The sequence below is a fragment of the Nocardiopsis mangrovi genome (assembly GCF_042653925.1).
GTDB classification, from domain to species: Bacteria; Actinomycetota; Actinomycetes; order Streptosporangiales; family Streptosporangiaceae; genus Nocardiopsis_B; species Nocardiopsis_B mangrovi.
This window is the reverse complement of record NZ_JBHSFQ010000041.1, coordinates 1-45,686: the sequence shown is the minus strand read 5'-3', so window position 1 is coordinate 45,686 and position 45,686 is coordinate 1. Positions and strand designations below refer to the sequence as shown.

Here is a 45,686-nt window from a genome sequence, read left to right as displayed (position 1 = left end):
GAGGGAACCCCGGTGGCCGAGGGCACCACCCGCTACCGGCCCCCGCCCCGGCTGCGGTCCCACATCGACTCCCGCGACCGCACCTGCCGCTTCCCCCACTGCAACCGCCCGGCGGTGGAGTGCGACGTCGACCACACCGTCCCCCACCACCTCGGGGGGCCGACCAGTGCCGCCAACCTGGCCGCGCTGTGCCGACGCCACCACCGCCTCAAGCAGCACCCCGGCTGGAAGCTGTCTCAGCCCTCTCCCGGCACCCTGGTATGGCGGACCCCCCACCACCGCACCCACACCACCGTCCCCGACCCCTACCCCGGCCCATGACCCCCCGGAGCAGGAGCCCGGGGGACCCGGGCAGGGGGACCACACCGGGCACCGAGACGGACAACCGAGACGGACACGGGCCACGGACAGGGGCACCGAATGTGCCCAGGCGGGGTGGCCCCACGTGCGGGAGGGGGTCGCCCCGCCCTCGTCCACCCCGCAGCACACGCCCACCGCCCACCGGCCACCGGCCACCGGCCACCGGCGAAAGCATCCACCCGGCGGCGCCCCAGGCACCAGCAGGACCCCGGCGGCCGGGACCGCCACCACACACCACCCGGCACCCGCCCACGTCCCCCAGTCCCCAGCCCAGCGCACCGCCGAGCGCAGGCCCCGCCCTGCGACCACCTGAGCATCCCCCCGGCCTCACCCTCCGGCGCCGTCGCCGCCCGCCTGAACCGTGGCGCGATGCCTGCCGTACCGGCTGCGCGACCTGCCCCCACCGCCGGCCGTCGCTGCACGTTTGAACCCGGCCCCGCGACCGCCCGGGGACGCCTGTCCGGCCGCACCCCTCCGGGCCGTCGCGGCCCGCCTGGACCGTGACGCGGCGCCTCCCGCACCGGCTGCGCGACCTGCCCCACCGCCGGCCGTCGCCGCCCGTCTGAACCCCACCCCACGACCACCCGAGGACGCCTGTCCGACCCCACCCCTCACCGCCGTCGCCGCCCGCATGAACCCCGCCCCCTGTGACACTGGTCGTTCCGTGCCCGGCGAGCGCCCCAGCCCTCGCACCCGCATCCGCACACCCGCATGCGCATCCGCATCCGCATCCGTGAAGGATCCCCAGGTGTGAAGGGTGGCAAGAGGGAGAAGCGGCCGCAGGGGGGTGGACCAGGGAGGGAATGTCCGGCGGGATCGCGGCGTTGTCGGTGTCCGGTCGTAGAGTGAGAAGGCCGACTGGGAACGCAGGTTCCCTGGCGTATCAGGTGCAAGCTACGGGAGTTGACGCGACGTGCGGCCGGTGACGGAAATCCAGCGCAAGAAGGCGCCGTTCGAGGTGGTCTCGGAGATGTCGCCCGCGGGGGACCAGCCGGGGGCGATCGCCGAGCTGAGTCGGCGTGTCCAGGCGGGGGACCGCGACACCGTGCTGCTGGGTGCCACCGGTACGGGCAAGACCGCCACGGTGGCGTGGATGGTCGAACAGGTGCAGCGGCCGACCCTGGTGATGCAGCCCAACAAGACGCTGGCCGCGCAGTTCGCCAATGAGCTGCGGGAGATGCTGCCGAACAACGCGGTCGAGTACTTCGTCTCCTACTACGACTACTACCAGCCCGAGGCCTACGTCCCGCAGACCGACACCTACATCGAGAAGGACTCCTCGATCAACGACGAGGTCGAGCGGTTGCGGCACTCGGCGACCAACTCGCTGATCACCCGGCGCGACACCATCGTGGTGGCGTCGGTGTCGTGCATCTACGGCCTCGGTACGCCGCAGGAGTACGTCGACCGCATGGCGGTGCTGCGCACCGGGATGGAGGTCGACCGCGACGACCTGCTGCGCAAGCTGGTCGGGATGCAGTACACGCGCAACGACGTGGCGTTCACGCGGGGGACCTTCCGGGTGCGCGGCGACACCATCGAGATCATCCCGGTCTACGAGGAACTCGCGATCCGCATCGAGATGTTCGGCGATGAGATCGAGCGGCTGATGACCCTGCACCCGCTCACCGGCGAGGTGCTGGGCGAGGACGAGGAGATGTTCATCTTCCCGGCCTCGCACTATGTGGCGGGTCCCGAGCGCATGGAGCGCGCCGTCAACGGGATCGAGGCGGAGCTCGGCGAGCGGCTTTCGGAGCTGGAGGCCCAGGGCAAGCTGCTGGAGGCGCAGCGGCTGCGGATGCGCACGACCTACGACCTGGAGATGCTGCGCCAGGTGGGGTCCTGCTCCGGGATCGAGAACTACTCGCGGCACTTCGACGACCGCGAGGCCGGCAGTCCCCCCAACACGCTGCTCGACTACTTCCCCGAGGACTTCCTGCTGGTGGTCGACGAGTCGCACGTGACCGTCCCGCAGATCGGCGGGATGTACGAGGGCGACGCCTCGCGCAAGCGCACGCTGGTCGACCACGGGTTCCGGCTGCCGTCGGCGCTCGACAACCGGCCGCTGAAGTGGGAGGAGTTCCTGGGGCGGATCGGGCAGACCGTGTACCTGTCCGCGACCCCGGGCCCCTATGAGCTGAGGCAGAGCGGCGGCGACGTCGTGGAGCAGGTCATCCGGCCCACCGGCCTGGTCGACCCCAAGGTCGTGGTCAAGCCCACCGACGGCCAGATCGACGATCTGGTGCACGAGATCCGGCTGCGGGCCGAGCGCCAAGAGCGGGTGCTGGTCACCACGCTGACCAAGAAGATGGCCGAGGACCTGACGGACTACTTCGCCGAGCTCGACATCCGGGTGCGGTACCTGCACAGCGAGGTCGACACCCTGCGGCGGGTGGAGCTGCTCCGCGAGCTTCGGGCCGGCGAGTACGACGTGCTCGTCGGCATCAACCTGCTGCGCGAGGGGCTGGACCTGCCCGAGGTGTCGCTGGTAGCGATCCTCGACGCCGACAAGGAGGGCTTCCTGCGGTCCTCGTCGGCGCTCATCCAGACGATCGGCCGCGCCGCGCGCAACGTCGCCGGCGAGGTGCACATGTACGCCGACAAGGTCACCGACTCGATGCGCAACGCGCTCGACGAGACCGAGCGGCGGCGGGCCAAGCAGTTGGCCTACAACGAGGAGCACGGCATCGATCCGCAGCCGCTGCGGAAGAAGATCGCCGACATCCTCGACTCGCTGGCGCGTGAGGACGTCGACACCGAGGAGCTGATCGGGTCGGGGTACCGGGCCGCGAAGGCGCCCGTGCCGTCGCTGACGTCCACGGGGGAGCGGGCCAAGGACATCGCCCAGATGCCGCGCGCCGAGCTGGCGGACCTGATCGACCAGCTGGGCAAGCAGATGCATCAGGCGGCCACGGATCTCCAGTTCGAGCTCGCCGCGCGGCTGCGCGACGAGATCAAGGAGCTCAAGCGGGAGCTGCGCGGCATGGACGCCGCCGGCGTGAGCTGATCGGGCGACGCGTCCTGGCTGCGGTAACGCTCGGTGAGGACGCCCCGAGGGCACAGCACGCTACCGAATCGGCTACGGTTGGTGCGGTCTCGGCATTGCCCTGATGAAATTGCACTGTGTTAAATCACAACCGGAAAGGTGTCCGACGAGTCGGGCAAACCGTGGCGTAAGCGGTACGCTCCATGTGTTCGTAACGCCACGGCACGTGATCCCCGCCGACTCTGGCCAAGCCGCGCCACCGAGTCCTGAGCGGGCGCAGCAGCCATAATGCGCGGCCTGGAGGTGGGATGGGCGGATATGTCGTCCGGGTCCGGCACGACGACCTGCCAGGTGGCCCCGCGGAATTCGAACTTCTGGTGCGCTCGGCGGCCCACCGGTGGCGGACCGTCGATCCGCTGCTGCCGACCCCTTCGCACCCCCGTCCCAGCGCCTACCCGCTGCTGACGGTCAGTGACGAGGTCGGCCGCCCGGTGGCCACCGGCACCATGCGCTATTCGTGGTACCAGCCCGGCGAGGTCGGCCGTACCTGGGGGGTCCCCGACCAGCACTGGCTGACGCCCATCGTGGGCGGCCCCGACCCCGGGCGCGCGCTGGACTCCCTGCTCACCAGCTGGCGCGACCAGCTCGCCGAACTGCCCAGCGGCACCGGGTCGGAGTCGGCCGCCCAGCTCACCTGGCCGGCGCGCGACGTCATCGGCGTCCTCCCGCTGCAACGCCACGGCCTGCTGCCGCACAGCGTGCTCGCCGTCCGGCAGCAGCGCAGGGGCGTCCCGCCGTCGCTGCCGCCGAGGGACGTCACCATACGGCTCGCCGACCCCGAGGACCTGCCCCAGGTCGTGGCGCTGCTCATGGAGGAGCACCGCTACGAGGAGCACTTCGGCGGGGTGTTCGTGCAGCCCGAGACCGCCGACCAGACCCGCCGGGTGGTGGCGCGGTCCCTGGCGCGCTCGCCGTCGTGGATCTGGCTGGCCGAGCGCCGCGGGCGAACGGTCGGCCTGATCTGGGTCTCCCCGCCCGAACGCGCCAGGTGGGCGGCGCCGCTCACCAGCGCGGCACCGGCCGCGCACATCGGCTACGGCGTCGTGACGGCCGACGAGCGCGGCCACGGGATCGGCACCGCCCTGATCAGCAGCGCCCATCAGGCGCTCGACGCCCACGGCGTCGCGGCCACGCTGCTCAACTACGCGGTCATGAACCCGCTCTCCGGCCCCTTCTGGCACCGCATGGGCTACCGCCCGTTGTGGACCACCTGGGAGATCCGCCCGGCCCTGGCCCTGCGCTGAGCCGTTCCCGGCTCATTCCCGCGGGGCCGCGGCCGTCTGCTGGAGCGAGCAGATCCACCACTCGCCGTCGCGTTCGGCCATGGTCCACGTCCCCAGGGTGGTCCGCTCCCCGTCGGGCGTCGCCAGGAGCTGCGACGTGTGGACGACGGCGGTCCCGGGGCCCGGGAACGTGCTGGCCAGGACGGTGAGGCGGGTGCGGACCCCGGGCGGGCGGCCGCCGAGCCGCGCCGCGTGGTAGGCGTGGATCTCCTCCCAGCCCTCGAAGCGCCGCCCGGCCGCGCTGACCACCACGACGTCGGCGGTGAACCTGCGGTCGAACAGATCGGCGTCGCCCCGGTTGAAGGCGTCCTCGCGCTCGGCGATGACCTCGGCGACACGGCCGGCGTCCCCGGCGGGGTCGCCGCCGGGCCACTGGGCGACGGGTCTGGAATCGGTCATTGAGACTCCCTGTGCTCCCCGGTTCGTGTGCGGCGAGGCTAGCCGCGGGCGGGCAAAGCGGGATCAACGCGGAACTCTGGTCTTCCGGCCGCGTGCGGGTTACGGTCGCAGTCGGCGATGCGAAGGGCGGTCCACGTGACCAGAGCGACCATCCGGATCGGTGCGGTGCTGGGAGCGGCCGCCCTCGTGGCGACGGCCGCCGTGCCGGCGGCCGCGCGGACCGATCGCGACCCGGTGGCGGTGGGCAGGGGCGGCGCGGTGGCCACGGTCGACCCCGCGGCCACCGAGGCGGGGCTGGAGGTCCTGGGACGGGGCGGCAACGCGGTGGACGCCGCCGTGGCCGCGGCGGCGGCCCTGGGCGTCACCGAGCCCTACTCCGGCGGGTTCGGGGGCGGCGGCTACTTCGTCTACTACAGCCCCCGGGACGACCGCGTGTACACCCTGGACGGCCGCGAGACGGCGCCGGCGGCGATGGCGGAGGACTCCTTCCTGGAGGACGGCGAGCCCATCCCGTTCGCCGAGGCCGTCACCTCCGGGCTGTCGGTGGGGGCGCCCGGGGCGCCGGCGACGTGGGAGCACGCGGTGCAGGAGTGGGGGAGGACCCCGCTCAGCCGGGTGATGCGCCCGGCGATCGAGCTGGCCGAGCACGGGTTCACCGTCGACGAGACGTTCCGCCGCCAGACCGAGCAGAACGCCGAGCGGTTCGCGGACTTCCCCGCAACCGCCGAGCTGTTCCTGCCCGGCGGTGCGCCGCCCGAGCCGGGTACGCGCCTGCGCAACCCCGATCTCGCCGACACCTACCGCGCCTTTGCGAGGGAGGGCGCGGACGTCCTCGACGGCGAGATCGGCGCCGACATCGCCGCCACAGCCGCCGCGCCGCCGGTGGCACCCGGCACCGACCGCGTGGTCCGGCCCGGGCTGCTGACGGCCGACGACGTAGCGGACTACGCGGTGGTGGAGCGCGACCCCGCGCACTCGGTCTTCCGGGGCCTGGACGTGTACGGCATGGCGCCGTCGTCGTCGGGCGGGTCGACGGTCGGCGAGGCGCTGAACATCATCGAGCGCTACGACCCCGAGGAGCTCGGCGACACCGGCGGCCGGCACGTCATGCTGGAGGCCGCCAAGCTCGCCTTCGCCGACCGCAACGCCTACGTCGGCGACCCCGCCTACGCCGACGTCCCCCTGGACACCCTGCTCTCCGACGACTACGCGGCCCAGCGCGCGTGCCACATCGACCTGGAGGAGGCCGGTGCGGCGCCGGTCGCGCCCGGGGACGTGGCGGGCGGCGACGGCTGCGCCGCCGGCGGGCCGCCGGCCGGAGCCGGGCGCGAAGGACCCTCGACCACCCACCTGGTGACCGCCGACCGGTGGGGCGGCGTGGTGTCCTACACGATGTCCATCGAGCAGACGGGCGGCAGCGGCATCACCGTCCCCGGCCGCGGGTTCCTGCTCAACAACGAGCTGACCGACTTCGAGTTCGAGGTCGCGGAGTCCGGCGCCGGAGCCGCGAACCTCCCCGCGCCGGGCAAGCGCCCCCGGTCCAGCATGGCGCCGACCATCGTCCTGCGAGACGGTGAGCCCTACCTGGCCATGGGCTCGCCGGGCGGGGCGACCATCATCACCACGGTCCTGCAATTGCTGGTCGACCGGGTCGACCGCGGGCTGACCCTGCCCGAGGCCATGGCCGAGCCCCGGCTCTCCCAGCGCAACGGGGCCCGGACCGACGCCGAGCCCGCGTTCCTGGGCACCCCGGCCGAGGCGGAGCTGACGGGCATGGGGCACGCGTTCGCCGAGGTCCCCGAGATCGGCGCCGCGGTGGGCCTGGAGGTGCTGGACCGCGGGCGGATCCAGGCGGTCGCCGAGGCCGACCGGCGCGGCGGCGGGCACGCGGCCGTGCTGCGCCCCTCTCGCTAGGCTGGCGGGATGGACGGACACGTGGAGATCGTCGAGGTCGGGCCCCGCGACGGCCTGCAGAACGAGGACACGCCGCTGACGGTCGAGCAGAAGCTGGAGCTGATCGCGCGCGCGGTGGCCGCCGGCGCGCGGCGGATCGAGGCCGTGAGCTTCGTCGATCCGCGCCGGGTGCCGCAGATGGCCGGCGCCGAGGAGGTCATGGCCGGGGTCCCGCGCGGCGGCGTCTCCTACATCGGACTCGTGCTCAACCGGCGGGGGCTGGACCGGGCCCTCGCGGCGGGGGTCGACGAGGTCAACGTCGCCATCCCGGCCACCGACGGGTTCTGCCGCCGCAACCAGGGCTGCACGGTCGAGGAGATGCTGGCGGCCTTCGAGGACATCGCGCGGGCGGCGGCCGCCGCGGGGATGCCGGTGAGCGCCACGGTCTCCACCGCGTTCGGCTGCCCGTTCGACGGCGAGACGCCGCCCGGGCGCGTGGCCGCCATCGCGCAGCGGGCGGCGGAGGCGGGCGCGGTGGAGATCGCCATCGCCGACACCATCGGCGTGGGCGTGCCCCGCCAGGTGGCCGACCTGGTGCGGCGGGTGCGCGAGGTCGCGGGCGGGGCCGTGCTGCGCTGCCACTTCCACAACACCCGCAATACCGGCTACGCCAACGCCCTGGCCGCCTACGAGCACGGGGTCACGGTGCTCGACGCCAGCCTCGGCGGGTTCGGCGGGTGCCCGTTCGCGCCCGGGGCCACCGGCAACATCGCCACCGAGGACCTCGTGTACCTGCTGGACCGCAGCGGCGCGGCCACGGGCGTGGACGGCCCGGCGATGGCGCGCACGGGGCAGTGGCTGGGCACCCTGCTGGGCAAGGAGCCGCCCGCGCTGCTGGGCCGCGCCGGGTTCGCGTGGGGTGGCGCGGCGACGTCCGGCTGAGCGCGCCGTGGGATGCTGGACGTGCCGGGGCGGAGACCAGCGTGGGTGTCCGGCCCTGTTATCCTGGTGGCCCGTGGAGTCCGAGGGTTTTGCAGGGCCAGGCCCCAGCCCCGATCCGGACACCGCACGGCCGTCCTCGCAAAGGGCGAACCGTCGCCATTCGACCACGGGAGCACCACTTTGGCAGCCGCCGCGAGCACCAAACACCTTTTCGTCACCGGCGGAGTCGCCTCCAGTCTCGGGAAGGGCCTGACCGCCTCCAGCCTCGGACGGCTGCTGAAGTCGCGGGGGCTTCGGGTCACCATGCAGAAGCTCGACCCCTACCTGAACGTCGACCCCGGCACGATGAACCCCTTCCAGCACGGTGAGGTGTTCGTCACGGACGACGGCGCCGAGACCGACCTCGACATCGGCCACTACGAGCGCTTCCTCGACACCGAGCTGTCGGCGTCGGCCAACGTCACCACGGGCCAGGTGTACTCCAGCGTCATCGCCAAGGAGCGCCAGGGCGCCTACCTCGGCGACACCGTGCAGGTCATCCCGCACATCACCAACGAGATCAAGTCGCGGATCTTCGCCATGGAGGCCGCCGACGTCGACATCGTCATCACCGAGATCGGCGGGACCGTCGGCGACATCGAGTCCCAGCCGTTCCTGGAGGCGGTCCGCCAGATCCGGCACGAGATCGGCCGCGACAACTGCTTCTTCCTGCACGTGTCGCTGCTGCCCTTCCTCGGCCCCTCCGGGGAGCTGAAGACCAAGCCCACCCAGCACTCCGTCGCGGCGCTGCGCAGCATCGGCATCCAGCCCGACGCGATCGTGTGCCGCTCGGACCGGCCCATCCCGCAGAGCCTGAAGAGCAAGATCAGCCTGATGTGCGACGTCGACGAGGGCGGCGTGGTCTCCACCCCCGACGCCCCCTCGATCTACGACATCCCCAAGGTGCTGCACCGGGAGGGCCTCGACGCCTACGTCGTGCGCCGGCTCGGGCTCGCGTTCCGCGACGTCGACTGGACCGAGTGGGACGACCTGCTGCGCCGGGTCCACCAGCCCGACCACGAGGTCACCATCGCCCTGGTCGGCAAGTACATCGACCTGCCCGACGCCTACCTCTCGGTCACCGAGGCGCTGCGCGCGGGCGGCTTCGCCGGCAGCACCCGGGTCAACATCCGCTGGGTGGCCAGCGACGGCTGCGGCACCGCCGAAGGCGCACAGCGCGAGCTGGGCGGGGTCGACGGCGTGCTGATCCCGGGCGGGTTCGGGGTGCGCGGTATCGAGGGCAAGCTCGGCGCCATCCGCTACGCCCGCGAGAACCGCATCCCGCTGCTGGGCATCTGCCTGGGCCTCCAGTGCATGGTCATCGAGTACGCCCGCAACGTGGCCGGCCTCCAGGGGGCCAACAGCGCCGAGTTCGACGACAAGGCCAAGGACCAGGTCATCGCGACCATGGCCGATCAGACCGAGGTCATCGCCGGCGAGCGCGACATGGGCGGGACCATGCGGCTGGGGCTGTACCCCGCCGACCTGGCCGACGGCTCCCTGGCGCGCGAGGTGTACGGCGAGCCCGAGGTCTCCGAGCGCCACCGGCACCGCTTCGAGGTGAACAACGCCTACCGCGGGCAGCTGGAGGACAGCGGGCTGGTGTTCTCCGGCCTCTCGCCCGACGGCCGGCTCGTGGAGTACGTCGAGCTGCCCCGCGAGCAGCACCCGTTCTTCATCGCCACCCAGGCGCACCCGGAGCTGCGTTCGCGCCCCACCCGGGCGCACCCGCTGTTCGCCGGGCTGATCTCGGCCGCCCGGGAGCGCGCCGCCGCGGAGGGGCGCGCCTGATGGGCGACCAGCGCGTCGCCGACCACCCGGAGTCCTGGGAGGTCGTGAGGAGCGCCGAGCCGTTCGTGGGAGCCAAGACCGCCACCCGGGTCGACTGGCTGGCCATGCCCGGCTCGGAGGGCACCGAGGTGGTGGCGCGGGAGCGCATGGAGCACCCGGGAGCGGTCGCGGCCGTGGCACTCGACGACGACGGCCGGGTGCTGCTGCTCTCGCAGTACCGGCACGCGGTCGGGCACCGGCTGTGGGAGCTGCCCGCGGGGATGCGCGACGAAGCCGGCGAGCCGCCGCTGCGCACCGTCCAGCGCGAGCTGGTGGAGGAGGCCGGGTACCGCGCCGAGCGCTGGCACCGGCTCGTCGACTTCTTCCCGTCGGCGGGGTTCTCCAGCGAGCGGATCTCGGTGTACCTCGCGCGCGGCCTGTCCGCGGTACCCGAATCCGAGATCGGCTTCGTCCGCGTGCACGAGGAGGCCGACATGGAGGCGGCGTGGCTGCCGCTGGACGACGCGGTGGACGCCGTTCTCGGCGGCCGGCTGCACAACGGCGCGACCGTCATCGGGATCCTGGCGGCCGCCACGGCGGCCCGCACCGGGTTCGCCTCGCTGGCACCCGCCGAGGACTGACACCCCGCCCGCGCGCCGCCGCCCGGGCCGTGCCCGGGCGGCGGCGCGCGGGCGTGATCTCGCCGTTCGCGCCGCGGTTCCGGCCCCGCGTCGAACACCCGTATCCTACGCTGTACAGGCGGCCGCTGCTGTCGGCGGAACCGTTGTCGCGGAATCCCGGTGTCGCAAGGGCGGACAGTACCTCCCCTATGGCATCATCTCCCCGGAAATAGGGGGATGCCCGCCCAGTGGGGGAGTCAGGTGAGCGTGACGGCAGCCGAGCAGGACGACCCGCACGGCACGAAGCCCGGTGCCGAGCTGCTGTCCGCGGTGCGCGGCTACCTCGACCACCTCACCGTCGAGCGCGGGCTCGCCGACAACACCCTGACCTCCTACCGCCGCGACCTCCGCCGCTACCTGGAATTCCTGGGTGAGCGCGGGCTGCCCGCGCTGGACCGCGTCGGTGCGGACGATGTCACCGAGTTCCTGCGCAGGCTGCGCGAAGGCGATACCGCCCATCCGCCGCTGGGCGGCAACTCCGCCGGGCGCGCCGTCGTCGCGGTGCGCGGCCTGCACCGCTTCGCGCAGCGCGAGGGCATCACCGCTCACGACCCGGCGCGCGAGGTGCGCCCGCCCTCGCCGCCGCGCCGCCTGCCCAAAGCGGTGTCACTGCGGGACATCGAGTCGCTGCTGGACGCCGCCGGCGGCGGCGACCCGCGGGCGCTGCGGGACCGCGCCCTCCTGGAGTTGCTGTACGGAACCGGGGCGCGGATCTCCGAAGCGGTCGGGCTGGACGTCGACGACGTCACCCGGCTGGCCGGTTCCGCCTCCGGCGGCGACGAGGCGCGCCCGGACGTCAACGTGGTCCGCTTCCGCGGGAAGGGCGGCAAGGAGCGGCTGGTGCCGGTCGGGCGGTTCGCCCGCGGCGCCCTGGACGCCTACCTGGTGCGCGCGCGGCCCGTGCTGGCCGCGTCGGGGCGCGGAACCCCCGCTCTGTTCCTGAACGCGCGCGGGGGCCGCCTGACCCGCCAGGGGGCGTGGGCGGTGCTGCGGGCGGCGGCCGAGCGCGCCGGCCTCACCGATGTCTCGCCGCACACCCTGCGCCACTCCTTCGCCACCCACCTGCTCGACGGCGGCGCCGACGTGCGGGTGGTCCAGGAGCTGCTGGGACACGCGTCGGTGACCACCACCCAGGTCTACACCCTGGTGACCGTCGACCGCCTGCGGGAGGTTTACGCGGCCAGCCACCCGCGCGCCGCCCGGACCCCGGTAGGGTGGTCGGCCACCCCGTAGAGTGTCGCGTTGAATCACCCCGTGTCGACGTTCTAGAGTCGCGGCACGACGGTTTGTCGCTGTCGACATATTGAGTTTTTCCGACGGCCGGTCAACCGGGGGGCCTGAATCGCCCGGCGATGGCCGGTCCGTAGGGAGGTCAAGGGTTGTGAGCTGGTCGGAATACGACGATGCGGACACGGCGGACGCCGGTCCCATCGACCCGGACACGCCGGAGCGCACGGCGAGCAACCCATGGGGGGAAACGCGCAGCACGGGGGCGGCACTGCAAGCGAAGAGACCGAAACCGATCTTCCCGGAGCCCGAGCCGCTCGACGGCCACGGCCCGGCACGCATCGTAGCACTGTGTAATCAGAAAGGTGGAGTCGGTAAGACCACCACGACGATCAACCTCGGCGCGGCCATGGCGGAGTACGGGCGGCGCGTGCTGCTCGTGGACTTCGACCCGCAGGGCGCGCTCTCGGTGGGGCTGGGGCGGCTCGACCCGCGGGAACTGGACCTCACCGTCTACAACCTGCTGATGCAGCGCGACGTCGGTGTCGAGGACGTGCTGCTCAAGACCGACATCGACGGCCTGGACCTGATCCCGAGCAACATCGATCTGTCGGCCGCCGAGGTGCAGCTGGTGGGCGAGGTCGCCCGCGAGCACATGCTGGGGCGCGCCCTGCGCCCGGTGATCGACGACTACGACGTCGTCCTCATCGACTGCCAGCCCTCGCTCGGCCTGCTCACCGTGAACGCGCTCACAGCGGCGCACGGGGTCATCGTGCCGCTCGAATGCGAGTTCTTCGCGCTGCGCGGGGTGGCGCTGCTCATGGACACCATCCAGAAGGTGCAGGAGCGGCTGAACGAGAACCTCGTCATCGACGGGTTCCTCGGCACCATGTACGACCCGCGCACGTTGCACGCGCGCGAGGTGCTGGCGACCATCATCGACGGCTTCGGCGACAAGGTCTACGGCACCGTCATCAACCGGACCGTCCGCTTCCCCGACGCCACCGTCGCGGGGGAGCCCATCACCCGGTTCGACTCGTCGTCGGCGGGCGCCGGCGCCTACCGGGATCTCGCGAAGGAGGTGCTGGCCAGGTGGCCGATCAGCGGTCCCGACGTGTGACCCTGCCGGGGGCCGACGAGCTGTTCTTCCGCCCGTCCGCACCCCTGCCGCCCGAGCCCGCGCCTTCCCCGCCCGCACACCTCCACGATGCGTCGGCGGTGCACACCGCTCCCGTCACGCCGCCCGCACCGCGCCGCGCGCGGGCGAAGCGGCAGCGCGCTCCGCAGCCCAGCGGCCGCCAGCGCCACGACGAGAAGATCACGGTGTACATCTCCGCCGCCGAACTGCTCGCACTGGAGCAGACCCGGCTCACGCTGCGCGCCGAACACGGGCTCACCGCGGACCGCGGCCGGATCGTCCGCGAGGCCGTGGCGGTCCTGCTCGCCGACTTCGAGGAGCACGGGGAGTCCAGCATGCTGGTGCAGCGGCTCATCCACGACTGAAACCGAAGGATCGGCCCGGCACCGGCCGGCGCGATCCGTGAGAGCACCGTGGCGCCGGGGAACCGGTGCCACCCTGGGAACATGACCGCATCCATCCCGGCCTTCGCCGCATGAGCACCGGAGACGAGCCCGCCGACGGCGCCTTCCTGGTGCACCTGGACAACTTCGAGGGCCCATTCGACCTGCTCCTCGGGCTGATCTCCAAGCACAAGCTGGACATCACCGAGGTGTCCCTGTCGAAGGTCACCGACGAGTTCATCGCCTACATCAAGGCGCACGGCGACTCCTGGGACCTCGACCAGGCCAGTCACTTCCTGCTGGTGGCGGCCACGCTGCTGGACCTCAAGGCGGCGCGGCTGCTGCCGCGCGGGGAGATCGAGGACGAGGCCGACCTCGCGCTGCTGGAGGCGCGCGACCTGCTGTTCGCACGGCTGCTCCAGTACCGCGCCTACAAGGAGGTCGCGGCGGTCTTCTCCGGGCGGATCGCCGCGCAGGGGCGCCGCTTCCCGCGCGCCGTCACGCTGGAGCCGCGGTTCGCCGCCTCCCGGCCGGACGTGTTCATCAAACTGGGGCCGCAGGAGTTCGCGGCCCTGGCGGTGCGGGCGCTCACGCCCAAGGAGCCGCCGAGCGTCCCGGTCACCCACATCCACCAGACCAAGACGTCCGTGCGCGAGCAGGGGGCGCTGGTGGTCGCGGCCCTGCGCGCCGGCGGCACGCTCACCTTCGCGCAGCTGACGGCCGACTGCACCGGCTCGTTCGAGGTCGTGGCGCGCTTCCTGGCGCTGCTGGAGCTGTACCGTGACGCCAACGTCGGGTTCGACCAGCCCGAGCCGCTGGGCGAGCTGACCGTGACCTGGACCGGGAGCGCCGCGGGAGAGGTCGAGGTCGACTCCGAGTACGACGGATCCGCCGCCGTGCCCGGTGCCGGCGGGGAGGACGAACGGGAGGGGCAGGCGTGAGTGTGGGGGAGAGCGTGGGGGAAGGCGTGGGGGAGGACACCGCCGCCGCGGCCGGCGGGGGCGGCGTGCCCGCCGAGGTGCGGCGCAATCTGGAGGCCGTCCTCATGGTCGTCGACCAGCCGGTGGCCGAATACGACCTCGCGCACGCGTTCGGGCTGCCGGTGCACGCCGTCGCGGCGACCCTGGCGGAGCTGTCGGGGGAATACACCGCGCAGGGGCGGGGTTTCGATCTGCGTCAGGTCGCGGAGGGGTGGCGCATCTACACGCGTCCGGAGTGCGCCGACGCCGTCGAGCACTTCCTCAAGGAGGGCACGGAGGTCCGGCTCACCCAGGCGGCGCTGGAGACCATGGCCGTGGTCGCCTACCGCCAGCCCGTCTCGCGCGGGCGCGTTTCGGCCGTCCGAGGTGTGAACTGTGACGGGGTTATGCGTACCCTCGTACTGAGAGGGCTGGTCGAGGAAGCCGGGCACGACCCGGAATCGGGCGCGCTGCTCTACCGCACCACGAGTTACTTCCTGGAGCGCCTCGGACTGCGCAGTCTCGACGAACTCCCTGATCTGGCACCATTCCTGCCTGACGACATCGAAGGTTTAGACGACACCGGTGAACACACCAAATGACCCCAAGTCCCGCGGTGAGCGGGACTCCTACGACCAGCGCGGTGAGCGCGGTCGCTCCGCCCCGCGCGGTGAGCGCGGCGACTCCCACCGCTCCGGACGCCCACCGCGGCGCGAGGGTCCCCCCCGTTCCTTCCGCGGTGACGACCGTGGTGAGCGCGGCGACCGCGGCGATCGCGGTTCCCACCGTTCGGGCCCGCGCGATGACCGCGGCGGGTTCCGCCGTGACGACCGCGGTGAAGGCGGCAGCGGTGGCTCCTTCCGGCGTGACGACCGTTCCGGTCAGCGCTCCGGCCCCCGTGACGACCGTGGCGGGTTCCGCCGTGATGACCGCGGTGATCGCGGTCACGGAGGTTCCTTCCGGCGTGACGACCGCGAGCGGCCGGCGTACCGGTCCGGCGGCCGTGACGAGCGCGGCTTCCAGCGCCGGGACGACCGTGGCGGATTCCGCGGTGATGACCGCGGCGACCGCGGTTCCCACCGCTCCGGTCCCCGTGACGACCGCGGCGGGCCCCGGCGTGATGACCGTGACCGGCCGGCGTACCGGTCCGGTCCCCGTGACGACCGGCCCTCGTACCGCTCGGGCGGCCGTGACGATCGGCCCGCCTACCGTTCCGGTGGGCGGGACGACCGCGGTTCCTACCGTCAGGGCGGCCGTGACGACCGCGGTGGGCCCCGGCGTGACGACCGTGGTGACCGCGATGACCAGGGCTCGTTCCGGCGTGATGACCGTGACCGGCCGGCGTACCGGTCCGGTGGCCGTGATGACCGCGGCGGGTTCCGCCGTGACGACCGGGGGGACCGGGGCGCGCAGCGTTCCGGTGGGCGGGACGACCGGCCCTCGTACCGTTCCGGCGGCCGTGATGACCGGGGCGGGCCCCGGCGTGACGACCGGGGGGACCGGGGCGCGCAGCGTTCCGGTGGGCGGGACGACCGGCCCTCGTACCGCTCGGGCGGCCGTGATGACCGGGGCGGGCCCCGGCGGGACGACCGGGGGGAGCGGGGCGCGCAGCGTTCCGGTGGTCGTGATGACCGGCCCTCGTACCGCTCGGGCGGCCGTGATGACCGGGGCGGGCCCCGGCGTGACGACCGGGGGGACCGGCGTCCCCGTACCGGTGGCGGCGCGGGCAAGGCGCGCGACCACCGCGACAGCCGGGTTCCCCGGGGCGGCGGCCGTGCCGAGCGCGACCTCTCGCCCACGGCGCGGGCGCGGCTGAACACGCTGCGCTCCGAGTTCGACCCGCGTGACGAGGACCGCAAGGACGAGCAGCGCGACTCCTACACCGACGTCCCCGGCGGGATCCGGTTGCAGAAGGCGCTGGCGCAGGCCGGCGTCGCCAGCCGGCGGGCCAGCGAGGAGCTCATCGCCGAGGGCCGGGTTTCGGTCGACGGGCAGGTCGTGCGCCGGTTCGGCGCCCGGGTCGACCCCGAGAAGTCGGAGATCCGGGTCGACGACATGCGCGTCGCCACCTCGCCCGATCTGCTGTACTTCGCCCTGAACAAGCCGCGCGGGGTCGTCAGCACCATGTCCGACCCCGAGGGGCGCCCGACCCTGGCCGATTACGCGGGCCAGACCGAGGAGCGCCTGTTCCACGTCGGCCGCCTCGACACCGAGTCCGAGGGCCTGATCCTGCTCACCAATGACGGCGAGCTCGCCAACCGGCTCACCCACCCGCGCTACAAGGTCGTCAAGACCTACATCGCGAAGGTGCCGGGTCCGGTGTCGCGCGAGGTCATCCGTACGGTGCGGGCCGGGGTCGAGCTGGAGGACGGCCCCGTCGAGGTCGACTCCTTCCGCGTGGTCGACAACGTCGACCCCAAGGCGCTGGTCGAGGTGCGGCTGCACGAGGGGCGCAAGCACATCGTGCGGCGGCTGCTCGACGCCGTCGGCCACCCCGTGTCCGACCTCGCGCGCACCCAGGTCGGCCCGATCGACCTGAACGCGCTCAAGCCGGGCACGATGCGCGCGTTGACCTCGCGCGAGGTCAGCGAGCTCTACACTGCCGCGGGGATGTGAAGTCCGGCCGGGGCGGCCCGGCCGGCGCCTGATGTAGCCGAAGGGACGGTCTCACAGTGGCAGTACGAGCGATCCGGGGTGCGGTGCAGGTCGACGCGGACGAGCGCGATCTCGTCCTGGAGGCCACCGCGGAGCTGGTCTCCGAGGTCGTGCGGCGCAACGAGCTGACGACCGACGACGTGATCAGCGTGCTGTTCACCGCCACGCCGGACCTCACGTCGGAGTTCCCGGCGCTGGCGGCGCGCAAGCTGGGCTTCACCGACGTGCCGCTGATCTGCGCCTCCGAGATTTCCGTGCCGCACGCGCTGCCGCGCGTGGTGCGGCTCATGGCGCACATCGAGACCGATCGGCCGCGCGCCGAGCTTCAGCACGTCTATCTGCGCGGGGCTCAGGCGTTGCGCCTGGACATCGCGCAGTGACGACCGCGGTCAGGCGGGGTGGGGCGCTGCGACGCCCCACCCCGCCGGTGCGTCTCCCCCCGCGCACCGCCCATTTCCGAGACCGGGACCGACAGGAGAGACATGGCCACGTCCAGCGCAGGGGAGGCGGGGGACCTCCGCGGCGGTGTCGATGACGTCATCGTGGCGGGTGCCGGGCTGATCGGTACCTCGATCGCCATGGCGTTGCGCGAGCACGGCGTGCGCGTGCGGCTCACCGACCCCGATGCCGCGAGCCTGCGGCTCGCCGCCGACCTGGGGGCGGGCGATCCGATCGATCCGGCGGCGCCCGGGGCGCCGGCCGACGTCGCGGTGATCGCCGCGCCGCCGGCCGCGATCCCCGGTGTGCTGCGCGAGCTCCAGGACAGGGGCGCGGCGCACGTCTACACCGATGCCGCGAGCGTCAAGTCCAGCGTGGTCGCGGAGGCGGAGCGGCTGGGCTGCGACCTCGCGACGTTCGTCCCCGGCCACCCCATGGGCGGCCGGGAGAAGCAGGGGCCCAGCGCGGCGCGGTCGGATCTGTTCCTGGGGCGCTCGTGGGCGCTGTGCCCGACCGGCAAGGCCGACCCCTTGGCGGTCGCCGCGGTGGCCCGGCTGGCGCGGATGTGCGGCGCCGAGCCGGTGACCCTGGACGCGGCCGCGCACGACCATGCGGTGGCCCTGGTCTCCCACGCCCCCCATGTGGCGGCGTCGGCGGTCGCGGCGCGGCTGCTGGGCGGGGACGATGCGACGCTGGCCCTCGCGGGCCAGGGTGTGCGCGATGTCACCCGGATCGCGGGCGGCGACCCCGGCCTGTGGCTGGAGATCCTGCGCCACAACCCCGCGCCGGTGGCCGGGGTGCTGGAGGAGATCTCCGCCGACCTCGCCGATGCCGCGGCCGCCCTGCGCGGCGGGGCGCCCGGGGAGCCCGCGGTGCACGGCCTGCTGGACCGGGGCCGGCGCGGCCGCGACCGGATTCCCGGCAAGCACGGGGCGGCGAGCGTGCCCGATTACGCGGTGCTGCCGGTGGTGATCCCCGATGAGCCCAACGCCCTGGGGCGGCTGTTCGCCGCGGCCGGCGAGGCGGGGGTCAACATCGAGGACGTCCGCATCGACCACTCGCCGGGGCTTCCGGTGGGTGTGGCCCAGCTCTCCGTGCTCCCCGGGGCGCTGCGCGCGCTCTCGCGGGCGCTGGCCGACCGGGGGTTCTCGGTCCATGCCTGAGGCGGGCCGGGCGGCTTTCGCGCGGCGGTAGGCTGGATCGTTGAGATGAGATGGAATTCCACCCCTGGGGGAGAGAACCACGTGAGCGCGCAGGGCAACGCTGAGGGCATCGTCATCGCCATCGACGGTCCCTCCGGGTCGGGCAAGTCCAGCACGGCCAGGGGCGTCGCCACTGAGCGCGGCCTGCGGTATCTCGACACAGGGGCGATGTACCGGGCCGTGACGTGGTGGATGCTCCACCACGAGGTCGATGTGGACGACGCGGCAGCCGTCGCGGCGGCGGCATCGCGCCCGGTCGTCACGATGGGCACCGATCCGACCGCCCCCACCGTCCGGGTGGACGGCGTGGACGTGGCCCGGGAGATCAGGAGCCGCGAGGTCACGGCCAGTGTCAGCGCGGTCAGTGCCGTTCCGCGGGTCAGGGAGCGGCTGGTCGCGCTCCAGCGCGCGGTCATCGCCGAGGCGCGGCGCGGGGCGCCGGGCATCGTCGTCGAGGGGCGCGACATCACGACCGTCGTCGCCCCTGACGCGCCGGTCAAGCTCTACCTCACCGCCAGCGCCGAGGCCCGCGCCCAGCGGCGCAGCCGCGAGGTGCGGACCACCGACATCGCGGCGACCCAGGCCGACCTGGCGCGCCGCGACCTGCTCGACTCCAGCAGAGCCGCTTCGCCGCTGACCCGGACCGAGGACTCCCTGGAACTGGAGACCTCCGGCCTGACGCTCGACGAGGTCGTGGCGATCGTGGTCAAGCTGGTCGACGAGGCGGCGGCCCGCGAGGGGTCCGCCGCGCTGTAGCGCTCGAGCCGAGCGCGCCCGTGCCCCGCAGGGCGCGGGACGAATCGGTCCCCGCGGCACGCATCCTGGGCGCGTGGGGACTCCGTATCCGGGATTAGAGGTCATGGAAGACAACACCACCACCGGTATCGGCGTGCCCGCAGAGGGCGGCGCGGCCGACACCGACATCGCGGTCAAGCCGGTCGTCGCCGTCGTGGGGCGGCCCAACGTCGGTAAGTCATCGCTGGTCAACCGCATCATCGGGCGCCGTGAGGCGGTCGTGGAGGACGTCCCGGGCGTGACCCGCGACCGGGTCGCCTACGACGCCTCCTGGCAGGACCGGGAGTTCACCCTCGTCGACACCGGGGGGTGGGAGACCAGCGTCAGCGGGCTCGCCGCGATGGTGGCCCGCCAGGCGGAGTACGCCGCGCAGACCGCCGACGTCATCCTGTTCGTCGTCGACGCGACGGTCGGCATCACCGACGCCGACGAGGCCGTCACGCGGGTGCTGCGCGCGACCCGCCGGCCCGTGGTGCTGGCGGCCAACAAGGTCGACGGCCAGCTCCAGGAGACCGATGCCCTGGTGCTGTGGAACCTCGGGGTGGGCGAGCCGTACCCCATCAGCGCCCTGCACGGGCGCGGTACGGGCGACCTGCTCGACGCGGTCCGCGCGGCGCTGCCGGCCTCGGCAGCGGCCGGGGAGTCCGATTCCGACGACGACGGGCCGCGCCGGGTGGCGCTGGTGGGTCGACCCAACGTCGGCAAGTCGAGCCTGCTCAACCGGGTCGCCGGCGAGGACCGGGTGGTCGTCGACTCCGTCGCCGGGACCACCCGCGACGCCGTGGACGAGCTGATCGACCTGGGCGGTCAGACCTGGAAGTTCATCGACACCGCCGGCATCCGGCGCAAGTTCCGCAATCTCCAGGGGGCCGACTACTACGCGACCGTGCGGACGTCGGCGGCGCTGGACCGGGCCGAGGTCGCGGTGGTGCTGATGGACGTCAGCGCGCCGCTGGCCGAGCAGGACATCCGCGTCGTGGAACAGGTCGTGGAGTCCGGACGGGCGCTGGTGCTGGCGTTCAACAAGTGGGACACCCTCGATGAGGAGCGCCGCTACTACCTGGAGAAGGAGATCGACCGGCAGCTGGCGCGGGTGTCGTGGGCGCCGCGGGTCAACATCTCCGCCAAGACCGGCCGGCACATGGACAAGCTGGTCCCGGCGATCGAGACCGGCCTGGCGAGCTGGGACACCCGCATCTCCACGGGGCGGCTGAACAACTGGCTCAAGGAGCTGGTGGCGGCCACGCCGCCGCCCGTGCGCGGCGGCCGGCAGCCCAAGATCCTGTTCGCGACGCAGGCATCCGCCCGCCCGCCGCACTTCATCCTGTTCACCACCGGGTTCCTTGAGGACAACTACCGGCGCTTCGTGGAGCGGCGGCTGCGCGAGGACTTCGGGTTCGAGGGCAGCCCGGTGAAGATCAGCATGCGCATCCGGGAGAAGAAGGGCGGGACCCGGGCGTCCAAGGGCAGTGTGCGCCCCGACTGGAACCGGTGAGGTCGCGCGGCGTCGGCGGAAGTCGGTAGAGTCCCCGCCATGAATCCCCGCCGCCGCATGATCGTTTCGCTGGCCGCCCTGGTCCCCGCGGGGCTCATCGCCGCCGCCGGAGTGGTCTTCGGCGGCGGGTTCCTGCTGCTCGCCGACGTCATCGGCGCCGCGGCCACGGTGGTCCTGTTCGGGGTGGCGGTCCACCTGCTGCTGCCGGGGCTCGACCCGCGCCGGGCGGGCGGCGTGGTGCTGGTCCTGTGCTGGGGCGGATTCGTGCTCGCCGCTGCGGCCGGCGAGGCGGTCACGGGCCTGGCGGCCGGGCAGATGGGGTGGACGGGGGCGGGCTGGTCCGATTCCGAGGGGTTCTTCGCCTACGCGCCCCTGCCCGGCGAGCCGAGGGCGGACTTCTCGTGAGGCGAGGGCGACCCGTCCCTGCCGGCGTTCCAGGCCACCGCCGTTGCGGAGGGGTCCTCCTCCTTCCCGGAATCCGCGGCGGGCGGGCTGCTCACCGGCTGGATCACCGGGGCCTGCGCCCTTGCGGCCTACCTGCGGACCCGCTCCGGGGAGCCCCGGGCGGAAGCGGCCTGATGCACAGAGTCCTGGTCAGCGCCTGCCTGATGGGGCGGCGGGTGCGTTACGACGGCCGCGCCAAGACCGTGGACGACGAGATCCTCGCCCGGTGGCGCGCCGAGCGCCGCCTCGTGGTGTTCTGCCCCGAGGTCGCGGGCGGGCTGCCGGTGCCGCGCCCCCCGGCCGAGATCGAGGGCGCGGCGGGCGCCCGTGCGGTCCTGGACGGGCGCGCGGCCATCCGCACACCCGCCGGTGACGACGTCACGGCGTTCTTCGTCGCCGGTGCCCGCGCCGCGGTGGCGACCGCCCGCGCCCACGGGGTCCGGGTGGCGGTGCTGAAGGAGTCGAGCCCGTCGTGCGGCCTGCACCGGGTCTACGACGGCGGGTTCGCCGGCGCCACGGTGGAGGGGCCGGGCGTGACGGCCCGGCTGCTGCTCGACGCGGGGGTGGCGGTCTTCACCGAGGCGGATCTCGCGGCGGCGGACGCCCGCCTGCGCGGCCTCGAACCCGCCGGGTGACCCGGGAGCCCGGTGCGGCTCAGGCGGTCACCGTGTCGCGGCCCCCGCGCACGCGGCGCGCCTTGCGCCTGCGGGCCTCGGTGCCGCCGGCCAGTGCCGCCCGCAGGGTCGGGTGGATCTCGAAGCCCTGATCGAGGCCGGTGAGGTGCAGGATGCGCGCCACCTGCGCGCGCAGGCCGATCAGCCGCAGCGGGATGCCGAGGACGATCGCCCGGTGGCGGACGTCGACCAGGACGGCGACCCCGGCGGCCCCGCAGAAGGACACCCCGCCCATGTCGATGACCGCCAGAGGGGTCCCGGGGCGCAGCGCGCCGAGCAGGCGCTCGCGCAGGGCCGGCGCGGTGGCGATGTCGATCTCGCCTTCGAGGTGGAGGAGGGTGTGCGCGGGCCGCCGTACGGTGGCGACACCGACCTCAGGGGCGCCCACACGCCGGGAGGGGCCGAACACGGTGGTCATCCAGGGCTCCGATCGTCCGCGGACAGGAAAGGGCACGGGGCGTGCCGAAGGCGGCACGGCGGCGTGCGGGGTCCCGGAACGGACGGGGGCGGACCGCGGGGGCCGCGCCTGCGGGCGAAGGTGTGCGGGGGAGGTGCGGAGTCGTCATGGCACCCCCGTGGCCGTGGTCCGGCGTGGCGGGCACACCTCGGGATCGGGATGTCGTCGTTCCGGGTCCCTGCATTCTACGCCTGCCGGCCGTCGGCGACACTGCCGCCGGCGACAGGATCGCCTGCCGGACCGCGCGTGCCGCGCGGGGGAGACCGGAAAAAGTGTGGCCTGATGGCCAGGGGATGCTTACGGATTGTGCACTGCACAACGCGCCGCGCATCCGGCCGGGGCGGCGGCGGAGCAGACCGCCCGGTCGGGCGCGGCGGCGAGAGCCAGTTCAGCGGATCCCCGGCCGCGGGCCCCGGGCAGTACCGGGGGCTCCGGGGCGGACCGGCGGCCGCGCGGCACCGACGTGTTTTTGCGCTGGTCGGGGCGGGGGCGGAGGAAAGCGCACCCTTGACCGGCCGTGAGGCCCGAATTACGGTCTAGACCGCACTGGCGGACACGGATTCCGGGCCGTCCCCGCGCTCCCCGCTCCCCCTCGCCGCGCTCCTCCGCCGTGCGATCCCCCCGACGGCCGGCGCGGTGCTATCCGAAGGACCTGGACATGACCATCAGACGGAAACTCCTCTCCGCCGCGGCCGGCGTGGCCCTCGCCCCCTTCGTCTTCGCCCTCCTGCCCGCCGGGACCGCCAACGCCCACGGCTACGTCTCCTCGCCCGCCAGCCGCCAGGCCCAGTGCGCGGCGCGGACGGTGCCCTGCGGCGACATCCAGTGGGAGCCGCAGAGCGTCGAGGGCCCCAAGGGCCTGACGAGCTGCAGCGGCGGCAACGGCCGGTTCTCCGAGCTGGACGACGACTCCAAGGGCTGGCGGGTCCACCCCGTCAGCGGATCGATGAACTTCACCTGGACCATCACCGCCAACCACCGCACCAGCACCTGGGAGTACTTCGCCGGTGGCCGGCGCCTCGCCAGCTTCGACGACGGCGGTGCCCAGCCGCCCTCCACGGTGACCCACAACGTCAGCCTCAGCGGACTCAGCGGCCAGCAGAAGATCCTCGCGGTGTGGAACGTCTACGACACCGCCAACGCCTTCTACGCCTGCATCGACGTCAACGTCGGCTGAGGCCCGCGTCCGGGGGCCGTCCGCCCGAGGCGGCCCCCGTCCGGTCCCGGAGGCGTCAGCCCTGGACGGACAGGTGCACGGCCAGGGCCAGGCCGGCCGCGCAGATCGCGTAGCGCAGCGGCGCGGCCGGCAGCCGCCGCACCAGCCACGGCCCGATCCACGCGCCCACCAGCGACCCCGCGCACAGGGCGGTGGCGGCCGGCCAGTGGACCGGGCCGATGGCGGCGAACACCGCGGCCGCGATGAGGTTCGCCGACCCGGTGGCGATGTTCTTGGCCGCGTTCGTCCGCGCCAGGGACTGCGACCACACCGTGGACAGCAGCGCGAGCATCAGCACCCCGGCCGCGGCGCCGAAGTACCCGCCGTAGACGGCCACCGCGAAGGCGGCGACCCCTGTGACGGGCCCGATCCCGTCGCCTCCGCGGTGGGACAGGGCCGCACGCAGCCGCTGGCCGAAGAGGAGCATGATCGACGCCCCGCCGATGAGCCAGGGCACGATGCTCTGGAAGAGCTCCGGGGGAGTGGACAGCATCAGGGCCCCGCCCGCGGCGCCGCCCGTCGCGGTGATCAGGCAGAGGCGGCGCAGCCGCCCCCACTGGCCCGTCAGTTCGGGGCGCGACCCCATCACGGCGCCGAGCGTCGATCCGGTCAGGGACACGGTGTTGGTCACGTTGGCGGCGACCGGCGGCAGCCCCACGGCCAGCAGCGCCGGATAGGAGACCAGCGACGCCAGCCCGGCGATGCTGCCGGTCAGGCCGGCGCCGACCCCCGCCACGACGAGGAGCGCCAGCTCCCACGGGCCCAGGATCACAGCGGCATGGCGGCGGGCGGGCCGGAGCGGCGGGTGCGGGTATCGGGGGCGCGGTCGCGGGAGATCATCGGGGTCCAGTCTCCTCCAGGGCGCCCGGCGCCGATGCGCCGGGGTGGCCCCCGGCAGGTCAAGCGCGGGTGATATCTCGGCGCGGGTCCGGTCAAACCCGTGATCCGGGGTGGACGCCGGGTAGCCCGTTCGGCATACCGGGCTCACACGGAGACGGCATGCCGGTCCGGTCGGAATCCGCCTTCGGGTGGGAGAACGATTCGGGGAGTTGATGCCTGATGGCGCCACAGCGCTCAGCGCAGGAGTTCATCGGCCATAGGCTGCTGGACGAGGAGGGCCACAACGTCGGCAAGATCGAGCAGGTCTACTTCGACGACGAGACGGACTCGCCCAAGTGGGTGTCCGTGCAGATCGGGATGCTCGGCCACCGGCACAGCTTCGTCCCCCTCCAAGGGGCGCGCATCACTGAGGACGACCTGACCGTCCCCTTCGACCGCGAGACGATCAAGGACGCCCCCCAGTTCGATGCCGAGCAGCACCTGTCGATGGACGAGGAGAACCGGCTCTACGAGCACTACGGTGTGAAGGTGCCGGGTCCCCGGGCCGCCGCGGAGGGCGACTTCGCCACGGATCCCGGCGGTGCGGCCGACACCGCGCCGACCAGCGCGGACATCGCCGATCGCGAGCGCCTGGACACCGACATGGACATCGGTGCGGCCGACGCCGAGTCCGGAATGGACAACGCCGAGGACGTCACGGTCATCCGCTCGGAGGAGCGCGCCCACATCGGCGTGGAGAGCACCGAGAGCGGACGCGCCCACGTGCGCAAGACCGTGGAGTCCGAGCACTTCCAGCAGGACGTCCCCGTCTCCCACGAGGAACTGCGCATCGAGCACGTCCCCATCAGCGACGCCGACCGCGCGGCGGACGCCAGCGGCCGGATCGAGGAGGAGGACGACGAGTTCGTCCTGCACGCCGAGAAGCCGATGATCTCCAGGGAGACGGTGCCGGTCGAGAAGGTGCGCATCACCAAGGAGACGGTCACCGAGGAGGAGAGCGTCGAGGGCGACATCCGCAAGGAGCGCATCGACGTCGACCGCGACATGGAGCCGGGCATGGAGGGCTCCCGCGAACGGCGCGACGACGAGCCCGGCCCGCCCCCTCCACCGCCGCCGCCTCCCGGCGCCTGAAGACGGGGCGCGGAGGGGCCGGAAGCCCTTCCGTTGCCCTCTGGCCCCGCGGTCGTGGCGGGGTCGTATCCTCCCTGCTGAGCTGGGCGCGGAGGGGCCGGAAGCCCTTCCGTTGCCCTCTGCCTCCGGGGTGTGTGCCCGGGTGAGCTGGGCGCGGAGGGGCCGGAAGCCCCTCCGTTGCCCTCTGGCCCCGCGGTCGTGGCGGGGTCGTATCCTCCCTGCTGAGCTGGGCGCGGAGGGGCCGGAAGCCCTTCCGTTGCCCTCTGCCTCCGGGGTGTGTGCCCGGGTGAGCTGGGCGCGGAAGGGTCGGAAGCCCTTCCGTTGCCCGTTTTCTCCACGGATGTTCGACGGCCGCCGGAGGGGTTTTCGCGGCGGATCCGCGGATAGCGGATGCCGTAGGGAGTTCGATGAGGACGACGCACCCCATCGGCGATGGCGAGGTTCACGGTTCGCCGAGCAGGGATCCCCGGTCGCCGAGCGGGACGCGTCGACCGGCCACCGGCCGCCGCTCCCTCGCCCGGCCACAACGCGCCGGGGACCGTGACTCCGGGCCCGCGCGGCCGCGGCTCCTGGGGGCGGTCATCGGACTCCGCGCGGATGCGCGTGCGAAGGTAGGGGGATGAATCCCTCTGCCACCGCCCGGGCGCGGGCGGCCCTCGCGGAACTGCCCGCGGAGATCGCCACCACCGACCCCGACATCCTCGCCGGCTACGCCCGCGACCAGTCGCAGTTCACCCCGTCCGAGACGCCCGCGGCGATGCTCGCACCCCGCACGACGGCCGAGGTCGCGACCGCCATGACCGCCCTGCACCGGCACGGCGTCCCCGTGGTGCCGCGCGGCGCGGGCAGCGGCCTGAGCGGGGCGGCCAACGCCACCGCTGATTCCGTCGTCCTCAGCCTCCACCGGATGGACGCCATCCTGGAGGTCGACCCCGCGAACCGGCTGGCGGTCGTCCAGCCCGGGGTCGTCACCGCCGCGCTCCGGGAGCGCGCGAGCGGCGCCGGACTCGCCTACCCGCCCGATCCCGGCAGCGTCGAGTTCGCCACGATCGGCGGCAACGTCGCGACCAACGCGGGCGGCATGTGCTGCGTCAAATACGGCGTGACCGGCGACTTCGTCCTCGGCCTGGAAGTGGTCCTCGCCGACGGCCGCGTCGTCCGGACCGGCCGGCGCACGGTCAAGGGGGTCGCCGGGTACGACCTCACCCGCCTCTTCGTCGGTTCGGAGGGCACGCTCGGGGTGATCACGGAGGTGACCGTGCGCCTGGTCCCGGCGCCCCGGCCCGCCCACACGCTCGTGGCGTCCTTCGCGGCGCTGCCCGACGCGGGCCGCGCCGTCACCGCCGTCGTCGAGGACGGCCTCACCCCCTCGATGATGGAGATCCTCGACCGCACGACGGTGCGCGCGGTCGACGCGATGTCGGGGATGGGGCTCGGCGACGAGGTGCACGCGCTGTTGCTGATCCAGAGCGACGATCCCGACGCCGCCGAGGTCCTGGCCCGTGTGGAGCACCTGTGCGAACGGCACGGGGCCGTCGACGTCGCCATCAGCGCGGACCGGGCCGAGGGGGCGATGCTGCTGGAGGCCCGCCGGCTCGCCCTCCCCGCGCTGGAGCGTTTGGGTGACTGGCTGCTGGACGATGTGTCGGTGCCGCGCTCCCGGATCGCGGAGCTGATCGCGTTCGTCGAGGAGGTCGCCGCGCGCTCGGGCCTGACCATCGGGGTGTTCGGGCACGCGGGCGACGGCAACCTGCACCCCACGATCGTCTTCGACGACGCCGACCCCGCCGCCCGGGCCGCGGCGCGCGGCGCGTTCGACGAGATCACCGAGCGGGCGCTGCACCTGGGCGGCACCATCACCGGGGAGCACGGTGTCGGCCGGCTGAAGAGCGGGTGGCTCGCCGTCGAGCAGGGGCCCGTGGGCATGGACCTGCACGCGTCGGTGAAGGCGGCCCTGGACCCCGCGGGGATATTGAACCCCTGCGCCGTGATGCCGCGGGAGGCGGCCGGGAGCCGCTGACGGCGGGGCCGGAACCGGACACGCGCGGCGGTCCCGCGGCCGCCGGCCGCGGTGCGCCGGTTCGGCCGCCCGGGCGGGACGGCCCAGGCCGGCGGTGCCGCCGGGCCTCGGGTGCGGGGCCGCCGCGCGTACCCGCCTCTCCGTTAACGCGCCGGACCGCCCGGGCGGTTCACGCGCGTGGGCCGGGCGCCCGTTGCCGCGGCGGGTTCCGCTAGGGTCGCCATGATCGTCGCCGCCGCGGCGATCGGCCCGCCGGCCCTCCCGGCCGCGGCCGACGGCGGACCGGATCCGCATCCAGGTCGGCGGGGGACCCCTTGTACCCGATCCCCTTGGAGCACACCCATGCTGAAACGACGCCGATTCATGGCGGCCGGCGCGGCGACGGTCGGAGTCGCCGGCCTCGCTCTCGCCGGCAAGGCCGCGCTCGACCGCGGTCCCACGGCGGCCACTCCCGCGTCGGCCTCCGGAACCGCCGGGGAGTTCCCGCGCACCCTCGCGGAGTCCGCGTCGCCCGGCTCCGGGCCGGTCCGCCCCGACATCCGGTTCGACCACGTCGCGGTCCGGCTCACCGAAGGGGCCGAGCCCGGCGCCCGGATCGGGTTCACGGACGAGTCGGGGGACACCTCGTGGCAGCCCGTCCACTTCGGTGAGCACGCGCGCGACGACGTCGCCGCGGCCCCGGCCGCGGTGGTGGCCGTCCCGGAGGGCACCGTCGGCTACGAGGTGCGGACCGACGGCGCCGACGCCGCCGCCACCGCCATCAACACCCGCGACGGCGAGGGCGTGCCGGCCTCGGGCCCCGAGACCGGGACGCTGCGGGCACCGGAGTCCACCCGAGCGGAGGGCTCCGGCATCCGGTTCCTGACCCGCGCCGGCTGGGGTGCGGACGAGTCGCTGCGGTTCGACGAGGACGGCAACGACCTGTGGCCGGCCGAGTTCTACCCGGTGCAGACGATCACCGTGCACCACACCGCCATGGCCGTCGGCGACGACCCCGCCGCGGCCGTCCGCGCCGTGTACCAGCTGCACGCGGTCGAGCAGGCGTGGGGCGACATCGGCTACCACCTGCTCATCGACCCCGACGGCAATGTGTACGAGGGCCGCCACTCGGGCGAGGACGACATCCCGGTGTTCGACGGCCCGCCGGACGGGACCGGTGCCCGCCCGGTGACGGCCGGCCACGTCGCCGGGTTCAACTCCGGCAACATCGGGATCTGCCTGCTCGGCGACTTCACCGAGGCGCTGCCCGCACAGGCGGCGCAGGACAGCCTGGTGGAGGTGCTGTCGGTGCTGTGCGCGTACACCGGGGTGCACCCGACCGACGACGTGGACTACGTGAACCCCGTCAACGACCAGACCATCACGGTGCAGGGGATCTCCCGGCACCGCGACTGGCTGGACACCGAGTGCCCCGGCAACACCTTCGCCGAGAACTTCGACGAGGTGCGCGACCGCGTCGCCGCGATCATCGGGTAGGGCCGAGGGGAGTCCGAGGGTGGGCGCGCGATGGGCGGCGAGTGGCATTCCGTCGGCCGGCGCCGCCCACCCGGCGGGACCGGCGCGGTTAGGGTGATCCCGGTCGCACGGCGCCGAGCGCCGCGGCCCGGTCGGCGCGGCACCCGCGGACCGACCGTGACCGAGCCATCAGGGGTTTCCGCGCTAGGAGTCCCGTATGACCGCTCCGCCTCCGCCGCCAGACCGGCTGGACTCGCTCACCGGCCTCCGCTTCGTCCTCGCCGTCCTGGTCTTCTTGACCCATGCCCTGGAGACCGCCAGGTTCTTCGCCGACGACGCCCTGAACGACCTCGGGGTGATCGCGCCCTACGGGATCGCCTCGCTGTCGTGCTTCTTCGTCCTCAGCGGGTTCGCCCTGACCTGGTCGGCGCCGAAGAACGACACCGCCGCCCGCTTCTGGCGCCGCCGCGTGGTGAAGATCTTCCCGAACCACGTCATCTCCTGGACGCTGACCCTGGTGCTGATCGGCGCGGTCTTCGGCCCGCTGCCGATGCTGGGCCCGCTGCCCGACCCCGGCCCGGCGCTGGCGAACCTCGCCCTGGTCCAGACCTGGATCCCGGTGCCGTCCTACCTGCTCAGCGTCAACGGGATCTCCTGGTCGGTGTCGGCCGAGCTCTTCTTCTACCTGGTCTTCCCGCTGCTGATCGGCCCGCTGCGGCGCATCCCGGCCCGCCACCTGTGGTGGTGGTTCGGGGGTGTCGCCGCGGCCGTCGCCGCCGCGCCGGCGCTCATCGACACCGCGATCGACGGCCCGGCCTGGCCGCTGTGGCCGCCCCTGACCTTCACCGAGACCTGGCTCGTGTACTTCATGCCGGTGGTCCGGCTGCCCGAGTTCCTGCTCGGCGTGGTGCTCGCCCTCATCGTCCGGGCCGGGCGCTGGCCCGGTATCGGACCCTGGACGGTCGCCGCCGCGACGGGCCTGGTCTACCTGGCGACCCTGGCCCTGCCGCCCATCTACGGCCGCAGCGGGGTGCTCATCATCGCGCTGTGCCTGCTGATCCCGCTCCTGGCCGTGCGCGATGCGCGGGGCACGCCGGGGTGGCTGCGGCACCCGGCCGTGGTCGCCTTGGGCGACGCGTCCTACGCCATGTACCTCCTGCACTATCCGGTCATGGCGGTCACCCGGCACCTGGTCGGCCCGGGGCGCGATGTCGGGCTCCTCGAGGGGTCGCTGATCATCGCGGGCATGTTCGTCGTCTGCCAGCTGCTCGCGGTCGCCATGTTCCGCTATGTCGAGAACCCGCTGGTCCGCCGCTACTCGCGGCCGGTGTCCGACCGTGCGCCCCGGGTCTGAGCCGCGGCCGGCCGGGCGGCCGCGCCCTCCTCGGGCCCGGCGGCGCGGTCGATGAGCGACAGCAGCGGCGCGGTCAGGCACGTGGTGATCAGCGTCATCCCCAGCAGGGCGGCGAACAGCGGGGGGCTGAGGATACCCGCGCTGAACCCCGCCTGGAGGACCACGATCTCGGTCAGGCCGCGGGTGTTCATCAGCGCGGCCAGCCGCAGGCCGGTGGCGTGCGACTCCCCGCCCAGGCGCCCGCCGAGGTAGCCGGTGGCGGTCTTGACCGCGATGGCCAGCAGGGTCACCGCCCCCATGACCGACCACGGCATGCCGCCGAGCGGACCGGAGACGATGGTGACCCCTGTGACCAGGAAGAACACGGGCATCAGCCGGTCGCCGATACGCGCCACCCGGCCCACGGCCGCGGACCACGGCGCGCGGTCGGAGTCGGCGGGGACCATGAAGCCCACGGCGAAGGCGCCGAACAGCGAGGTGAGACCGAGGTGCTCGGTGGCCGAGGCGACCATGAGGGTGGCCGCCGCCAGGAGCACGGCGGTGGCCGCCGGCGACCGGGCGCAGAACGCTCCGGCCGGGCCGCCGGCCAGGAGTGGCCGGACGAGCAGGACCGCGGCGACGCATCCCGCCAGGACCGCGGACGGCACGGCGAGGTCGCCGCCCGATCCGCCCACCGCGACCGCGAGCAGCAGCCAGGCCGGGACGTCCATGACCACCGCCGCCTGGAGCGACAGCCGGCCCGCGGTGGTCGCCGTCATGCCGCGGTCGGCGAGGATGCGGGCCAGGACCGGGACCGCCGTGACCGCGAAGGCCACCGCCAGCAGCAGGACGAAGGACGACAGCGGGGCGTCGCCGCGCAGTGCGGCCCCGCCGGAGCGGTCGATCCACAACGCGGCCGCGGCCCCCGCCGCCAGTGCGGGCAGGAAGGAGGTCGAGGCCACCCACACCACCGCGCGGTTCCCGGTCGCGCTCCCGCGGGCGCGCAACTCGTGGGCGATGCCCAGGAGGAACAGCATGAGCCCGGCGTGGCCCACGTGCCGCAGCGCCGCCAGCACGTGGGCGGGGAGCAGGGTGTCGAGGACGCCGTGCCCGGCCAGCGCGACGACGACCGGGCCCAGGACCAGCCCGACCGCGATCTCCCCGATCACCGGGGGCTGGCGGATGGCGCGGAAGGCGGCGCGGCCCGCCCACGCCAGCAGCAGGACGGCGGCGAGCGCCGCCGCGGTGTGCGCCGCGTCGGCGAGCGAGGGGACGGACACGGTCAGCGCTCCGTTCGCGCGCGGCCGGTCATCGGACCATGAGCCCGGTGATGGTCTTCAGCGACCGGACCTCGACCGGCCCGAGCCGGGCGTCGGGCACCCGCGCGGCGATCTCGGCGGCGCGGTCGTCGCTCGCGCATTCGACGAGGTAGTAGCCGCCGAGGTACTCCTCGGACTCGGTCAGGGGGCCGTCGGTCACCTCGACCGCGCCGTCGCGCAGCCGTACGGTGCGCGCCGCCGAAGGGACCGAGAGCACGGCGCCGTCGATGTGCTCGCCGCTCGCGATGATCGACCGGGTGAACGCTATGTGCTCGTCCAGGCGCCGGTCGCGTTCGGACTGGGGCAGGGTGGCCCAGCGCCCGGCATTGGTCGGAATGAGGATCAGATAGCGCACATCGGGTCCTTTCGATTCGGACGCGGGCCGGCCCGGTACGGAAAAGGCGCGGAAGGTCCACCGGATATTCGAACGGAACGCGGAGACGATTGTCAATGAATTCCCGTTCGTATTCCGCTGCTGTTTCGGGTGCGTGTGGGGGTTTCCCGGCGATGGGCGCCCGGTGGAAACGCGGAACTGTTTTCGATTGCGGTGGATCGATAATCTGAAGACGCCGGGGTGCGGGATCGGCCGACGGGATCTCCGGTGCGCAGGCGCGGGCCGTCCGCTTCCGGTCGGCGATCCCCCATCCGGGTTCGCTCTCCCGGGCCGCTTCCTCCCGATCCCCTTCCCCCGAATTCTCCGAAATCGACGGGTCCGGTGAACGATTATGCTGACACTCGGCCTGAACGGGAATTTCTCGGCCGAGGACACCGATCTGGTGCCCGACATGCTGGAATTCTTCTTCCACGACGCCTCGGCGTGCCTGGTGAGGGACGGAGAGCTGATCGCCGCGGTCGAGGAGGAACGGCTCAACCGGATCAAGAAGACCACCAAGTTCCCGGTCAACGCCATCCGCGCCTGCATGGCCACGGCCGGGGTCGCCCCGGCCGACATCGACGCCGTGGGCTACTACTTCCGCGAAGACCACATGGACGCCGTGCTCGACCAGCTCTACACCGAGGCCCCGGAGATCCCGGTGCGGCACTCGCGGAGGCTCATCAAGGACCGGCTCAAGGCGGAATTCGACTGGGACCTGCCCGACGACCGGCTCATCTACACCCCCCACCACGTCGCGCACGCCACGTCCTCGTTCGTGCGATCCGGCATGGCCGACGCCCTGGTCGTGGTCATGGACGGCAGCGGCGAAACCGAATCGGGCACCGTGTTCCGCGCCGCGGGCGGCCACCTGGAGAGCCTGGCCGTCTACCCCAGGGCGCTCTCGCTGGGCGGCCTCTACCTCAACGCCACCACCTTCCTCGGCTACAGGTTCGGCGACGAATACAAGGTCATGGGGCTCGCGCCCTACGGCGACCCCGACCGCTTCCGCGACGTCTTCGCCGAGCTGTACACCCTGGGGGACAAGGGCGGCTACGAGATCCACCACAGCGCCGCCGTCCCCAACCTGATCGGGCCGGCGTTCGCCGCGGCCGGGGTGGCCCCGCGGCGCAGGGACGCCCCGTTCACCCGGGACCACAAGGACCTCGCGGCCGGACTCCAGGCGTGCGTCGAGGAGATCGCGCTGCACGTGCTGCGCCACTGGGCCGCGGCCACCGGCCTCACCCGGCTGTGCTTCGGCGGCGGGGTCGCCCACAACAGCAGCCTCAACGGTGCCGTCCTGCGCTCGGGGATCTTCGAGCACGTATTCGTCCACCCGGCGTCGCACGACTCCGGCGCCGGCGACGGCGCCGCGCTCGCCGCCCAGCGCGCGCTCGGCGGCCCCCTCCGCCCCGTCGCGCGCCTGCGCGGCGCGGCCGTGGGCCCCGGCCTCGGATCCGCCGCCGAGATCGAGGCCCAGATCGCCTCCTGGAGCCCGCTGGTCGCGGCCGAGCGCCCCGGCGACATCGTCGACACCACCGCGCGGCTGCTGGCCGGCGGCGCGGTCGTCGGCTGGGCCCACGGGGGCTCGGAGTTCGGACCCCGGGCGCTGGGCAACCGCAGCATCCTCGCCGATCCGCGGCCCCAGGAGAACCGGACCCGGATCAACGCCATGGTCAAGAAGCGCGAGGGCTTCCGGCCCTTCGCGCCGGCGGTCACCGCCGAGGCGGCGGCCCGCTACTTCGACCTCTCCGCCACCGGAGCCGACCACGACTTCATGTCCTTCGTCGTGCCGGTGCGCGAGGAGCACCGTGCCACCCTGGGCGCGGTCACCCACGTCGACGGCACCGCGCGCGTGCAGGTGGTCGACCCGCGGGCCAACGAGCGGTTCCACCGCCTCATCGCCCGGTTCGGCGAGCTCACCGGCACGCCCGTGCTGCTCAACACCTCGTTCAACAACAACGCCGAACCCATCGTGCAGAGCGTCCACGACGCCGTGACCGGGTTCCTGACCACGGAACTCGACTACCTCGTCGTCGACGACCTCCTGGTCCGGCGCACCCCCGAGGCCCCCCTCGGGTTCGGCGGCTTCGCGCTGCGGTTCCGGCCGGTCACCCGGCTGGCCAGGCGCGTGCGGGCCCTGGCCTCCGGCGCGCGGGCGGTCACCCACGAGATCCACCTCGACTACTCCACCGGGCCGCGCGCCCGGGTGTCGCCCGAGGTGTTCGACCTGCTGGAGCACGCCGACCCCGCCCGGCCCATCGCCGGCCCGGGCGGCGACCCCGGCCCGGCCGTCATGGCCGAGCTGTTCGAGCTGTGGCAGCGGAGGTTCTTCGAGCTGCGGCCCCTGTGAGGGCCGCCCACACGAGAGGACCCCGATGAGCCGCCTGGGCATCGACATCGGCGGGACCAAGGTGGCGCTGCGCGTCGAGGGCGAGGGCCGGGAGCCTTTTTCCACCTCGTTTCGCTGGCCGAGTGCCGCGCCCGGCGACCCCCGGCCCGACCTCGCCGCCCTCGCCGCGGCGGTGGGCCGGCTGCGCGACGCGTGGGGCGGCGGGATCGAGGGCGTCGGCGTCGCGTCGCCGGCCACGCTCGACGCCTCCGGCCGGGTGGCGGCCTGGCCCGGGCGGTCCGGCTGGGTCGGCGCCGACCTGCGATCGGCGCTGCTCGCCCTCGTCCCCGGTGCCCCTTTGCGCTGTGCCGACGACGGCGATCTCGCCGCTGTGGCCGAGGCCCGCGCGGCCGGAGCCGCCGACCTCCTGTACGTGGGAGTGGGCACCGGTGTGGGCGGGGGCATCGTGCTCGGGGGCCGGCCCTGCCCCGGGGCGCGCCGCGGGTCGTTCGAGATCGGCCACCTGCCGGTCGACCGGTCGGGGCCGCGGTGCGACTGCGGCCGGGTCGGCTGCCTCCAGGCGGCCGCATCGGGCCCCGCCTTCCTGCGGCGCGCGGCGCGGCTGCGGGGGCGCGACACCGGCTTCGCGGAGCTGCGCGACTCCCTGGCGGCCGACCGGCCCTGGGCGGTGTCCGCAGTGGCCCCGGGGTGCGACGCCCTGGCCGCGGCGGTGGTGGGCGTGGGTGAGCTGCTGCGGCCCTCCGTGGCGGTGATCGGCGGCGGGTTCGCCGCCGCGATGCCGGAGCTGGTCGCGCTGGTGGATGAGCGCACCGCGGCCCTGGCCCGTCCGGGGCACGCGGTGCCCGAGGTCCGGGCGGCCGCGCTCGGCGGGTGGTCGTCCCTGCACGGTGCGGTGCAGGCCGCCGCGGCCGACCCCGCGGCCGATTGATCAGCCGGGTACGGCCGCGCGCAGCGCGCGTGCCGCGAGCCGGTAGCCCTGGGTGCCCAGACCCGCGATCACGCCGTCGGCCACAGGGGCGAGCACGGACGCGTGCCGGAAGGACTCGCGCGCCCAGATGTTGGAGATGTGCACCTCGATCCACGGGCGCGGATAGGCGGCGAGCGCGTCGCGCAGGCTCCACCCGGCGATCATCAGGGCCCCGGGGTTGATGATGGCCCCGACCGCGCCGTAGTGCTCCTGGAGGGTGCGGATCAGCTCGCCCTCGCCGTCGTGCTGGCGGGCCACCGGCCGCCAGCCGCGGTCGGAGACCTCCTCGGCGACCGCCTTCTCGATGTCGTCGAGGGTGTCGGTCCCGTAGACGCCGACCTCGCGGCGCCCGAGCATGCCCAGGTTGGGGCCGTTCAGCAGCAGTACCTCGTTCACCGCGTCTCCCATCGAAAAAAGGCGGCCGCCCGGCGCGATCCCTTTGAATGTAGGCCCTTCCGGGGGAATTCCGCGACGGAGGACGGGAAATGAGGGGGGTGCCCGTGAATATAGGGGGTTGGAGCCGGCGTGCTCCGTCATTAGGATCCTGAATCCGGCGTCCGGTCGGTGTCGTGCATGCTCACGCGGGGTGGGGTCGTCCTTTCTTCCCGCGCGGATCCGGGCCGGAATTTCCACGTGATTCGACCGTCCGATTGTCGGAATGAAGCTGGAGTGGGCTGATATGAACCCTGGATCGGATCGACGGTCCGCATTTCCGGCGTGGCCCCAATACGGCCACGAGGAACGCGAAGGGCTGATCCGCGCGCTGGAGCAGGGCCAGTGGTGGCGCATGGGCGGGTCCGAGGTCGACGCGTTCGAGCAGGAGTTCGGCGACCACCACGGCGCCCCGCACGCGCTGGCGGTCACCAACGGCACACACGCCCTGGAACTGGCGCTGGAGGTCCTCGGCGTCGGCGCCGGCGCCGAGGTCATCGTGCCGGCCTTCACGTTCATCTCCTCCTCCCAGGCGGTGCAGCGGCTGGGCGCGGTCGCGGTGCCCGTCGACGTCGACCCCGACACCTACTGCATCGACCCCGCGGCGGTCGAGTCCGCGATCGGCCCCCGGACCCGCGCCATCATGCCGGTGCACATGGCCGGCCACTTCTGCGACATGGACGCCCTCGCGAAGCTCTCCCTGGACTCCGGGGTCCCCCTCATCCAGGACGCCGCCCACGCCCACGGCGCGCGCTGGCAGGGCAGGCGCGTCGGCGAACTCGGCTCGATCGCCGCGTTCAGCTTCCAGAACGGCAAGCTCATGACCGCCGGCGAGGGCGGCGCCGTCCTCTTCCCCGACGCCGGCTCCCACGCCGCCGGCTTCCTCCGGCACAGCTGCGGGCGGCCCCGCACCGACCGCGCCTACTTCCACCGGACCTCGGGCTCCAACTTCCGGCTCAACGAGTTCTCCGCGGCCGTGCTGCGCGCGCAGCTGGCCCGGCTGGAAGACCAGATCGACGTCCGCGAGCAGCGATCGCCCCTGCTCGACCGGTTGCTCGCGGACATCCCCGGCGTCCAGCCCCAGGCCCGCGACCCCCGCTGTGACCGCAACCCCCACTACATGGCGATGTTCCGCCTGCCCGGGATCGGCGAGGACGCCCGCAACGCCGTCGTCGACGCCCTGGTCGAACGCGGTATCCCGGCGTTCGTCGCGTTCCGGGCGATCCACCGCACCGACGCCTTCTGGGAGGTCGGCGCGCCCGATGAATCGGTCGAGGACATCGCGCGCCGCTGCCCCAACGCCGAGTCCATCAGCCGCGACTGCGTGTGGCTGCACCACCGGGTCCTGCTGGGATCGCCCGAACAGATCCACACCGCCGCCTCCGCCATCGCCGATGTACTGGACGGGACGTGAGCCCCCGGCGCTCCGCGGCCGGGACCGCCGCGCCGATCCGGGTCGCCCTGGTCGGGCTCGGGTGGGCGGCCACATCGATCTGGCTGCCCCGGCTGCGGCGCCACCCCGGCTTCGCCGTGACCGCCGCGGTCGACCCCGACCCGGAGGCGCGCACGGCCTTCGAGCGGGCCGCGGCGGGGACCCCGCTGTTCCCCGACACCGACGACCTCCCGCCGAGAGCCGCCGACCTCGCCGTGGTCGCCGTCCCCAACCACGCGCACTGCGCCGTGGCCGTCCGCCTGCTGGGCCGCGGCGTGCCGGTCTTCCTGGAGAAACCGGTGTGCCTCGACTCCGCCGAGGCCGACCGGCTGGAGGAGGCCGAACGCGCGTCCGGCGCGGCGCTGCTCGCGGGCAGCGCCGCCCGGCTCCGCGGCGACATCCGGGTCCTGCACGACACCCTGCCGTCGCTGGGGCGGATCCGCCACGTGGAGCTCGCCTGGGTGCGCGCGCGGGGGGTTCCCGACGCCGGAGGGTGGTTCACCCACCGGCGCCTCGCCGGCGGCGGGGCGCTGCTCGACCTGGGCTGGCACCTCCTCGACACCGCGTTGTCGCTCGTGGGGCCGGTGGAGTTCGACGGGATCGTGGGTGCCACCTCCGCCGATTTCGTCAACGCCCACTCGCGGAGGGCCGCCTGGCGGGGCGGCGCCACCGCCGCGCCGCCCGACGGCGACGTCGAGGACACCGCCCGCGGCTTCCTCACCACCCGCCAAGGCGTGTCCATCGCACTGCGGGCGAGCTGGGCGTCGCACCAGCCGCGGGACACCACGACGGTCACGGTCGACGGCAGCGACGGCAGCGCCACCCTCGGCTGCACGTTCGGATTCAGCCCCAACCGCCCCGACCACTCCTCGCTCACCCTCGTCCGCGACGGCCACACCATCGACGTCGCGCTGCCCGACGAGCCCGTGGGCACCGAGTACGACCGGCAGATCGACCTGCTGCCCGACCTGCTCGCCGACCCCGGCGCACCCGGACGGGCGGTGCGCGACGCCCGCCGGATCATCGCGGGAATCGAGGGCCTCTACGTATCGGCCCGCTCCCGGCACCCGCGGGCGAGCGTGCACGCGATCCCTGAGGAGGGATGGGCATGAGCACTGACCCCGACCGGCGGCGCCGGGTGCGTGCGGTCGTCTTCGACCTCGACGGCGTGATCGTCGACAGCTTCGACGTGATGCGCGCGGCGTTCACCGCGGCCTACGCCGAGGTCGTGGGGCCCGGCCCCGCGCCCTTCGCCGAGTACAACCGCCACCTGGGCCGCTACTTCCCCGACATCATGCGGACCATGGGCCTGCCGCTGGAGATGGAGGGCCCGTTCGTCCGCGAGAGCCACCGGCTCGCCCACCGGGTCACGCTCTACGACGGTGTGGTGGAGACCGTCACGGCGCTGCGCGACCGCGGGCTCGGCCTCGCGGTCGCCACCGGCAAGAGCGGGCCGCGCGCACGCTCCCTGCTCGGCGGGCTCGGCGTGCTGGACCTGTTCGACCACGTGATCGGCTCCGACGAGATCCCGCGCCCCAAACCGGCGCCCGACATCGTGGAGCACGCGCTCGCCCTGCTCGGAGAGCGGTCGGCCGACGCCATGATGGTCGGCGACTCCGTGGCCGACCTCGCCAGCGCCCGCGCCGCCGGTGTCACGGCCGTGGCCGCGCTGTGGGGGGAGACCGACCCCGCCGCGCTGCTGCGCGAACGCCCCGACCACGCGCTGCGCTCCCCGGCCGAGCTGCTGGCCTGGTGCCCGGCGCCGGTGTCGGGCGGATAGCGGCCACGAGGAGGGGCGGGATCAACCGGCGCCGGGGCGGGCTCGGGGCATGGCCCGGAGCGCCCCGGCGACCGCCGCCGCGGGGACGTCGCGCACCAGCTCCGCGCCCCGCGGGCCGTCGAGGACGAACGCCAGGCCGGTCGCCGCCTTCTTGTCCCGCCGCATCAATGCCAGCAGCCGGTCGTCCGATACCTCGGCGGGCAGCGCGGTCGGCAGCCCGTAGCCGGCCACCACGTCGAGGTGCTCGCGTTCCCGCTCGGCGCCGATCCGGCCCAGGCGGCGGGCCAGCAGCCCGGCGAACACGGTCCCTACCGCCACGCCCTCGCCGTGCCGCATGGCGAAACCGGTGGCGGTCTCCAGGGCGTGGCCCAGCGTGTGCCCGTAGTTGAGCAGGTGGCGCAGGCCCGAATCGCGCTCGTCGGCCGCGACGATCTCGGCCTTGCGGGCCACGCTCGCCGCGATCTGCTCCGCCACGGGGCGGCCGCGAAGGTCGCCGGCGCCGATGAAATGGCAGCGCGCGATCTCGCCGTAGCCGTTCAGCAGCTCGCGCCGCGGCAGGGTGCCGAGGTAGTCGGTGTCGCACAGCACCGCACGGGGCTGCCAGAAGGCCCCGACCAGGTTCTTGCCCTCGGGGAGGTTCACCGCCGTCTTGCCGCCCACGCCGGCGTCGACCTGGGCGAGGAGCGACGTGGGCAGGTGGACCACCGCGACACCCCGGTGGTACAGCGCGGCGGCCAGGCCCACGGTGTCGGTCACGGTCCCCCCGCCGCAGGAGACGACGGCGTCGTACCTGGTCAGACCGGCATCGACGAACTCGCGGCACAACCGCTCGACGGTCGCCAGGGTCTTGTCGGCCTCGCCGTCGCGGACGGCGATCAGCCGGTACGGCACCCCGGGATCGGGCGCCCATGCGGACGGGCGCGCCGACACCACGGCCACCCGCCGTGCGCCGAGCCCGGCGATCACGCCGGGCAGGCGGTCGCGGACCCCCGCTCCGATCAGCACCGGGTAGGAGCGGTCGCCCAGTGCCACGTCGACCCGGAAGAGGTCGGGGCCGACCGGACGGCCGCCGGTCCGCGCGGAACCGGGCGCTGAGGTGACATCCACGTGCGGCATTCCCTCCGCCGGGCCGCCCACCGCCTTTGCGGACGCCCCCGCGCGGCGGCGGTGCGGCCGAAGGGGGAACGGCATCGGCCATTCCCCTGGAAATGGCCGCCATAGGCCGGTCCATTATTCCCGGCCGGTTCCGAGTGTAGGTGCGAAGGCGACCATCCGACGGTTCGCCATTCCAATATGCACCCACCGCCGGGTAACCGGGAAACGCGCATTCCCCGGAACCGCGTCCGAGAGGAGTACGGACGGCCAGGTGGGGGGTGGATCAGCGAACCGCAGTCGGTGCGATCAGGCAATCCGCGGGCGGTGAATAGGGGGGTCAATTCACCGAAAGGCGCGAGAGACTGCGACCGGCATGTGTTCCGCGGGAATTCGGGCGGGACACACGACCAGGGACACCCGGATCGAACCGGAAGGCGACCCCAGCATGCTCCGTAGCGATCTGATCCGGCCGCTGCCCGACCTGCTGCGGGCCAACGCCGATCGATTCGGCGCGAAGCCGGCCTACAGCGATTCCCGGCGCACCGTCGGCCACGCCGAACTGGAGCGCACCACCCGGTGGCTCGCCGGGCACCTCACCCGGCTCCGGCTGCGGCCGGGCGACCGCGCGGCCATGTGCCTGGGCAACCGGGTCGAGATGGTCGAGAGTTACTTCGGGATCCTGCGGGCCGGGGGCATCGGGGTGCCCGTCGACCCCCGCGGCACCGACTCCGAACTCGCGCACATCCTCGACGACAGCGGCGCCCGCCTGGTGATCACCGACCCCGCTCACGCCGACCGGATCCGCCGGCTCCGCCCCCGCGTGGACCTCATCGTCACCGACCCCGAGCCCGGCGGACCCGCGGCGCCGGCCCGCTACTCCGACCTGATCGGCAGCGGCTCTGAGCCTGGTGAGCCCGGCGGCCCCGCCGCACTGGTCCGCTACTCCGACCTGATCGGCACCGACTCCGGCATCCCCGCGGCCGACGACCTCGGGCTCGACGCCCCGGCCTGGATGCTCTACACATCGGGTACCACCGGCCGTCCCAAGGGCGTGCTGTCCACGCAGCGCAACTGCCTGTGGTCGGTCGCGGCCTGCTACGTCCCGGTGCCCGACCTCTCCGAGCACGACCGCGTGCTGTGGCCGCTGCCCCTCTTCCACAGCCTGGCGCACATCTTCTGCGTCCTGGCGGTCACCGCCGTCGGCGCCACCGCGCGCATCGTCGACGCCCAGTCCGCCGACGACGTCCTGGACGCCCTGCGCGAGGACGACTCCACCTTCCTGGCCGGCGTGCCCACGCTGTACCACCGCCTGATCCGCGCGGCCCGCGATCAGGGCTTCCACGCCTCCGCGCTGCGCATGTGCCTAGTGGGCGGCGCCGTCACCACCGCGTCCCTGCGCGCGTCGTTCGAGGACACCTTCGGAGTCCCGCTCATCGATGCCTACGGCAGCACCGAGACCTGCGGTTCCATCGCGGTGAACTGGCCCGACGGAGCCCGGGTCGAGGGCTCGTGCGGGCTGCCGGTCCCCGGCCTGGGCGTGCGCCTGGTCGAACGCGATACCGGCGCCGACGCCGCGGCCGGTGACGAAGGCGAGGTGTGGGTGCGCGGCCCCAACGTCATGCTGGGCTACCACGGCCGGCCCGAGGCCACCGCCGACGTCCTGCGCGACGGCTGGTACCGCACCGGCGACCTCGCGCGCCGCGACCAGGACGGCTATCTCACCATCACCGGGCGCATCGACGACCTGATCATCCGGGCCGGCGAGAACATCCACCCCACCGAGATCGAGAACGTCCTGCGGACGGTCCCCGGCGTCGCCGACTCCGCGGTCGTGGGCAGACCGCACGACGTCCTGGGCGAGGTCCCCGTGGCGTTCGTGGTCCCCGACGGCGACGCCCCCGACCCCGGCGCCGTCTTCGCCGCCTGCCGGGAGCGCCTGTCGGCCCACAAGGTTCCCGACGAGCTGTACGAGATCGCGCAGATACCGCGCACCGCCTCGGGAAAGACCCGGCGCCACCTCCTCCGCGCCACCCCCGCGCGGCTGCGCGCCTCCAGCGGTGGACGCCACGACTCCCTGTTCGCGGTCGACTGGGTCCCCCTCACCACCGGCGCGCCGACCGCCGGTGAGCACCCGTGCTGGGCGGCGGCCGGGGCCGGTACGGGGCCCGACGGGATTCCCGGTCTCGCGGTGGGCACCGGGCCGCCCGAGGCGCCCGGCACCGTTGTCCTGCCGGGTTCTTCGGCGTGGTCGGGTCCTGTCGAGTCCGCTCCCCGGCCGGCTGATGTGTCCTCGCGCGGGATGGGGGCCGGGCCTGGTGCCGGGTCTGGTGCGGGGCCTGATGGTCTTCGTGAGCCGTCCGGGGCCCATGTCCCGCCGGGTTCTTCCGCTTGGTCGGATCCCGTCGACCCTGGCCTTCGGTCGGCTGATGCGTCATCGCGTCGGGCGGCGGCCGGGCCGGGTACCGGGCTTGATGGCCCGCCCGAGCCGCCCGGCACCGCCGTCCTGCCCGTTGCCTCCGCACCGCCGGGCTCCGCCGACCTCGCAGCCCGGACCGCCGACACCGTGGGCCGGGTTCTCGACCGGGTCCGGGAATGGGCCGACCACCCGCGGACCGCGTCCACCCGTCTGGTCGTCGTGACCCGGCGCGCCGTGGCAGCCGGTCCCCAGGACGGCCCGCCCGACCCCGTCCACGCCGGGGTGTGGGGGGCGCTGCGCTCGGTCCAGGCGGCCCACCCCGACCGTGCCGGCCTCCTCGTCCTCCTCGACCTCGACTCCGGGTTCCCCACCGCCGATCAGGCCGCCGGCGCCGCCGACACGTCGGGCATCGCGGCCCTGGCATCGGCGGTGGCATCCGGCGAACCCCAGATCGCCGTGCGGGCGGGGGTGGCCATGGCGCCGCGGCTCACACGCGTGCCCGTCGCCGAGTCGCACGCGCCCGCTCCGCCGCTCGCCCCCAGGGGCACGGTCGTCGTCGCCGGCGCCGGCTCCGCCAAGGGCGCGGCGGCGGCCCGCTACCTCGCCGCGGTGCACGGGGCCCGCCGCTTCCTCCTCCTCAGCCCTCGCGGCGCGCGCGACCCCATCGCGGCCGACCTGCGGGCCGACCTCGTGCGCGCCGGAGCCCGGGCCGATCTCGCGGCCTGCGACGCCGCCGACCGGACCGCCGTCGCCGCGCGCCTGGAACGCCTCGAACGGCCCGTCACCGCGGTGGTGTACGCGCCCGACCCCGTCGCACCCGGCACACGCGCCGACCTCATCCGGCGCGTCGTCACAGCGGCCTGGAACCTGCACGACCTCACCCGCGGCTCGGACCCCGCGTCCTTCACCGTGCTCACCGGCAGCGCGGGACTCCTGGGAGCGGCCGGCCACGAGGACACCGCGGCCGCCGAGGCCGCCCTCGAAGCCCTCATGGAGGAGCGCCGCGCCTTCGGCGCCTCCGCCGTGGCCCTGGCCTGGGACCCGGACGAGCCCGGCAACGAGGACGACGACCCCGACCCCGCCGGGGCCGGCCGGCTGACCCTCCACGAGGGCCTGGCGGTGTTCGACGCCGCCCACCGGGCGGGCCGGGCCCACCTCCTTGCCATGCGGCTCGACGCCGACACCCTCCCCGCCTCCGGTGCGCCGCCGCTCCCGCCGCTCTTCGCGCACCTCGTCGACACCCACCAGCCCGCCCGCCCCGACCACGCCGTACGCGACGGCCTGGAACGGCGGCTCCGGTCGCTGTCCGAACGCGAGCGCCGTTACGCGCTCGTGGACTTCGTCCGCACCGAGACCGCACTGGTGCGGGGCGTGCCCGGTGCCCCGCCCGTGCCCGGCGACGTCTCCTTCGCCGATCTCGGCTTCACCTCGGCCACGGGGGTGGCCCTCCGCAACCGGCTGAGCGCCGCCACCGGGCTGCGGCTTCCCGCGACCCTCGTCTTCGACCACCCCACCCCCGAGGGGGTGGCCCGCATGATCGGCGCGCGACTCGCGGGGGCGTCCACGGACGACCCCGCCGACCGCCCCGCCCCTGATCGTCCCCGGACGTCCTCCGCAGACGAGCCGATCGCGATCGTGGCCATGGGGTGCCGGTTCCCGGGCGGTGTCTCCTCGCCGGAGGACCTGTGGCGGCTGGTCGCCGACGGCGTCGACGCGGTAGGGGCGTTCCCGGCGGACCGGGGGTGGGATCTGGGGGCGCTGTTCGACCCTGATCCCGATCATGCGGGCACCTCGTATGTGCGTGAAGGAGGGTTCCTGGCTGACGCGGCGGGGTTCGATGCCGGGTTCTTCGGGATCTCGCCGCGTGAGGCGCTGGCGATGGACCCCCAGCAGCGGCTGTTGCTGGAGGTGTCGTGGGAGACCGTGGAGCGGGCGGGGATCGATCCGTCGTCGCTGAAGGGCCGCGACATCGGCGTCTTCGCCGGAATCATGTCGCACGACTACGCGTCCGGTGCCACCGGTTCCCACGGCAGCGAAGGCCACCTCAGCACGGGCACGGCCGGCAGCGTCGCCTCGGGCCGGGTGGCCTACACCCTCGGCTTGGAGGGCCAGGCCATCACCGTCGACACGGCGTGTTCGTCGTCGCTGGTGGCGATCCACCTGGCGGCTCAGGCGCTGCGGCGGGGCGAGTGCTCCATGGCCCTCGCCGGAGGCGCCACCGTCATGTCCTCCCCGGACTCGTTCGTGGAGTTCTCGCGGCAGCGTGCGCTGGCACCCGATGGCCGGTGCAAGGCGTTCTCGGCGTCGGCCGATGGCACGGGCTGGGCCGAGGGGGTGGGATTGGTGTTGTTGGAGCGGGTGTCGGATGCGCGGCGGAATGGGCATCCGGTGCTGGCGGTGGTGCGGGGGTCGGCGGTGAACCAGGACGGTGCCTCCAACGGGCTGACGGCGCCGAACGGGCCGTCGCAGGAGCGCGTCATCCGCGCCGCGCTGGCCGATGCCGGATTGGGCCCTGCGGACGTCGACGCGGTGGAGGCGCACGGCACCGGTACCCGGTTGGGTGATCCGATCGAGGCGCAGGCGCTGTTGGCGACGTATGGGCGCGGGCGTCCCGCCGACCGTCCCCTGTGGTTGGGGTCGTTGAAGTCGAATATCGGTCATGCGCAGGCGGCTGCTGGTGTGGGCGGGGTCATCAAGGCCGTTATGGCGATGGGCCATGGGCTTTTGCCGCGGACGCTGCACGTCGACGCGCCGTCTTCGGAGGTGGATTGGTCGGCGGGGGCGGTGGAGCTGCTGGCGGAGTCGCGGGAGTGGCCCCGGACCGGTCGGCCGCGCCGCGCCGCGGTGTCGTCGTTCGGGGTGAGCGGCACCAATGCCCACCTCATCCTCGAACACGCTCCCGGACCCGAGCCCGAGCACCCCCGGACGGATGCCACGGCTCCGCTTTCCGGTGTGGTTCCGGTGGTGGTGTCGGGTGTGGGGGTGGAGGGTGTGCGGGCGCAGGCGGCGCGGGTGGGGGCGTGGCTGGGTTCGGGTTCGGGTTCGGTGGCGGGTTCGGCGGGTGCTTCTGGTCTGGCTGATGCCGCGTTGTCGTTGGTGGTGTCGCGTGCGGCGTTGCGGGATCGGGCGGTGGTGGTCGCGGGGGATGCCGATGAGGCCGGGGCTGTGCTGGGGGCGTGGGCCGGGGGTGGTGCCGTTCCGGGTGTGGTGTCGGGGGTGGCGGATGTTTCTGGTCGGTTGGTGTT

37 protein-coding genes are annotated in these 45,686 nt (G+C 73.8%); 30 read left to right on the top strand and 7 right to left on the bottom strand.

Going from position 1 to position 45,686, the window contains the following annotated elements:
* The 3 genes from ACFO4E_RS27470 to ACFO4E_RS27460 all read left to right on the top strand — a co-directional run.
* Positions 1-321: HNH endonuclease signature motif containing protein (locus tag ACFO4E_RS27470; RefSeq protein ID WP_378579755.1), on the top strand; the 321-nt coding region annotated here is incomplete at its 5' end.
* Between the two features lie 952 nt (positions 322-1,273).
* Positions 1,274-3,367, top strand: coding sequence for an excinuclease ABC subunit UvrB (uvrB, locus tag ACFO4E_RS27465; protein WP_378579753.1), 2,094 nt, complete (start codon positions 1,274-1,276; stop codon positions 3,365-3,367).
* Positions 3,368-3,654: 287 nt separating this feature from the next.
* Positions 3,655-4,650, top strand: coding sequence for a GNAT family N-acetyltransferase (locus tag ACFO4E_RS27460; protein ID WP_378579751.1), 996 nt, complete (start codon positions 3,655-3,657; stop codon positions 4,648-4,650).
* A gap of 12 nt (positions 4,651-4,662) precedes the next feature.
* Here the strand turns inward: ACFO4E_RS27460 and ACFO4E_RS27455 are convergent, their stop codons facing one another.
* Positions 4,663-5,088, bottom strand: coding sequence for an SgcJ/EcaC family oxidoreductase (locus ACFO4E_RS27455; RefSeq protein WP_378579749.1), 426 nt, complete (start codon positions 5,086-5,088; stop codon positions 4,663-4,665).
* A 135-nt stretch (positions 5,089-5,223) separates the two neighbouring features.
* Between ACFO4E_RS27455 and ggt the strand changes: the two genes are divergently transcribed.
* The 16 genes from ggt (at position 5,224) to ACFO4E_RS27375 (ending at position 21,783) form a co-directional block, all read left to right on the top strand.
* The gene (gene ggt, locus ACFO4E_RS27450; RefSeq protein ID WP_378579748.1) at positions 5,224-7,002 is read left to right on the top strand and encodes a gamma-glutamyltransferase; all 1,779 of its coding nucleotides are present in this window, start codon (positions 5,224-5,226) and stop codon (positions 7,000-7,002) included.
* A gap of 9 nt (positions 7,003-7,011) precedes the next feature.
* Positions 7,012-7,923 (top strand): hydroxymethylglutaryl-CoA lyase, encoded by a 912-nt coding sequence (locus ACFO4E_RS27445; protein WP_378579747.1) that lies wholly within the window; start codon positions 7,012-7,014, stop codon positions 7,921-7,923.
* A 180-nt stretch (positions 7,924-8,103) separates the two neighbouring features.
* Positions 8,104-9,753 (top strand): CTP synthase, encoded by a 1,650-nt coding sequence (locus tag ACFO4E_RS27440; protein ID WP_378579746.1) that lies wholly within the window; start codon positions 8,104-8,106, stop codon positions 9,751-9,753.
* Complete coding sequence (locus ACFO4E_RS27435) at positions 9,753-10,373, top strand: NUDIX domain-containing protein (RefSeq protein WP_378579745.1); 621 nt, start codon at positions 9,753-9,755, stop codon at positions 10,371-10,373. The genes ACFO4E_RS27440 and ACFO4E_RS27435 overlap by 1 nt, the downstream gene beginning before the upstream one ends.
* A gap of 240 nt (positions 10,374-10,613) precedes the next feature.
* Entirely contained in the window at positions 10,614-11,645 is a 1,032-nt protein-coding gene (locus ACFO4E_RS27430; protein ID WP_378579744.1) for a site-specific tyrosine recombinase XerD, read from the top strand.
* Positions 11,646-11,793: 148 nt separating this feature from the next.
* Complete coding sequence (locus tag ACFO4E_RS27425; RefSeq protein ID WP_378579743.1) at positions 11,794-12,759, top strand: ParA family protein; 966 nt, start codon at positions 11,794-11,796, stop codon at positions 12,757-12,759.
* A complete protein-coding gene (locus ACFO4E_RS27420) occupies positions 12,732-13,142 on the top strand; it encodes a hypothetical protein (protein ID WP_378579742.1) in 411 nt (136 codons plus the stop codon). Before ACFO4E_RS27425 ends, ACFO4E_RS27420 begins: the two co-directional genes overlap by 28 nt.
* A gap of 110 nt (positions 13,143-13,252) precedes the next feature.
* The gene (locus ACFO4E_RS27415) at positions 13,253-14,101 is read left to right on the top strand and encodes a segregation and condensation protein A (RefSeq protein WP_378579741.1); all 849 of its coding nucleotides are present in this window, start codon (positions 13,253-13,255) and stop codon (positions 14,099-14,101) included.
* A 26-nt stretch (positions 14,102-14,127) separates the two neighbouring features.
* On the top strand, positions 14,128-14,721 hold the full coding sequence (gene scpB / locus ACFO4E_RS27410) for an SMC-Scp complex subunit ScpB (protein WP_378579761.1): 594 nt from the start codon (positions 14,128-14,130) through the stop codon (positions 14,719-14,721).
* 1,303 nt (positions 14,722-16,024) lie between these two features.
* Entirely contained in the window at positions 16,025-16,735 is a 711-nt protein-coding gene (locus ACFO4E_RS27405) for a pseudouridine synthase (RefSeq protein ID WP_378579740.1), read from the top strand.
* A 56-nt stretch (positions 16,736-16,791) separates the two neighbouring features.
* The gene (gene aroH, locus ACFO4E_RS27400) at positions 16,792-17,154 is read left to right on the top strand and encodes a chorismate mutase (RefSeq protein WP_378579739.1); all 363 of its coding nucleotides are present in this window, start codon (positions 16,792-16,794) and stop codon (positions 17,152-17,154) included.
* A gap of 102 nt (positions 17,155-17,256) precedes the next feature.
* Positions 17,257-18,375, top strand: a complete 1,119-nt coding sequence (locus ACFO4E_RS27395) for a prephenate dehydrogenase (protein WP_378579737.1) — start codon at positions 17,257-17,259, stop codon at positions 18,373-18,375.
* Positions 18,376-18,456: 81 nt separating this feature from the next.
* The gene (gene cmk / locus ACFO4E_RS27390) at positions 18,457-19,170 is read left to right on the top strand and encodes a (d)CMP kinase (RefSeq protein ID WP_378579759.1); all 714 of its coding nucleotides are present in this window, start codon (positions 18,457-18,459) and stop codon (positions 19,168-19,170) included.
* A 103-nt stretch (positions 19,171-19,273) separates the two neighbouring features.
* On the top strand, positions 19,274-20,704 hold the full coding sequence (der, locus tag ACFO4E_RS27385; RefSeq protein WP_378579733.1) for a ribosome biogenesis GTPase Der: 1,431 nt from the start codon (positions 19,274-19,276) through the stop codon (positions 20,702-20,704).
* 39 nt (positions 20,705-20,743) lie between these two features.
* Positions 20,744-21,109 (top strand): hypothetical protein, encoded by a 366-nt coding sequence (locus ACFO4E_RS27380; protein WP_378579730.1) that lies wholly within the window; start codon positions 20,744-20,746, stop codon positions 21,107-21,109.
* A 173-nt stretch (positions 21,110-21,282) separates the two neighbouring features.
* Positions 21,283-21,783, top strand: coding sequence for a 2-thiouracil desulfurase family protein (locus ACFO4E_RS27375; protein ID WP_378579727.1), 501 nt, complete (start codon positions 21,283-21,285; stop codon positions 21,781-21,783).
* A 19-nt stretch (positions 21,784-21,802) separates the two neighbouring features.
* Here ACFO4E_RS27375 and ACFO4E_RS27370 read toward each other — a convergent pair whose 3' ends face one another.
* The gene (locus ACFO4E_RS27370) at positions 21,803-22,240 is read right to left on the bottom strand and encodes an STAS domain-containing protein (protein ID WP_378579723.1); all 438 of its coding nucleotides are present in this window, start codon (positions 22,238-22,240) and stop codon (positions 21,803-21,805) included.
* A 697-nt stretch (positions 22,241-22,937) separates the two neighbouring features.
* On the opposite strand from ACFO4E_RS27370, the gene ACFO4E_RS27365 reads away from it, so the two are divergent.
* On the top strand, positions 22,938-23,456 hold the full coding sequence (locus ACFO4E_RS27365; protein ID WP_378579721.1) for a lytic polysaccharide monooxygenase auxiliary activity family 9 protein: 519 nt from the start codon (positions 22,938-22,940) through the stop codon (positions 23,454-23,456).
* 55 nt (positions 23,457-23,511) lie between these two features.
* Here the strand turns inward: ACFO4E_RS27365 and ACFO4E_RS27360 are convergent, their stop codons facing one another.
* Positions 23,512-24,267 (bottom strand): sulfite exporter TauE/SafE family protein, encoded by a 756-nt coding sequence (locus ACFO4E_RS27360; RefSeq protein WP_378579720.1) that lies wholly within the window; start codon positions 24,265-24,267, stop codon positions 23,512-23,514.
* A gap of 287 nt (positions 24,268-24,554) precedes the next feature.
* Here ACFO4E_RS27360 and ACFO4E_RS27355 point away from each other — a divergent pair, with 287 nt between their 5' ends.
* The 4 genes from ACFO4E_RS27355 (at position 24,555) to ACFO4E_RS27340 (ending at position 30,295) form a co-directional block, all read left to right on the top strand.
* Positions 24,555-25,466, top strand: a complete 912-nt coding sequence (locus ACFO4E_RS27355) for a DUF2382 domain-containing protein (protein WP_378579719.1) — start codon at positions 24,555-24,557, stop codon at positions 25,464-25,466.
* Positions 25,467-26,085: 619 nt separating this feature from the next.
* The gene (locus ACFO4E_RS27350; protein ID WP_378579717.1) at positions 26,086-27,486 is read left to right on the top strand and encodes an FAD-binding oxidoreductase; all 1,401 of its coding nucleotides are present in this window, start codon (positions 26,086-26,088) and stop codon (positions 27,484-27,486) included.
* A gap of 345 nt (positions 27,487-27,831) precedes the next feature.
* A complete protein-coding gene (locus ACFO4E_RS27345) occupies positions 27,832-28,962 on the top strand; it encodes a peptidoglycan recognition protein family protein (protein ID WP_378579757.1) in 1,131 nt (376 codons plus the stop codon).
* A 196-nt stretch (positions 28,963-29,158) separates the two neighbouring features.
* Complete coding sequence (locus ACFO4E_RS27340; protein WP_378579715.1) at positions 29,159-30,295, top strand: acyltransferase family protein; 1,137 nt, start codon at positions 29,159-29,161, stop codon at positions 30,293-30,295.
* Here the strand turns inward: ACFO4E_RS27340 and ACFO4E_RS27335 are convergent.
* Positions 30,256-31,554: a cation:proton antiporter gene (locus ACFO4E_RS27335; RefSeq protein ID WP_378579713.1), complete on the bottom strand. Its 1,299-nt coding sequence runs from the start codon at positions 31,552-31,554 to the stop codon at positions 30,256-30,258. The two genes, ACFO4E_RS27340 and ACFO4E_RS27335, sit on opposite strands and share 40 nt — an antisense overlap.
* Before the next feature lie 28 nt (positions 31,555-31,582).
* Entirely contained in the window at positions 31,583-31,948 is a 366-nt protein-coding gene (locus ACFO4E_RS27330; RefSeq protein ID WP_378579711.1) for a YciI family protein, read from the bottom strand.
* A 370-nt stretch (positions 31,949-32,318) separates the two neighbouring features.
* Here ACFO4E_RS27330 and ACFO4E_RS27325 point away from each other — a divergent pair, with 370 nt between their 5' ends.
* On the top strand, positions 32,319-34,319 hold the full coding sequence (locus ACFO4E_RS27325) for a carbamoyltransferase family protein (protein ID WP_378579709.1): 2,001 nt from the start codon (positions 32,319-32,321) through the stop codon (positions 34,317-34,319).
* 25 nt (positions 34,320-34,344) lie between these two features.
* A complete protein-coding gene (locus ACFO4E_RS27320) occupies positions 34,345-35,247 on the top strand; it encodes an ROK family protein (RefSeq protein WP_378579707.1) in 903 nt (300 codons plus the stop codon).
* Here ACFO4E_RS27320 and ACFO4E_RS27315 read toward each other — a convergent pair whose 3' ends face one another.
* On the bottom strand, positions 35,248-35,682 hold the full coding sequence (locus ACFO4E_RS27315) for a type II 3-dehydroquinate dehydratase (RefSeq protein ID WP_378579705.1): 435 nt from the start codon (positions 35,680-35,682) through the stop codon (positions 35,248-35,250).
* Between the two features lie 283 nt (positions 35,683-35,965).
* On the opposite strand from ACFO4E_RS27315, the gene ACFO4E_RS27310 reads away from it, so the two are divergent.
* Genes ACFO4E_RS27310 through ACFO4E_RS27300 form a run of 3 tightly spaced genes read left to right on the top strand, consistent with a single transcriptional unit; the run spans position 35,966 to position 38,930 of the window.
* On the top strand, positions 35,966-37,132 hold the full coding sequence (locus ACFO4E_RS27310) for a DegT/DnrJ/EryC1/StrS family aminotransferase (protein ID WP_378579703.1): 1,167 nt from the start codon (positions 35,966-35,968) through the stop codon (positions 37,130-37,132).
* Positions 37,129-38,262, top strand: coding sequence for a Gfo/Idh/MocA family protein (locus ACFO4E_RS27305; RefSeq protein ID WP_378579701.1), 1,134 nt, complete (start codon positions 37,129-37,131; stop codon positions 38,260-38,262). The genes ACFO4E_RS27310 and ACFO4E_RS27305 overlap by 4 nt, the downstream gene beginning before the upstream one ends.
* Positions 38,259-38,930, top strand: coding sequence for an HAD-IA family hydrolase (locus ACFO4E_RS27300; RefSeq protein WP_378579699.1), 672 nt, complete (start codon positions 38,259-38,261; stop codon positions 38,928-38,930). Before ACFO4E_RS27305 ends, ACFO4E_RS27300 begins: the two co-directional genes overlap by 4 nt.
* 21 nt (positions 38,931-38,951) lie before the next feature.
* Here ACFO4E_RS27300 and ACFO4E_RS27295 read toward each other — a convergent pair whose 3' ends face one another.
* Positions 38,952-40,037, bottom strand: coding sequence for a 3-dehydroquinate synthase family protein (locus tag ACFO4E_RS27295; protein WP_378579697.1), 1,086 nt, complete (start codon positions 40,035-40,037; stop codon positions 38,952-38,954).
* A gap of 433 nt (positions 40,038-40,470) precedes the next feature.
* Between ACFO4E_RS27295 and ACFO4E_RS27290 the strand changes: the two genes are divergently transcribed.
* Positions 40,471-45,686 (top strand): beta-ketoacyl synthase N-terminal-like domain-containing protein (locus ACFO4E_RS27290; protein WP_378579695.1); only part of this gene is annotated, 5,216 nt, incomplete at its 3' end.

What these genes read in the sequence shown, in the direction of transcription:
- ACFO4E_RS27460 (WP_378579751.1), top strand. Translation starts at nt 3,655, where the DNA reads ATGGGCGGATATGTCGTCCGGGTCCGGCACGACGACCTGCCAGGTGGC.
- ACFO4E_RS27455 (WP_378579749.1), bottom strand. Translation starts at nt 5,088, where the DNA reads ATGACCGATTCCAGACCCGTCGCCCAGTGGCCCGGCGGCGACCCCGCC.
- ACFO4E_RS27445 (WP_378579747.1), top strand. Translation starts at nt 7,012, where the DNA reads ATGGACGGACACGTGGAGATCGTCGAGGTCGGGCCCCGCGACGGCCTG.
- ACFO4E_RS27435 (WP_378579745.1), top strand. Translation starts at nt 9,753, where the DNA reads ATGGGCGACCAGCGCGTCGCCGACCACCCGGAGTCCTGGGAGGTCGTG.
- ACFO4E_RS27415 (WP_378579741.1), top strand. Translation starts at nt 13,253, where the DNA reads ATGAGCACCGGAGACGAGCCCGCCGACGGCGCCTTCCTGGTGCACCTG.
- ACFO4E_RS27395 (WP_378579737.1), top strand. Translation starts at nt 17,257, where the DNA reads ATGGCCACGTCCAGCGCAGGGGAGGCGGGGGACCTCCGCGGCGGTGTC.
- der (WP_378579733.1), top strand. Translation starts at nt 19,274, where the DNA reads ATGGAAGACAACACCACCACCGGTATCGGCGTGCCCGCAGAGGGCGGC.
- ACFO4E_RS27380 (WP_378579730.1), top strand. Translation starts at nt 20,744, where the DNA reads ATGAATCCCCGCCGCCGCATGATCGTTTCGCTGGCCGCCCTGGTCCCC.
- ACFO4E_RS27375 (WP_378579727.1), top strand. Translation starts at nt 21,283, where the DNA reads ATGCACAGAGTCCTGGTCAGCGCCTGCCTGATGGGGCGGCGGGTGCGT.
- ACFO4E_RS27370 (WP_378579723.1), bottom strand. Translation starts at nt 22,240, where the DNA reads ATGACCACCGTGTTCGGCCCCTCCCGGCGTGTGGGCGCCCCTGAGGTC.
- ACFO4E_RS27365 (WP_378579721.1), top strand. Translation starts at nt 22,938, where the DNA reads ATGACCATCAGACGGAAACTCCTCTCCGCCGCGGCCGGCGTGGCCCTC.
- ACFO4E_RS27355 (WP_378579719.1), top strand. Translation starts at nt 24,555, where the DNA reads ATGGCGCCACAGCGCTCAGCGCAGGAGTTCATCGGCCATAGGCTGCTG.
- ACFO4E_RS27350 (WP_378579717.1), top strand. Translation starts at nt 26,086, where the DNA reads ATGAATCCCTCTGCCACCGCCCGGGCGCGGGCGGCCCTCGCGGAACTG.
- ACFO4E_RS27340 (WP_378579715.1), top strand. Translation starts at nt 29,159, where the DNA reads ATGACCGCTCCGCCTCCGCCGCCAGACCGGCTGGACTCGCTCACCGGC.
- ACFO4E_RS27325 (WP_378579709.1), top strand. Translation starts at nt 32,319, where the DNA reads ATGCTGACACTCGGCCTGAACGGGAATTTCTCGGCCGAGGACACCGAT.
- ACFO4E_RS27320 (WP_378579707.1), top strand. Translation starts at nt 34,345, where the DNA reads ATGAGCCGCCTGGGCATCGACATCGGCGGGACCAAGGTGGCGCTGCGC.
- ACFO4E_RS27310 (WP_378579703.1), top strand. Translation starts at nt 35,966, where the DNA reads ATGAACCCTGGATCGGATCGACGGTCCGCATTTCCGGCGTGGCCCCAA.
- ACFO4E_RS27300 (WP_378579699.1), top strand. Translation starts at nt 38,259, where the DNA reads ATGAGCACTGACCCCGACCGGCGGCGCCGGGTGCGTGCGGTCGTCTTC.